The 56,751-nt window shown below is 70.7% G+C and carries 55 protein-coding genes, 1 pseudogene and 1 riboswitch; of the genes and pseudogenes, 41 read left to right on the top strand and 15 right to left on the bottom strand.

What is annotated here, in order from left to right; all coding sequences use genetic code 11:
• The first annotated feature begins 176 nt into the window (after nt 1-176).
• The gene (locus ACIBK3_RS30465) at nt 177-1,595 is read left to right on the top strand and encodes a sugar porter family MFS transporter (RefSeq protein WP_399370632.1); all 1,419 of its coding nucleotides are present in this window, start codon (nt 177-179) and stop codon (nt 1,593-1,595) included.
• 124 nt (nt 1,596-1,719) lie between these two features.
• Here the strand turns inward: ACIBK3_RS30465 and ACIBK3_RS30460 are convergent, their stop codons facing one another.
• A complete protein-coding gene (locus tag ACIBK3_RS30460; RefSeq protein WP_399370631.1) occupies nt 1,720-2,691 on the bottom strand; it encodes an LLM class flavin-dependent oxidoreductase in 972 nt (323 codons plus the stop codon).
• Between the two features lie 66 nt (nt 2,692-2,757).
• Nucleotides 2,758-2,916: a hypothetical protein gene (locus ACIBK3_RS30455; protein WP_399370630.1), complete on the bottom strand. Its 159-nt coding sequence runs from the start codon at nt 2,914-2,916 to the stop codon at nt 2,758-2,760.
• 40 nt (nt 2,917-2,956) lie between these two features.
• Between ACIBK3_RS30455 and ftsY the strand changes: the two genes are divergently transcribed.
• Nucleotides 2,957-4,168: a signal recognition particle-docking protein FtsY gene (gene ftsY, locus ACIBK3_RS30450; RefSeq protein WP_399370629.1), complete on the top strand. Its 1,212-nt coding sequence runs from the start codon at nt 2,957-2,959 to the stop codon at nt 4,166-4,168.
• A 302-nt stretch (nt 4,169-4,470) separates the two neighbouring features.
• Here the strand turns inward: ftsY and ACIBK3_RS30445 are convergent, their stop codons facing one another.
• The gene (locus ACIBK3_RS30445) at nt 4,471-5,127 is read right to left on the bottom strand and encodes a bifunctional DNA primase/polymerase (RefSeq protein ID WP_399370628.1); all 657 of its coding nucleotides are present in this window, start codon (nt 5,125-5,127) and stop codon (nt 4,471-4,473) included.
• A gap of 485 nt (nt 5,128-5,612) precedes the next feature.
• Here ACIBK3_RS30445 and ACIBK3_RS30440 point away from each other — a divergent pair, with 485 nt between their 5' ends.
• The 5 genes from ACIBK3_RS30440 (at nt 5,613) to ffh (ending at nt 13,271) form a co-directional block, all read left to right on the top strand.
• Complete coding sequence (locus ACIBK3_RS30440) at nt 5,613-7,118, top strand: hypothetical protein (RefSeq protein ID WP_399370627.1); 1,506 nt, start codon at nt 5,613-5,615, stop codon at nt 7,116-7,118.
• Between the two features lie 327 nt (nt 7,119-7,445).
• On the top strand, nt 7,446-8,783 hold the full coding sequence (locus tag ACIBK3_RS30435) for an ammonium transporter (RefSeq protein WP_399370626.1): 1,338 nt from the start codon (nt 7,446-7,448) through the stop codon (nt 8,781-8,783).
• Nucleotides 8,780-9,118, top strand: coding sequence for a P-II family nitrogen regulator (locus tag ACIBK3_RS30430; protein ID WP_003997576.1), 339 nt, complete (start codon nt 8,780-8,782; stop codon nt 9,116-9,118). The genes ACIBK3_RS30435 and ACIBK3_RS30430 overlap by 4 nt, the downstream gene beginning before the upstream one ends.
• A gap of 26 nt (nt 9,119-9,144) precedes the next feature.
• Nucleotides 9,145-11,592 carry a [protein-PII] uridylyltransferase gene (locus ACIBK3_RS30425; RefSeq protein WP_399370625.1) on the top strand — a complete coding sequence of 816 codons (2,448 nt, stop codon included), beginning with the start codon at nt 9,145-9,147 and terminating at the stop codon, nt 11,590-11,592.
• Between the two features lie 125 nt (nt 11,593-11,717).
• Entirely contained in the window at nt 11,718-13,271 is a 1,554-nt protein-coding gene (gene ffh, locus ACIBK3_RS30420) for a signal recognition particle protein (RefSeq protein WP_399370623.1), read from the top strand.
• Nucleotides 13,272-13,378: 107 nt separating this feature from the next.
• Here the strand turns inward: ffh and ACIBK3_RS30415 are convergent, their stop codons facing one another.
• Entirely contained in the window at nt 13,379-14,236 is an 858-nt protein-coding gene (locus ACIBK3_RS30415) for an SAM-dependent methyltransferase (protein ID WP_399370622.1), read from the bottom strand.
• A gap of 199 nt (nt 14,237-14,435) precedes the next feature.
• Between ACIBK3_RS30415 and proS the strand changes: the two genes are divergently transcribed.
• The 18 genes from proS to ACIBK3_RS30325 all read left to right on the top strand — a co-directional run bounded on the left by proS (nt 14,436) and on the right by ACIBK3_RS30325 (nt 29,248).
• Nucleotides 14,436-15,851 carry a proline--tRNA ligase gene (gene proS / locus ACIBK3_RS30410; protein WP_399370621.1) on the top strand — a complete coding sequence of 472 codons (1,416 nt, stop codon included), beginning with the start codon at nt 14,436-14,438 and terminating at the stop codon, nt 15,849-15,851.
• 315 nt (nt 15,852-16,166) lie between these two features.
• Nucleotides 16,167-16,769, top strand: coding sequence for a hypothetical protein (locus tag ACIBK3_RS30405; RefSeq protein ID WP_399370620.1), 603 nt, complete (start codon nt 16,167-16,169; stop codon nt 16,767-16,769).
• 338 nt (nt 16,770-17,107) lie between these two features.
• Nucleotides 17,108-17,536 (top strand): 30S ribosomal protein S16, encoded by a 429-nt coding sequence (rpsP, locus tag ACIBK3_RS30400; protein WP_399370619.1) that lies wholly within the window; start codon nt 17,108-17,110, stop codon nt 17,534-17,536.
• 5 nt (nt 17,537-17,541) lie between these two features.
• Nucleotides 17,542-17,781: an RNA-binding protein gene (locus ACIBK3_RS30395; protein ID WP_005479813.1), complete on the top strand. Its 240-nt coding sequence runs from the start codon at nt 17,542-17,544 to the stop codon at nt 17,779-17,781.
• Nucleotides 17,782-17,890: 109 nt separating this feature from the next.
• Complete coding sequence (gene rimM, locus ACIBK3_RS30390) at nt 17,891-18,436, top strand: ribosome maturation factor RimM (protein ID WP_399370618.1); 546 nt, start codon at nt 17,891-17,893, stop codon at nt 18,434-18,436.
• Nucleotides 18,433-19,266, top strand: coding sequence for a tRNA (guanosine(37)-N1)-methyltransferase TrmD (trmD, locus tag ACIBK3_RS30385; protein ID WP_399370617.1), 834 nt, complete (start codon nt 18,433-18,435; stop codon nt 19,264-19,266). The genes rimM and trmD overlap by 4 nt, the downstream gene beginning before the upstream one ends.
• Nucleotides 19,267-19,397: 131 nt before the next feature.
• A complete protein-coding gene (rplS, locus tag ACIBK3_RS30380; RefSeq protein ID WP_013000407.1) occupies nt 19,398-19,748 on the top strand; it encodes a 50S ribosomal protein L19 in 351 nt (116 codons plus the stop codon).
• Between the two features lie 45 nt (nt 19,749-19,793).
• Nucleotides 19,794-20,525, top strand: a complete 732-nt coding sequence (lepB, locus tag ACIBK3_RS30375; protein ID WP_399370616.1) for a signal peptidase I — start codon at nt 19,794-19,796, stop codon at nt 20,523-20,525.
• Entirely contained in the window at nt 20,518-21,621 is a 1,104-nt protein-coding gene (gene lepB / locus ACIBK3_RS30370) for a signal peptidase I (protein WP_399370615.1), read from the top strand. The genes lepB (ACIBK3_RS30375) and lepB (ACIBK3_RS30370) overlap by 8 nt, the downstream gene beginning before the upstream one ends.
• Nucleotides 21,509-22,486, top strand: coding sequence for a signal peptidase I (gene lepB, locus ACIBK3_RS30365; protein ID WP_399370614.1), 978 nt, complete (start codon nt 21,509-21,511; stop codon nt 22,484-22,486). Before lepB (ACIBK3_RS30370) ends, lepB (ACIBK3_RS30365) begins: the two co-directional genes overlap by 113 nt.
• A 77-nt stretch (nt 22,487-22,563) precedes the next feature.
• Entirely contained in the window at nt 22,564-23,337 is a 774-nt protein-coding gene (gene lepB, locus ACIBK3_RS30360; protein WP_399370613.1) for a signal peptidase I, read from the top strand.
• Nucleotides 23,327-23,854 (top strand): NUDIX hydrolase, encoded by a 528-nt coding sequence (locus ACIBK3_RS30355; protein ID WP_399370612.1) that lies wholly within the window; start codon nt 23,327-23,329, stop codon nt 23,852-23,854. Before lepB (ACIBK3_RS30360) ends, ACIBK3_RS30355 begins: the two co-directional genes overlap by 11 nt.
• 56 nt (nt 23,855-23,910) lie before the next feature.
• A complete protein-coding gene (locus ACIBK3_RS30350; protein ID WP_030667243.1) occupies nt 23,911-24,219 on the top strand; it encodes a DUF2469 domain-containing protein in 309 nt (102 codons plus the stop codon).
• Nucleotides 24,220-24,340: 121 nt separating this feature from the next.
• A complete protein-coding gene (locus ACIBK3_RS30345) occupies nt 24,341-24,703 on the top strand; it encodes a YraN family protein (RefSeq protein WP_399370611.1) in 363 nt (120 codons plus the stop codon).
• 1 nt (nt 24,704) lies between these two features.
• Nucleotides 24,705-26,330, top strand: a complete 1,626-nt coding sequence (locus tag ACIBK3_RS30340; protein ID WP_399370610.1) for a YifB family Mg chelatase-like AAA ATPase — start codon at nt 24,705-24,707, stop codon at nt 26,328-26,330.
• On the top strand, nt 26,327-27,484 hold the full coding sequence (dprA, locus tag ACIBK3_RS30335; protein WP_399370609.1) for a DNA-processing protein DprA: 1,158 nt from the start codon (nt 26,327-26,329) through the stop codon (nt 27,482-27,484). Before ACIBK3_RS30340 ends, dprA begins: the two co-directional genes overlap by 4 nt.
• Nucleotides 27,485-27,755: 271 nt before the next feature.
• Nucleotides 27,756-28,598: an RNA polymerase sigma factor WhiG gene (gene whiG, locus ACIBK3_RS30330; RefSeq protein WP_030667239.1), complete on the top strand. Its 843-nt coding sequence runs from the start codon at nt 27,756-27,758 to the stop codon at nt 28,596-28,598.
• A gap of 92 nt (nt 28,599-28,690) precedes the next feature.
• Nucleotides 28,691-29,248: a TetR/AcrR family transcriptional regulator gene (locus tag ACIBK3_RS30325; RefSeq protein WP_399370771.1), complete on the top strand. Its 558-nt coding sequence runs from the start codon at nt 28,691-28,693 to the stop codon at nt 29,246-29,248.
• Between the two features lie 421 nt (nt 29,249-29,669).
• Here ACIBK3_RS30325 and ACIBK3_RS30320 read toward each other — a convergent pair whose 3' ends face one another.
• On the bottom strand, nt 29,670-30,269 hold the full coding sequence (locus ACIBK3_RS30320; RefSeq protein ID WP_399370608.1) for a murein hydrolase activator EnvC family protein: 600 nt from the start codon (nt 30,267-30,269) through the stop codon (nt 29,670-29,672).
• Between the two features lie 273 nt (nt 30,270-30,542).
• Here ACIBK3_RS30320 and rpsB point away from each other — a divergent pair, with 273 nt between their 5' ends.
• The 12 genes from rpsB to ACIBK3_RS30260 all read left to right on the top strand — a co-directional run bounded on the left by rpsB (nt 30,543) and on the right by ACIBK3_RS30260 (nt 42,143).
• Nucleotides 30,543-31,487 carry a 30S ribosomal protein S2 gene (rpsB, locus tag ACIBK3_RS30315; protein WP_399370607.1) on the top strand — a complete coding sequence of 315 codons (945 nt, stop codon included), beginning with the start codon at nt 30,543-30,545 and terminating at the stop codon, nt 31,485-31,487.
• A gap of 95 nt (nt 31,488-31,582) precedes the next feature.
• Nucleotides 31,583-32,419 carry a translation elongation factor Ts gene (tsf, locus tag ACIBK3_RS30310; RefSeq protein WP_398655538.1) on the top strand — a complete coding sequence of 279 codons (837 nt, stop codon included), beginning with the start codon at nt 31,583-31,585 and terminating at the stop codon, nt 32,417-32,419.
• A gap of 190 nt (nt 32,420-32,609) precedes the next feature.
• The gene (gene pyrH / locus ACIBK3_RS30305; protein ID WP_399370606.1) at nt 32,610-33,368 is read left to right on the top strand and encodes a UMP kinase; all 759 of its coding nucleotides are present in this window, start codon (nt 32,610-32,612) and stop codon (nt 33,366-33,368) included.
• 169 nt (nt 33,369-33,537) lie between these two features.
• Complete coding sequence (gene frr / locus ACIBK3_RS30300; protein WP_398655537.1) at nt 33,538-34,095, top strand: ribosome recycling factor; 558 nt, start codon at nt 33,538-33,540, stop codon at nt 34,093-34,095.
• Nucleotides 34,095-35,312, top strand: a complete 1,218-nt coding sequence (locus ACIBK3_RS30295) for a phosphatidate cytidylyltransferase (protein ID WP_399370605.1) — start codon at nt 34,095-34,097, stop codon at nt 35,310-35,312. Before frr ends, ACIBK3_RS30295 begins: the two co-directional genes overlap by 1 nt.
• A 174-nt stretch (nt 35,313-35,486) precedes the next feature.
• Nucleotides 35,487-35,936: an SRPBCC family protein gene (locus ACIBK3_RS30290; protein WP_399370604.1), complete on the top strand. Its 450-nt coding sequence runs from the start codon at nt 35,487-35,489 to the stop codon at nt 35,934-35,936.
• Nucleotides 35,937-35,969: 33 nt separating this feature from the next.
• A complete protein-coding gene (locus tag ACIBK3_RS30285) occupies nt 35,970-36,146 on the top strand; it encodes a hypothetical protein (RefSeq protein WP_399370603.1) in 177 nt (58 codons plus the stop codon).
• A 77-nt stretch (nt 36,147-36,223) separates the two neighbouring features.
• A complete protein-coding gene (gene rlmN, locus ACIBK3_RS30280; protein ID WP_399370602.1) occupies nt 36,224-37,330 on the top strand; it encodes a 23S rRNA (adenine(2503)-C(2))-methyltransferase RlmN in 1,107 nt (368 codons plus the stop codon).
• 40 nt (nt 37,331-37,370) lie between these two features.
• Nucleotides 37,371-37,478: riboswitch (TPP riboswitch) on the top strand.
• An 87-nt stretch (nt 37,479-37,565) separates the two neighbouring features.
• Nucleotides 37,566-38,645 (top strand): thiamine ABC transporter substrate binding subunit, encoded by a 1,080-nt coding sequence (locus tag ACIBK3_RS30275; RefSeq protein ID WP_399370600.1) that lies wholly within the window; start codon nt 37,566-37,568, stop codon nt 38,643-38,645.
• Nucleotides 38,621-40,300 (top strand): ABC transporter permease, encoded by a 1,680-nt coding sequence (locus tag ACIBK3_RS30270; protein WP_399370599.1) that lies wholly within the window; start codon nt 38,621-38,623, stop codon nt 40,298-40,300. The genes ACIBK3_RS30275 and ACIBK3_RS30270 overlap by 25 nt, the downstream gene beginning before the upstream one ends.
• A complete protein-coding gene (locus tag ACIBK3_RS30265; RefSeq protein WP_399370598.1) occupies nt 40,301-41,323 on the top strand; it encodes an ABC transporter ATP-binding protein in 1,023 nt (340 codons plus the stop codon).
• A gap of 25 nt (nt 41,324-41,348) precedes the next feature.
• The gene (locus ACIBK3_RS30260; protein WP_399370597.1) at nt 41,349-42,143 is read left to right on the top strand and encodes a maleylpyruvate isomerase family mycothiol-dependent enzyme; all 795 of its coding nucleotides are present in this window, start codon (nt 41,349-41,351) and stop codon (nt 42,141-42,143) included.
• Nucleotides 42,144-42,203: 60 nt separating this feature from the next.
• Here the strand turns inward: ACIBK3_RS30260 and ACIBK3_RS30255 are convergent, their stop codons facing one another.
• From ACIBK3_RS30255 to ACIBK3_RS30225, 7 genes are all read right to left on the bottom strand, one after another.
• Entirely contained in the window at nt 42,204-42,920 is a 717-nt protein-coding gene (locus ACIBK3_RS30255; RefSeq protein WP_399370596.1) for an LAETG motif-containing sortase-dependent surface protein, read from the bottom strand.
• A 158-nt stretch (nt 42,921-43,078) separates the two neighbouring features.
• Complete coding sequence (locus ACIBK3_RS30250) at nt 43,079-44,200, bottom strand: LOG family protein (protein ID WP_399370595.1); 1,122 nt, start codon at nt 44,198-44,200, stop codon at nt 43,079-43,081.
• Nucleotides 44,201-44,236: 36 nt separating this feature from the next.
• The gene (locus ACIBK3_RS30245) at nt 44,237-44,653 is read right to left on the bottom strand and encodes a VOC family protein (RefSeq protein WP_399370594.1); all 417 of its coding nucleotides are present in this window, start codon (nt 44,651-44,653) and stop codon (nt 44,237-44,239) included.
• Between the two features lie 106 nt (nt 44,654-44,759).
• Complete coding sequence (locus ACIBK3_RS30240; protein ID WP_399370593.1) at nt 44,760-46,178, bottom strand: hypothetical protein; 1,419 nt, start codon at nt 46,176-46,178, stop codon at nt 44,760-44,762.
• Nucleotides 46,160-46,900, bottom strand: coding sequence for an ABC transporter ATP-binding protein (locus tag ACIBK3_RS30235; protein ID WP_399370591.1), 741 nt, complete (start codon nt 46,898-46,900; stop codon nt 46,160-46,162). Before ACIBK3_RS30235 ends, ACIBK3_RS30240 begins: the two co-directional genes overlap by 19 nt.
• A gap of 323 nt (nt 46,901-47,223) precedes the next feature.
• The gene (locus tag ACIBK3_RS30230; protein WP_399370590.1) at nt 47,224-48,615 is read right to left on the bottom strand and encodes an aspartate aminotransferase family protein; all 1,392 of its coding nucleotides are present in this window, start codon (nt 48,613-48,615) and stop codon (nt 47,224-47,226) included.
• Nucleotides 48,600-49,163 carry an Lrp/AsnC family transcriptional regulator gene (locus tag ACIBK3_RS30225; RefSeq protein ID WP_399370589.1) on the bottom strand — a complete coding sequence of 188 codons (564 nt, stop codon included), beginning with the start codon at nt 49,161-49,163 and terminating at the stop codon, nt 48,600-48,602. Before ACIBK3_RS30225 ends, ACIBK3_RS30230 begins: the two co-directional genes overlap by 16 nt.
• Nucleotides 49,164-49,342: 179 nt before the next feature.
• Here ACIBK3_RS30225 and ACIBK3_RS30220 point away from each other — a divergent pair, with 179 nt between their 5' ends.
• On the top strand, nt 49,343-50,791 hold the full coding sequence (locus ACIBK3_RS30220) for a gamma-aminobutyraldehyde dehydrogenase (RefSeq protein ID WP_399370588.1): 1,449 nt from the start codon (nt 49,343-49,345) through the stop codon (nt 50,789-50,791).
• A 114-nt stretch (nt 50,792-50,905) separates the two neighbouring features.
• Here the strand turns inward: ACIBK3_RS30220 and ACIBK3_RS30215 are convergent.
• A pseudogene (locus ACIBK3_RS30215) lies at nt 50,906-51,265 on the bottom strand (serine hydrolase); the annotation flags it as partial.
• Between the two features lie 250 nt (nt 51,266-51,515).
• On the opposite strand from ACIBK3_RS30215, the gene ACIBK3_RS30210 reads away from it, so the two are divergent.
• Nucleotides 51,516-53,183: an RNA polymerase sigma factor gene (locus ACIBK3_RS30210; RefSeq protein WP_399370586.1), complete on the top strand. Its 1,668-nt coding sequence runs from the start codon at nt 51,516-51,518 to the stop codon at nt 53,181-53,183.
• A 6-nt stretch (nt 53,184-53,189) separates the two neighbouring features.
• Here ACIBK3_RS30210 and ACIBK3_RS30205 read toward each other — a convergent pair whose 3' ends face one another.
• Together ACIBK3_RS30205 and ACIBK3_RS30200 are read right to left on the bottom strand one after the other, a co-directional pair.
• A complete protein-coding gene (locus ACIBK3_RS30205; protein ID WP_399370585.1) occupies nt 53,190-53,876 on the bottom strand; it encodes a glycerophosphodiester phosphodiesterase in 687 nt (228 codons plus the stop codon).
• A gap of 144 nt (nt 53,877-54,020) precedes the next feature.
• On the bottom strand, nt 54,021-55,082 hold the full coding sequence (locus tag ACIBK3_RS30200) for an adenosine deaminase (RefSeq protein WP_399370584.1): 1,062 nt from the start codon (nt 55,080-55,082) through the stop codon (nt 54,021-54,023).
• 192 nt (nt 55,083-55,274) lie between these two features.
• On the opposite strand from ACIBK3_RS30200, the gene ACIBK3_RS30195 reads away from it, so the two are divergent.
• The gene (locus ACIBK3_RS30195; RefSeq protein WP_399370582.1) at nt 55,275-55,994 is read left to right on the top strand and encodes a DUF4190 domain-containing protein; all 720 of its coding nucleotides are present in this window, start codon (nt 55,275-55,277) and stop codon (nt 55,992-55,994) included.
• Nucleotides 55,995-56,075: 81 nt separating this feature from the next.
• Complete coding sequence (locus tag ACIBK3_RS30190; protein ID WP_399370581.1) at nt 56,076-56,576, top strand: DUF4190 domain-containing protein; 501 nt, start codon at nt 56,076-56,078, stop codon at nt 56,574-56,576.
• The last annotated feature ends 175 nt before the right edge of the window (nt 56,577-56,751 follow it).

Genomic DNA, 56,751 nt, shown 5'->3' with positions numbered 1-56,751 from the left:
TTCTTCAAGTCTTGAACGCAACACTGCCACTTGGCTGGGCATAGCTCACAGACACCCCCTATTGACTTCGAAACTTGAAGGCATAGTCTCGGCAATGTTGCTTTTACCTTCAGGTACCACCTACCTCGAAGGGCCGACCCCCGCCGGCGGCGTTGCCGGTGGCCCGAGGAGTACACGTGACCAGCACAGCGCAGGCACCCAAGTCAGGAGCCGCAACGGCTCACCCCGATCATCTCGGGCACGTCATCTTCATCGCGGCGGCGGCCGCGATGGGTGGTTTCCTCTTCGGCTACGACAGCTCCGTGATCAACGGTGCCGTCGAAGCCATCCGGGACCGGTACGACGTCGGATCGGCGGCCCTGGCGCAGGTCATCGCCATCGCCCTGATCGGCTGCGCCATCGGCGCCGCGACCGCCGGCCGCATAGCCGACCGCATCGGCCGTATCCGGTGCATGCAGATCGCCGCCGCCCTCTTCACGGTCAGCGCCGTCGGCTCGGCACTGCCCTTCGCGCTGTACGACCTCGCCTTCTGGCGGGTCGTCGGCGGTTTCGCCATCGGTATGGCGTCCGTGATCGGCCCCGCCTACATCGCCGAGGTCGCCCCGCCGGCCTACCGCGGCCGCCTCGGCTCCTTCCAGCAGGCCGCGATCGTCGTCGGTATCGCAATCTCGCAGCTGGTCAACTGGGGTCTGCTGAACGCCGCCGACGGCGACCAACGCGGCAAGCTGATGGGCCTGGAGGCCTGGCAGGTCATGCTGGGCGTCATGGTGGTCCCGGCCGTCCTCTACGGTCTGCTCTCCTTCGCGATCCCCGAGTCCCCGCGCTTCCTGATCTCCGTCGGCAAGCACGAGCGTGCCCGCGAGATCCTCGAAGAGGTCGAGGGCGACAAGATCGACCTGGACGCCCGGGTCACCGAGATCGAGCTCGCCATGAAGAGCGAGCACAAGTCGGCCTTCAAGGACCTGCTCGGCGGCGGTTTCTTCTTCAAGCCGATCGTCTGGATCGGCATCGGCCTCTCGGTCTTCCAGCAGTTCGTCGGCATCAACGTCGCGTTCTACTACTCCTCGACGCTGTGGCAGTCGGTCGGTGTCGACCCGTCGGACTCGTTCTTCTACTCGTTCACCACGTCGATCATCAACATCGTCGGCACCGTGATCGCCATGATCTTCGTCGACCGTGTCGGCCGTAGGCCACTGGCCCTCATCGGCTCCGTCGGCATGGTGATCGGCCTCGCCCTGGAGGCCTGGGCGTTCAGCTACGACCTCGTCGGCGGCAAGCTGCCGGCCACGCAGGGCTGGGTCGCCCTGATCGCCGCCCATGTGTTCGTACTCTTCTTCGCCCTGTCCTGGGGTGTGGTCGTCTGGGTCTTCCTCGGCGAGATGTTCCCGAACAAGCTCCGAGCCGCCGCCCTGGGCGTGGCCGCCGCCGCGCAGTGGATCGCCAACTGGGCCATCACCGCGAGCTTCCCGTCGCTGGCCGACTGGAACCTCTCCGTGACCTACGTGATCTACACGGTCTTCGCCGCCCTCTCCATCCCGTTCGTCCTCAAGTACGTCAAGGAGACGAAGGGCAAGTCCCTGGAGGAGATGGGCTGAGCCTCCTGCCGAGGCCCCGTGAACCCGGGGGGAAGGGCCAAGTCCCCGCTGCCCTCTCCCCGTACCCCGCCGCCGTCCCGGCTCGGCCACTGTCCGAGCCGGGACGGCGGTCCTCGTACGGGGATCAGTCCGCCAGCTCCGGTACCACCCGCTCCGCGAACAAGCGCAGACTCCGCCACCCCTCCTCCACCGGCATCCCGCCCGCCAGGGGATGCAGGACCAGGTTGTCCAGGCCCTGGGACAGGCACTGGTCCGGGGTGAGGATCCGGTACACACCCTCCGCGCGCAGCTCGTCCACCGTGGTGGCCGCCGACCGCACGGCCGAGCGGATGTCGCCGGACTGCCAGGAGGCGTAGGTACGTGCCTCGTGGAGGAAGTGGGAACCGTAGCGGTCCCACGCCTCGTCCGGGTCCTCGGCGAGGTGCAGCAGGGGCGTCTCGGAGGCCGGCATCATGGTCCAGCCCTCGGTGCCGTACTCGACGAGCCGCTCCTTGTAGTAGGCGTCCAGCTCCGGCAGATGCGCGCTGGGGAAGAAGGGCAGCCCGAGGCGTGCGGCCCGGCGGGCGGCGGCCTTCGAGGACCCGCCGACCAGGAGCAGGGGGTGCGGGTCGGAGCAGGGGCGCGGGGTGACCCGTACCGTGCGGCCCCGGTACGTGAAGGGCTCGCCCGTCCAGGCTTTCAGCACCGTCTCCAGCACCTCGTCCTGGATCCGGCCGCGCCGCTTCCACTCCACGTCGAAGAGCGCGTACTCCTCCGGCCGGTACCCGATCCCGGCGACCGTGACCAGCCGTCCGCCGCTCAGCAGGTCCAGGACGGCGATGTCCTCGGCCAGCCTGAGCGGGTCGTGCAGCGGTCCGATGACCGCCGAGACCGTGACCGCGATCCGGCGCGTGGCCCCGAACACCGCGCCCGCGAAGGCGAACGGCGAGGGCAGCCAGTTGTTGTCGACGCCGTGGTGCTCCTCGGTCTGCACGGTGGTGATCCCGTGGCCGTCGGCGTACGCCGCCATCTCCAGCGCGGCCCGGTAACGGGCGCTGAGCGAGGCGGGAGTGGCGCCGGGCTCGACCAGGTTGAAACGGACGACCGTGACGGGCATGGGAGTCCCCCTTCACGCGGTGGGTGGGAAACGGCGGGTGGGAAGGGGACGGTAGCTGACGGTTCGTCAGACAGCCAGAGGCGCGGACTCCTCGGCCGGAGCCGCCGCGGTGACCGCCGGCTTCGGCACGGCCGCGGACGGCAGGCCCCGGGCCGCGACCGGCGCCACCCGGCCGAGGCCGTGGGCGCCGACCGGGTTGCCGACGACCTTTGGAGGAAGGTACAAGCTGGGTTCGGATCGCCCCATGGCCGATACTGGGTGGGTTATGGACATCGTCATCCTTGTTGTAGTCATCGCCGTGGTCGCGCTCGTCGCGCTCGGCGGGCTCGTGGTCGGCAGCCGGCGCAAGAAGTCCCTGCCCCCACCGCCCCCCTCGGCCCCTGACATCACCGCCCCTCCGGCCGAGCCGCACGTCGGCGACGAGGCCGAGACGCCGCGCGACGAACCGCGCCGGACCATAGAGGAGGTGGATCTCCCGGACGGCTCGGCCCCGGTCGTCGTCGAGGAGCCCCCTGTCCCAGAAGCTCCCGTCACCCCCGAGATCGAGGTCCCGGAACCCACGGCCGGCCGTCTGGTCCGGCTGCGCGCGCGGCTCTCCCGCTCGCAGAACGCGCTCGGCAAGGGGCTGCTCACGCTCCTGTCGCGCGAGCACCTCGACGAGGACACCTGGGAGGAGATCGAGGACATCCTCCTCACCGCCGACGTCGGCGTGACCCCCACCCAGGAGCTGGTCGAGGGGCTGCGGGAGCGGGTGAAGGTGCTCGGCACCCGGACACCGGACGAGCTGCGCGCTCTGCTGCGCGACGAACTGCTCAAGCTGGTCGGCACCGACCTCGACCGCACGGTCAGGACCGAGCCGGAGACCAGCAAGCCCGGCATCGTGATGGTCGTCGGCGTCAACGGCACCGGTAAGACCACCACCACCGGCAAGCTGGCGCGCGTGCTCGTGGCCGACGGGCGCAGTGTGGTCCTCGGTGCCGCCGACACGTTCCGGGCCGCCGCCGCCGACCAGTTGCAGACCTGGGGCGAGCGGGTCGGTGCGCACACCGTGCGCGGGCCCGAGGGCGGTGACCCGGCCTCCGTCGCGTTCGACGCCGTGAAGGAGGGCAAGGAGATGGGCGCGGACGTCGTGCTCATCGACACCGCCGGGCGCCTGCACACCAAGACCGGCCTCATGGACGAGCTCGGCAAGGTCAAGCGGGTCGTCGAGAAGCAGGCCCCGCTCGACGAGGTGCTGCTCGTCCTCGACGCCACCACCGGCCAGAACGGTCTGGTCCAGGCCCGCGTCTTCGCCGAGGTCGTCGCCATCACGGGCATCGTCCTGACCAAGCTGGACGGCACGGCCAAGGGCGGCATCGTGATCGCGGTGCAGCGGGAACTGGGGGTGCCGGTGAAGCTGGTCGGGCTGGGAGAGGGCGCCGACGACCTGGCACCCTTCGAGCCGGAAGCGTTCGTGGACGCGCTCATCGGCGACTGACCGATGGAATCCGCCAAGAAGCGCCCGCCCCCGAGGTGCAGTCGGGAGCGGGCGCTTCGCTGTGTGCGGCCGACTTGGCCGACTACGGCGTGACCCGTCCGGCTAGGGCCTGTTGCGAAAGTGGCCTCTGCCGCGCGACGCCCGGCACGCACTCTCGCCGCACCGCCCGAAAGCCCGAGTACGCCCAGTACGAGGGCTTCCGGGCGGCACTCCCCCAGCCTTCGGCCGGGGGGACCCCCAGAGCACGCACCGGACGCCGCGCGGCCGCCCTCCGGGCGACGAGGCCACTTTCGCAACAGGCCCTAGGCGCGCGACCGGTGTGCCGCGTAGGCCAGCGTGCCCAGCAGCAGCCTGGCCGCCGGGGGCTTCGTGGCCGTGTCCAGTTCCGGCGGGCGCAGCCAGCGCGCCGGGCCCCGTCCGCCACGGTCCGACGGCGGGGCCGTGATGTGGGTGCCGGGGCCGAGGCCGCGCAGGTCGAGGGAGGTGGGGTCGTCCCAGCCCATGCGGTAGAGGAGGTCGGGGAGTTCGGCGGCGCCGCCGGGGGTGACGAAGAAGTGGGCGCGGCCCTCGGGGGTGGAGATCACCGGGCCGAGCGGGAGCCCCATGCGCTCCAGACGGATCAGCGCGCGGCGCCCGGCGGACTCGGCCACCTCGATCACGTCGAAGGCCCGGCCGACCGGCAGCATCACCGCGGCGCCGGGGAACTCCGCCCAGGCGCGGGTCACTTCGTCGAGCGTGGCGCCGGCCGGGACCCGGGACGCGAATCCGAAGGGGTGGGCGCCGGGGGCGGCGCAGTCGGCGCGGCCGCACGAGCAGGCGCCCGCCGCGGCGCGCGCGCCCGGGACCACGTCCCATCCCCAGAGGCCGGTGAACTCGGCGACAGCGGTGCACTCCGACGAGCGGCCGCGCCGACGTGAACTGGAGCGGATCTCCCGAATGCCGCCGATCGTGAAGCCCATGCCCCCTCCAACGTGTCCGGCGCGCCGGTGGTTACGTGGCGAACGCGAACTGTGACCCTCCGTCACCGCTTTCGGGTGCACGCGGCGCTGAGGTGTACCCCGGGTGGTGCGCTCGGCGGCGCGCGCCCCTCAATGCACCGCTCCGCCCACTCCCGTTCGCTCTCTGTCAAGTGAATCGCGCGGCGGCCACCGTTAGTTCATTCGAAGGGGTGGCGAATGGTGGCGTTTCTGGGATCGCCATGGCTGGACGCGTGATCGTCGGATTACGCTGAGTGCACGAGTCCTGGAGGCTCATGCGCTTGTGGGTATGCCGGAGGCAAGTCGACTCCCCGTCCGGAGGATGACAACTGCCGGACGGGAGGCGGTATTTACCGGCATTCTGATAGGCCTTGGCGCACTCAGTGACAAGTGGTCTCAGGGATGGGGGCGTTCCAGTGAGCGGCAACGGCGGTAGCGGAGCGAACGCGGCAGACGCGACGGCCGCGATGAACGCAACGCACGCGGCGCACACGTCACACGCGACGAACGCGACGCACGCTGCGAACACTGACAAGCGCCCCAACGAACTGCTCACTTCCTGGTTCGTGCGCAGCGGCTGGTCGAAGGGCGAGCTGGCGCGCCAGGTCAACCGCCGGGCCCGCCAGCTGGGGGCCAACCACATCTCCACCGACACCTCGCGGGTCCGCCGCTGGCTGGACGGCGAGAACCCCCGCGAACCCATCCCCCGGATCCTGTCCGAGCTGTTCTCCGAGCGGTTCGGATGTGTCGTCTCCGTCGAGGACCTCGGACTGCGCACCGCCCGCCAGTCACCCTCCGCGACCGGAGTCGACCTGCCCTGGACGGGCCCGCAGACCGTGGCCCTGCTCAGCGAGTTCTCGCGCAGCGACCTGATGCTGGCGCGGCGCGGCTTCCTCGGAACCTCGCTGGTCCTGTCCGCGGGCCCGTCCCTCATCGAGCCCATGCAGCGCTGGCTGGTGCCCGCGACCTCCACCCCGCTCAAGGAGCCGGAGCCCGTGTCGCCCGCGGCCCGCCGCGGCAGGCTGTCGCGGCCCGAGCTGGAACTCCTCGAGTCGACCACGGTGATGTTCCGCCGGTGGGACGCCCAGTGCGGCGGCGGCCTGCGCCGCAAGGCGGTCGTCGGCCAACTGCACGAGGTGACGGACCTCCTCCAGGAACCCCAGCCCGAGGCGACCACCCGCACCCTGTTCAAGGTCGCCGCCGAGCTCGCCGAGCTGGCGGGCTGGATGTCGTACGACGTCGGGCTGCAGCCCACGGCGCAGAAGTACTTCGTCCTTGCCCTGCACGCCGCCAAAGAGGCGGGTGACAAGCCGCTCGGCTCGTACGTCCTGTCCAGCATGAGCCGCCAGATGATTCACCTCGGGCGGCCCGACGACGCACTGGAGCTGATCCATCTCGCGCAGTACGGCAGCCGGGACTGCGCGAGCCCGCGCACCCAGTCCATGCTGTATGCGATGGAGGCCCGCGCGTACGCCAACATGGGGCAGCCCGGCAAGTGCAAGCGGGCGGTCCGGATGGCCGAGGACGTCTTCGCCGACGCCGACGAGTGGGACGAGCCGGACCCCGACTGGATCCGTTTCTTCTCCGAGGCCGAGCTGTACGGCGAGAACTCCCACTCCTACCGCGACCTCGCCTACGTCGCCGGCCGCAGTCCCACCTACGCCTCCCTCGCCGAGCCCTTGATGCGGCGCGCCGTCGAGCTGTTCTCGAAGGACGACGAGCACCAGCGGTCGTACGCACTGAACCTGATCGGGATGGCCACCGTGCACCTGCTCCAGCGGGAGCCCGAGCAGGGCACCGTGCTGACCGCGCGGGCCATGCAGATCGCCAAGAAGGTCCGCTCCGAGCGGGTCAACACTCGTATCCGAAAGACGGTCGACACGGCCGTACGCGATTTCGGTGACCTCGCGGAGGTCGTGGACCTCACCGACCAGCTCGCCATCGAGCTGCCCGAGACCGCCGAGGCGGTCTGACAGGGCGGCCCGCCTCCCTGAACTCCGGCCGCGGCCGGCCCTCCCGAACTGCCCGACTCGGCTCCCCCATGCCAGGTCATCGGAGGGCCGACCGCGGCCGGACCGCTTCCCGGGCCGAAGGTTGCGCCACGATAACGATCGACTCGGGCCATATCTGCCAGTTCATCGAGGCGTAACACGCAAGGCGCCTTCGTCACGCCGGCGAAACAATGAGGGGCTTCCATCGAAACCGTGCTGCGCGAATCTCATGGCGCATAACCGGCCCACCCCTCATAACCGCTCAAGGCTTCGCCCGCACGGGGCCGTACCAATGACGAGGAGACGCCGATGGCACCAGCCATCATGATCGCGGCGGACGCACCCAAGCTGTCGTCCGCCAACACAGGCTTCATGCTTATCTGTTCTGCCCTGGTGCTGATCATGACCCCGGGCCTGGCCTTCTTCTACGGAGGCATGGTCCGCGTCAAGAGCACCCTGAACATGCTGATGATGAGCTTCATCAGCATAGGGATCGTCACCATCCTGTGGGTGCTGTACGGCTTCTCCATGGCCTTTGGTACTGACTCCGGCCACATCGTCGGCTGGAACTCGGACTGGCTCGGCATGAGCAATGTCGGCCTGACCCAGCTGTGGGACGGCTACACCATCCCGATCTTCGTCTTCATGGTCTTCCAGATGATGTTCGCCATCATCACCCCCGCCCTGATCAGCGGTGCCCTCGCGGACCGCGTGAAGTTCACGGCGTGGTCGCTGTTCGTCGCCCTGTGGGCCACGGTCGTCTACTTCCCGGTCGCGCACTGGGTCTGGGGCACCGGCGGCTGGGCCTTCGACCTGGGCGTGATCGACTTCGCCGGCGGTACGGCGGTCCACATCAACGCGGGTGCCGCGGCGCTCGGCGTGATCCTCGTGATCGGCAAGCGGGTCGGCTTCAAGAAGGACCCGATGCGCCCGCACAGCCTCCCGCTGGTCATGCTCGGCGCGGGCCTCCTGTGGTTCGGCTGGTTCGGATTCAACGCCGGCTCGTGGCTCGGCAACGACGACGGCGTCGGCGCGCTGATGTTCGTCAACACGCAGGTCGCCACCGCCGCCGCCATGCTGGCCTGGCTCGCCTACGAGAAGATCCGCCACGGCGCGTTCACCACCCTGGGTGCCGCCTCCGGCGCGGTCGCCGGTCTGGTCGCCATCACCCCGTCGGGTGGCGCGGTCTCCCCGCTCGGCGCCATCGCGGTCGGCGTCATCGCCGGTGTGCTGTGCGCCATGGCCGTCGGCCTGAAGTACCGGTTCGGCTACGACGACTCGCTCGACGTCGTCGGTGTCCACCTGGTCGGCGGTGTCGTCGGCTCCCTGCTGATCGGCCTCTTCGCCAGCGGCCACGGCCAGTCCGACGTCGAGGGCCTCTTCTACGGCGGCGGCATGACGCAGTTCTGGAAGCAGTGCGCCGGTGTCTTCGCGGTCCTCGCCTACTCCCTCGTCGCCTCCGCGATCCTCGCCTTCCTGATCGACAAGACGATCGGTATGCGGGTCACCGAGGACGAGGAGGTCGCCGGCATCGACCAGGCCGAGCACGCCGAGACCGCATACGACTTCAGCGGCGCCGGCGGCGGTGTCGTCGGATCCGCGGGTCCCGCCGTGGCCGCGACGGAGACCAAGAAGGTGGACGCATGAAGCTCATCACCGCTGTCGTGAAGCCCCACCGGCTCGACGAGATCAAGGAAGCCCTCCAGGCCTTCGGAGTGCACGGCCTGACGGTCACCGAAGCGAGCGGTTACGGTCGTCAGCGGGGCCACACCGAGGTCTACCGCGGTGCCGAGTACACGGTCGACCTGGTCCCGAAGATCCGCATCGAGGTACTGGCGGAGGACGACGACGCCGAGCAGCTGATCGACGTCATCGTCAAGGCCGCCCGCACCGGCAAGATCGGTGACGGCAAGGTCTGGTCCCTCCCGGTCGAGACCGCCGTAAGGGTCCGCACCGGCGAGCGCGGCCCGGACGCGCTCTGACAGAAGAAGAGAACAGGAGCCACTGGGTGACGAGTACGGACATGCGCAAGGATGCAGAGGACTCGGGACCCAGCGGCTATGCGGCGGCCCGGCTGCGCCTCCTCACCGAGGGGGTGCAGTCCGGGCCGCCGCGCCGTTCGGCGCTGTCCGAACTCACGGACGACTGGTTGTCGGGGCTGTTCAGCGCCGGCGCCGAGGGTCTGCGCGGGGTCTCCCTGGTCGCCGTCGGCGGTTACGGCCGCGGCGAACTGTCCCCACGCAGCGACCTGGACCTGCTCCTGCTGCACGACGGCAGCGACTCCGGCGCGGTCGCCGCCCTGGCCGACCGCCTCTGGTACCCCGTCTGGGACCTGGGCCTGGCCCTGGACCACTCGGTGCGTACGCCCGCCGAGGCCCGCAAGACGGCCGCCGAGGACCTCAAGGTGCAGCTGGGCCTGCTGGACGCCCGCCACCTCGCCGGTGACCTCGGTCTCACGGCCGGCCTGCGCACCGCCGTCCTCGCCGACTGGCGCAACCAGGCCCCCAAACGCCTGCCCGAGCTCCAGGAACTGTGCGCCGAGCGCGGCGAGCGGCAGGGCGAGCTGCAGTACCTGTTGGAGCCGGACCTCAAGGAGGCGCGCGGCGGTCTGCGCGACGCCACCGCCCTGCGCGCCGTCGCCGCCTCCTGGCTGGCCGACGCCCCGCGCGAGGGCCTCGACGACGCCCGGCGCCGGCTCCTCGACGTCCGGGACGCCCTGCACCTGACCACGGGCCGCGCGACCGACCGGCTCGCACTCCAGGAGCAGGACCAGGTCGCGGCCGAGCTCGGCCTGCTCGACGCCGACACCCTGCTGCGGCAGGTCTACGAGGCGGCGCGGGTCATCTCGTACGCCAGTGATGTCACCTGGCGTGAAGTGGGGCGCGTGCTCAAGTCGCGCGCTGTACGGCCGCGGTTGCGCGCCATGCTCGGGGGCGGCAAGCCCGTCGCCGAGCGCTCTCCGCTGGCCGAAGGCGTGGTGGAGCAGGACGGCGAGGTGGTGCTCGCCCGCGCCGCGCGCCCCGAACGCGATCCCGTGCTCCCGCTGCGTGCCGCGGCCGCCGCCGCGCAGGCCGGGCTTCCGCTCTCCCTGCACGCCGTACGGCGGATGGCGGCCGCCGTGCGCCCCCTGCCCACGCCCTGGCCCGCCGAGGCACGTGAACAGCTGGTGACCCTGCTCGGCTCCGGGCAGCCCACCATCGACGTCTGGGAGGCGCTGGAGGCCGAAGGCCTGATCACCCGGCTGCTGCCCGACTGGGAGCGGGTGCGCTGCCGGCCGCAGCGCAACGCCGTGCACGTGTGGACCGTCGACCGGCACCTCATCGAGACCGCCGTGCGCGCCTCCGAGTTCGCCCGCCGCGTCCACCGCCCCGACCTCCTCCTGGTCGCCGCGCTGCTGCACGACATCGGCAAGGGCTGGCCGGGCGACCACTCCGTGGCCGGCGAGATCATCGCCAAGGACGTGGCCGCCCGCATCGGCTTCGACCGCGCCGAGGTGGCCGTGCTCGCCACCCTCGTACGCCATCACCTGCTGCTCATCGACACGGCCACCCGGCGTGACCTCGAGGACCCGGCCACCGTGCGCTCGGTCGCCGAGGCGGTCGGCTCGCAGAGCACGCTGGAGCTGCTGCACGCGCTCACCGAGGCGGACGCGCTGGCCACCGGCCCGGCCGCCTGGTCGTCCTGGCGCGGCTCCCTCGTCGCCGACCTGGTCAAGCGGGTCTCCGCGGTCCTCTCCGGCGACGAACCGGAGGACCCCGAGGCGGCGGCGCCCACCGCCGAACAGGAACGGCTCGCGATCGAGGCAATGGCGACGGGCAGCCCCGTACTGTCACTGCGCGCACAGACCGAACCGCCGACCGAGGACCAGCCGTCCGGTGACCCCGAGCCGCTCGGCGTGGAACTCCTCATCGCCGTACCGGACCAGGCGGGCGTGCTGCCCGCGGTGGCCGGGGTTCTCGCCATGCACCGCCTCACCGTCCGCACGGCCGAACTGCGCACCCTCGACCTGCCGGACGGCGTCGAGGGCTCCGCGCTGCTGCTGAACTGGCGGGTCGCCGCCGAGTACGGCTCCCTGCCGCAGGCCGCCCGGCTCCGCGCCGACCTGGTGCGTGCCCTGGACGGCTCGCTGGACATCGCCGCCCGCCTCGCCGAGCGGGACGCCGCCTATCCGCGCCGCCGCGGGGTCGTCGCGCCCCCGGCCCGGGTGAAGGTCGCCCCGGCCGCCTCCCGGCACGCGACGGTGATCGAGGTCCGGGCCCATGACGCCCCCGGGCTGCTGCACCGCATCGGGCGGGCGCTGGAGGAGGCGAAGGTCCGGGTGCGCAGCATGCACGTCAGCACGCTGGGTTCCAACGCGGTCGACGCCTTCTACGTCACCACCGGCGAGGGCGTGCCGTTGCCGGCCGACGAGGCGGCCTCGGCCGCGCGCAGGCTGGAGGAGACGCTTCGGGCATGACCTGAACGGCCCGCGGCGTTCCTGTCCCCGCCTGCTGTGCACAGCGGGCGGGGACGATTGTCTTGCGCGGCCGGATACCCTGGAAGACGCTCACACTGCTCCCGACTCCGAGGACCGACGCCACCGTGTTCGATACCCTCTCCGACCGCCTCAGCGCGACTTTCAAAAACCTCCGCGGCAAGGGCCGGTTGTCCGAGGCGGACATCGACGCCACGGCGCGCGAAATCCGTATCGCGCTCCTCGAAGCCGACGTTGCCCTGCCTGTCGTCCGCACGTTCATCAAGAACGTCAAGGAGCGCGCCCTCGGCGCCGAGGTCTCGCGGGCGCTGAACCCGGCCCAGCAGGTCCTGAAGATCGTCAACGAGGAACTCGTCACGATCCTCGGCGGCGAGACCCGGCGCCTGCGCTTCGCCAAGCAGCCGCCGACCGTGATCATGCTCGCGGGTCTGCAGGGTGCCGGTAAGACCACCCTCGCGGGCAAGCTCGGCCGCTGGCTGAAGGAGCAGGGCCACTCGCCGCTCCTGGTCGCCGCCGACCTCCAGCGCCCGAACGCCGTGAACCAGCTCAGCGTCGTCGCCGAGCGCGCCGGTGTCGCGGTCTACGCGCCCGAGCCGGGAAACGGCGTCGGCGACCCGGTCAAGGTCGCCAAGGACTCCATCGACTTCGCGAAGTCCAAGGTCCACGACATCGTGATCGTGGACACGGCCGGCCGCCTCGGCATCGACCAGGAGCTGATGCGGCAGGCCGCGGACATCCGCGACGCGGTCTCGCCCGACGAGATCCTGTTCGTCGTCGACGCGATGATCGGCCAGGACGCCGTCAACACAGCCGAGTCCTTCCGCGACGGTGTCGGCTTCGACGGCGTCGTCCTCTCCAAGCTCGACGGTGACGCCCGCGGTGGTGCGGCCCTGTCGATCGCCTCGGTCACCGGCAAGCCGATCATGTTCGCGTCGAACGGCGAGAAGCTCGAGGACTTCGACGCCTTCCACCCTGACCGGATGGCCTCCCGCATCCTCGACATGGGTGACCTGCTCACCCTGATCGAGCAGGCGGAGAAGACGTTCAGCCAGGAAGAGGCCGAGAAAATGGCCTCCAAGCTGGCGTCCAAGAAGGGCCAGGACTTCACCCTGGACGACTTCCTGGCCCAGATGGAGCAGGTCAGGAAGATGGGCTCCATCTCCAAGCTGCTCGGCATGCTCCCGGGCATGGGCCAGATCAAGGACCAGATCAACAACCTCGACGAGCGTGAAGTCGACCGCATCGGCGCGATCATCAAGTCGATGACCCCGGCCGAGCGCCAGGAGCCGACGATCATCAACGGCTCCCGCCGTGCCCGTATCGCCAAGGGATCGGGTGTCGAGGTCAGCGCGGTGAAGGGCCTGGTCGAGCGGTTCTTCGAGGCCCGCAAGATGATGTCCAGGATGGCTCAGGGCGGCGGCATGCCGGGGATGCCGGGTGTCCCGGGCATGGGCGGCGGCCCCGGCCGCTCCAAGAAGCAGCCCAAGAAGGCCAAGGGCAAGCAGCGCTCCGGCAACCCGATGAAGCGCAGGCAGCAGGAGCAGGAGGAGGCCGCGCGCCGCGCCGCCGCGGCCCAGGGAGGCGGCGCCTTCGGCGTGCCGGGCCAGCAGGCACCGCAGGACTTCGAGCTGCCGGACGAGTTCAAGAAGTTCATGGGCTGACGGCCCCACCCGCACGACCCTGAGGGCGCCCTTCTACGGAGGGGCGCCCTGTGGCGTTCAGCACCGACGGTTTCCGGCCAATCCGTCGCTGACCGCCCTCACCATGCTCAGGGCGTACGTGCGATCAGGTACCTGAACACGTTCGGCATCCACACCGTGCCGTCGCGGCGCCGATGCGGGTGCAGGGCCTCCGTCAGCTCCTTGTCGACCTGGACCGGGTCGGTCGCGGAGATCGCCGCGTCGAACAGTCCCGTCGACAGCAGTCCTCGCACGGCGCTTTCGGTGTCGGCATACCCGAAGGGGATGGCGACCCGGCCGGAGCCGTCCGGCTTGAGCCCGGCGCGCTGGGCGACCTCCTCCAGGTCGTCCCGCAGGGCGGGGCGCCAGCTGCCGGCGCTGCGCAGCGGATCCGCCAGTTTGGTGGCCAGCCGCAGGACGGACGTCGTGGCGCACCGTTCCGGCGGGCCCCAGCCGGCCAGTACCACGGCGGCCCCCCGCTCGGCCAGCGGCGTCGCCGACGCGAGCAGTTCACCGAGCCCTTCGGAGTCGCCCGCGAGACACCCGATGGGCTCGAAGGCGGTCACCAGGGTGTACGCCGGCGTCGTGGCGTCGGCCGCGTCCCCGGGGGCTCCCGCGACCAGCCGGGTCGCGCCCCGCGCGCGCGTGCCCCCCGCCTCGGGAAGCAGCCGCTCCCGCGCGAGGGCGAGCCGTTCGGGGGAGGAGTCGTCGACACCCGTGACCGCGGCCCCTCTGGAGGCCGCCATCAGCAGGGCCAGCCCCGAACCGCAGCCGAGGCCGAGGAGCCGGGTGTTCGGGCCCACTTCGAGTCGCTCGTAGACGGCCTCGTAGAGCGGCACCAGCATCCGCTCCTGGATCTCCGACCAGTCACGCGCGCGTGCCCCGAGGTCCACGCGGGATGTTTCGCCCGCCTGGGACCGGTGCTGCCGCACGAGCGTAGGTGTCATAGGTAAGCGCCCCAATCCGCCGAGAGGTTCCCCTGTGCCCGTTTCCGTAGCCCCCGTGCAGTGCGCTCGCACTCCCCCCGTATGCCAGGTAACTCCGCACTCGACCGCGCGTCCAGGGGTTGTCGGGTCCGGCTTGCGGGCTGAGCGCCCTTGTGGCGAGATTTCACATGCCGGCAACCTGGGCCCGTACCATCGCGCCATGGCAAAGGCACCCGTTCTCACGCCGCGGTCGGACGACTTCCCGCGCTGGTACCAGGATCTGATCGCCAAGGCCGAACTGGCCGACAACGGTCCGGTGCGCGGCACCATGGTGATCCGACCGTACGGTTACGGACTGTGGGAGCGGATGCAGGCCGAGATGGACGCCCGCATCAAGGAGACCGGCGCCCAGAACGCGTACTTCCCGCTGTTGATCCCGCAGTCGTACCTCGCGCGGGAGGCTGACCACGTCGAGGGCTTCGCGCCGGAACTCGCGGTCGTCACGCACGGCGGCGGCAAGGAACTGGAGGAGTCGGCGGTCGTCCGGCCCACCTCCGAGATGATCGTCAACGACTACTTCGCGAAGTGGGTGCAGAGCTACCGCGACCTGCCCCTGCTGATCAACCAGTGGGCGAACGTGGTGCGTTGGGAGCTCAGGCCGCGTCTGTTCCTCCGTACGACGGAGTTCCTGTGGCAGGAGGGCCACACCGCGCACGCCACCTACGAGGACGCCCGCGACTTCGCCGCCCACATCCACCGCCGGGTCTACGAGGACTTCATGGTGAACGTCCTCGCGATGGACGTCGTGCCCGGCCGCAAGACGGCGGGCGAGCGCTTCGCCGGGGCGATCAACACCCTCACGCTCGAAGGCATGATGGGCGACGGCAAGGCCCTTCAGATGGCCACCAGCCACGAGCTGGGCCAGAACTTCGCCAAGGCCTTCAACACCTCGTATCTGTCGAAGGACGGCACCCAGGAACTGGTCTGGCAGACCTCCTGGGGATCGACCACCCGCATGATCGGTGCCCTGGTGATGATGCACGGCGACGACAACGGGCTGCGCGTCCCGCCGCGGCTGGCGCAGACCCAGGCCGTCGTCCTCGCGATCAAGGACGACGCGGCGGTTCTGGCCAAGGTCCACGAGATCGGCGACCGGCTGAGGGCGGCGGGGGTGCGCGTCCACGTCGACGACCGGGTGGACACCCCCTTCGGCCGCCGAGCCGTCGACTGGGAGCTCAAGGGCGTACCCGTGCGCGTCGAGGTCGGACCCCGTGACCTGGAGAACGGCACCGCGATGCTGGTGCGGCGGATCCCGGGCGGCAAGGAGCCGGTGTCCCTGGAGGCGTTGGCGGGCCTTGTCCCCGCGATCCTCGAAGAGGACCAGGCGCTGCTGCTGACCCAGTCCCGCGAGCGCCGCGAGTCCCGCACCTCGGAGGTGTCGACGATCGAGGAGGCCGTCGAGGCCGCCGCCGCCGGCCGCTGGGCTCGCATCCCCTGGGCGGTGCTCGGCGAGGACGGCGAGGCCGAGCTGGGCGAGCACGCGGTGACCGTACGGTGTCTGGTCGCCGAGGACGGGTCGGTGCCCGATGCCGACGACGCGCCCGGTAACGTCGCGGTCGTCGCGCGCGCTTACTGAGGAGACGCCCTCCGGCGGGAGAGCGACCGAAACGCCCCTTGCGCAACGGCGGACGACAGCTGCCCCGGCGCGTGGACGCGATCTACGCGCCAGTCAAGGGGGGTGGCCCGAATGGGCCTCGGTTGAGGGTGGTGGTGGGAGACGGGCGGGCGTAAGTAAGGCTACGCACCACCTTGGTACGAGCTGTGAGGCTTCTCCACAGATCAGCGCACCCGCCCTCGTCAGGACGCATCAGCGGCAACTGACGGGTACGTGCAAATTATTTGGGATGCCCCGGAATCGGAACACAGCGGCACCCTGGCTCGTTGTCATTACGTGAGCACGACACAGACACCACCTGTTCTCGCCGCAGAGCTGGCACAGGCGTGGGCCGACATTCAGCGGTACCACCCCGAGTTGCCCGATCTTGCCGCGCCAGAGTCCCTGATCGGGGAGTCGTCGTCCGCCTGCGGTCACGAGCTCTCCTTCGAGCGACTGCTTCACGAGGCAGTCCATGGCATCGCCGCCGCGCGCGGCATCCGCGACACCTCCCGCGCCGGCCGCTACCACAACCGCAGATTCCTCGCGATCGCCGAGGAGATGGGTCTCGACCACCCCGAGGAACCGCATCCCAGCAGCGGTTTCTCCCTGGTCCTGCTCACCCCCGAGGCGAAGCGCCGATACCGTCCGACCATCGAGCGCCTCCAGCGGGCCCTGAAGGCCCACTCGGCGGCGACCACGTCCGACACCTCCCGCACCTTCCGCGGCCCGGCCGCCCGCCACGGCTCCTCCGGCGGCGGCGTCCGCGTCAAGGCGGTCTGCGACTGCGGTCGGAACGTACGGGTCGTCCCGTCCGTCCTGGCCCAGGCTCCGATCGTGTGCGGGGGCTGCGGGAAGCCGTTCCGGATCCCTGAGGTCCTGGGCGCGGCGGCAGGCTGACCCGGCCGAGGCGGGCGAGCACCGGCATCTCGTGGCTGCCGGTCGAGCCCACGGCACGGGCACAGGGGGTGCCGTCGAGCACGCTGTCGACGGCACCCGGCGGCGCCGGGTTCGCACCCGAGCTGTTCACCGCAGCGCCGGGTGTCCCTCAGTCATGCCCCACCGCAGCCTCGGTCCAAGGCGACCCGCAGGGTATGGCACAATGGCTAGCTGTACTCGACAGCCGCACAGGAACCCTCTCGCCTCCGGCTGACGCGTCCATCGGGCACTCGGGTACCGCAACCCCACGCGGCCATCTGCCGTGCCCAACCACGTCAAATCCAGGAGAACCAACTCCCGTGGCAGTCAAGATCAAGCTGAAGCGTCTGGGCAAGATCCGCGCGCCTCACTACCGCATCGTCGTCGCCGACTCCCGTACCCGTCGTGACGGTCGTGCGATCGAGGAGATCGGCCTGTACCACCCGGTGCAGAACCCCTCGCGCATCGAGGTCGACCCCGACCGCGTCGCCTACTGGCTCTCCGTCGGCGCGCAGCCGACCGAGCCCGTGCTCGCCATCCTGAAGAAGACCGGCGACTGGCAGAAGTTCAAGGGCGAGCCCGCCCCGGCTCCGCTGCTCCAGCCGGCCGAGAAGGCCGCGCGTCCGACGTTCGAGGCTCTCGGCGGCGACGACGAGGGCAAGGGTGAGGCGATCACCCCGAAGAAGAAGGCCGAGAAGAAGGACGAGGCTCCCGCTGAGTCCTCTTCGGCTGAGTCGACCGAGGCCTGAGCAGCATGCTCGAAGAGGCGCTCGAGCACCTCGTGAAGGGCATCGTCGACAACCCTGACGACGTGCAGGTCGCCTCGCGCGACCTGCGTCGTGGTCGCGTGCTGGAAGTCCGGGTCCACCCGGACGACCTCGGCAAGGTGATCGGCCGCAACGGCCGCACCGCACGCGCCCTGCGAACCGTCGTGGGCGCCATCGGCGGCCGCGGTGTCCGCGTCGACCTCGTCGACGTGGACCACGTCCGCTGACGCAACGCAGCACCGGCTCGGGCCGGGGAGGGCCACTGGGCCGTCCCCGGCCCGTTGTCGTGCACGCAGCCCCGTAGAGGCGGCTGTCGGAGATCAGGAGAAGCAAGCAGTGCAGCTGGTAGTCGCTCGCATCGGCCGTGCCCACGGCATCAAGGGCGAGGTCACCGTCGAGGTCCGCACCGACGAGCCGGAGCTGAGGCTCGCGCCCGGCGCCGTCCTGCTCACGGATCCCGCCTCCACGGGCCCCCTCACCATCGAGACCGGCCGCGTCCACAGCGGCCGTCTCCTCCTGCGCTTCGAGGGCGTGAAGGACCGCACCGCCGCCGAGGCGCTGCGCAACACGCTCCTGATCGCCGAAGTGGACCCGGAGTTGCTCCCCGAGGAGGAGGACGAGTACTACGACCACCAGCTGATGGACCTGGACGTGGTGACGAAGGACGGCGTCGAGGTCGGCCGGATCACCGAGATCTCGCACCTGCCCTCGCAGGACCTGTTCATCGTGGAGCGCCCCGACGGCAGCGAGGTCCTGATCCCCTTCGTCGAGGAGATCGTCACGGAGATCGACCTCGAGGAGCAGAAGGCCGTCATCGACCCGCCACCCGGGCTGATCGACGACCAGGCGGAGATCGCCTCCAGCGGGGACGACAGCGCATGAGGCTCGACGTCGTCACGATCTTCCCCGAGTACCTCGACCCCCTGAACGTCTCCCTCGTCGGCAAGGCACGCGCGCGTGGACAGCTGAACGTGTACGTCCACGACCTGCGCTCGTGGACGTACGACCGGCACAACACCGTCGACGACACGCCGTACGGCGGCGGACCGGGCATGGTCATGAAGACCGAACCCTGGGGCGATGCGCTGGACTCCGCCATCGCGGACGGCTACGAGACGGGCTCCCACGCGCCCGCCCTGATCGTCCCCACGCCCAGCGGCCGCCCCTTCACCCAGGAACTCGCCGTCGAGCTCTCCGAGCGGCCCTGGCTGCTCTTCACGCCGGCCCGCTACGAGGGCATCGACCGCCGTGTCATCGACGAGTACGCCACCCGGATGCCCGTGTACGAGGTCTCCATCGGCGACTACGTCCTGGCCGGCGGCGAAGCGGCCGTCCTCGTCATCACGGAGGCCGTGGCCCGGCTGCTGCCCGGCGTCCTGGGCAACGCCGAGTCCCACCGGGACGACTCCTTCGCGCCCGGAGCCATGGCCAACCTCCTGGAGGGTCCCGTCTACACCAAGCCGCCCGAGTGGCGCGGGCGCCAGATCCCGGACGTGCTGCTCAGCGGCCATCACGGCAAGATCGCCCGCTGGCGCCGCGACGAGGCCCTCAGGCGCACGACGGCCCACCGGCCCGACCTGATCGAGCGCTGCGACCCGAAGGCCTTCGACAAGAAGGACCGCGAGATGCTCTCCATCCTGGGCTGGGCACCGGACCCCGAGGGGGAACGGTACGGCCGATTTTGGCGCAGGCCGGACGGCGTGGAAGAATAGGCCGCTGTTGTGCGTCCGGCGTGCGCCCCTGCCACAGGGGGACACGACGCCCGCCCCGACGCGGACAGCATCCTTCCGGACACCCTAGTTCCCGTTGATGACCTGTGGCATCAGCGAAGAAAGCAGACGAAATGTCTCACCTGCTCGACTCCGTCGACTCCGCGTCGCTGCGCAGCGACATCCCGGCCTTCCGCCCGGGTGACACCGTCAACGTCCACGTGCGCGTCATCGAGGGCAACCGCTCCCGTGTGCAGCAGTTCAAGGGCGTCGTCATCCGCCGTCAGGGCGCCGGTGTCCGCGAGACCTTCACGGTCCGCAAGGTCTCGTTCTCCGTCGGCGTCGAGCGCACCTTCCCGGTGCACACCCCGATCGTCGAGAAGATCGAGCTCGTCACGCGCGGTGACGTGCGTCGCGCGAAGCTGTACTACCTGCGCGAGCTGCGCGGCAAGGCCGCGAAGATCAAGGAGAAGCGCGACAACTGAGCGCTTTTCTGGCGTCACAGCGGGGCCGGATAGCATCTGGCCCCGATGGACACCGAAGCACAGCCGACGGAGCGCGACCGCTCCTCCCGCCCTTCCGATGCCGAGGAGATCTCGGGCACGGGAGGACCGGAGGGCCGGTCGCGTTCCGCGTTGGTGTCACGGGCCGCCGAGTCGGTACCCGGCGGGCGGATCACCCTCACGCTGCTGGTCTGCCTGGTGTTCCTGCTGCTGCTCAGCACCTTCGTGCTGCAGCCCTTCCAGATTCCCAGCGGATCCATGGAAAAGGGATTGAGGATCGGGGACCGCGTTCTCGTAAATAAGTTGGCGTACCGTTTCGGTGCCGATCCGCGGCGCGGCGATGTCGTCGTGTTCGACGGAACCGGGTACTTCGGGGATGCCGACTACATCAAGCGCGTTGTGGGTGTGGGGGGAGACCACGTGGTCTGCTGTGACAAGGAGGGGAGGATCGAGGTGAACGGCCGGTCCGTCGACGAGTCGACCTTCCTGTACCCCGGCGACCGCCCGTCCACGGTGCCCTTCGACGTCGACGTGCCCCCGGGCACCCTCTTCGTCCTCGGTGACCATCGTGGCAACTCCAGCGACTCCCGCGACCATCTGGGCTCCCCGGGCGGCGGCATGATCCCCGTCGACGACGTCATCGGCCGGGCCGACTGGATCCTGTGGCCCGGCGACCACTTCACCCGGCTGCGCCGGCCCGCCGCCTACGCGCGCGTGCCGGCCGCCGAAGAGCAGACGACGGCGGGAGCCCATGGGTAACCGCGGCCGACCGCGCGGTACGTCGTCCAGCGCGGCCGACAACCTGCTGCCGACCGGCTCCCGACGCGCCCTGGCCGGCACGGGCGCGGGCCCCGGACGCAGCCGTGCCGAGCGGCGCAAACTCCAGCGCAAGGTCAAGCGTCGCCGCAGGCGCTCCGCGATCAAGGAGATACCTCTCCTCGTCGGCGTCGCCGTACTCATCGCCCTCGTCCTGAAGACCTTCCTCCTCCAGGCGTTCGTGATCCCGTCCGGCTCCATGGAGCAGACCATCCAGATCGGCGACCGGGTCCTGGTCGACAAGTTCACCCCGTGGTTCGGCTCCAAGCCCGAGCGCGGGGACGTCGTCGTCTTCAAGGACCCCGGCGGCTGGCTCCAGGACGAGCAGCCGGCCACGAAGAAGAACGACCCCGTCGTCGTCAAGCAGGTCAAGGAGGGGCTCACCTTCATCGGCCTGCTGCCCTCGGACAACGAGAAGGACCTCATCAAGCGGGTCGTCGGTGTCGGCGGCGACCATGTCAAGTGCTGTGACGCGCAGGGGCGGGTCACCGTCAACGACGTTCCCCTGAACGAGAACTATCTGTATCCCGGCAATGCCCCCTCCCTGACGCCGTTCAACATCACCGTCCCGCAGGGACGGCTGTGGGTGATGGGCGACCACCGGGCCAACTCCGCGGACTCCCGCGCGCACCAGAACACCGACTACGGCGGCACGGTCTCCGAGGACTCCGTGGTGGGCCGGGCCATGGTCATCGCCTGGCCGTTCGGGCACTGGAGCGAGCTGGAGGAGCCGAAAACCTACGCTTCCGTGTCCGACTCGGTATCCGGGTCGACCGCGGCTGCTCCGCCGTCGCTTAGGGTTGCTCCCGACGGTCCGAACGGATCGGTCCAACTCCCGAGCCCTGCGGAACTCCCGCTCGTTATGGGAGTGGTGGGTCTGCGCCGTGTACGGGGCAGGCGGCAGCGGCACAGAGTAAGGAGTTGGCGTGGGGGATGTGGCGGTTGGCGCACGGTCCGGACACGATGGCGAGGAACCCCGCGGACGCCCCGCGGAGAGTGCCGTCCCGGCCGCGGACAGCGCCGTGACCCCCGGGAATGACTCCGGGGCGGCACAGGAGGGCACCACGGCCGAGCGGACCGGGACCGACGGCCGGGGGCCCGGTGACGCGACGCCCCAGGCCAAGAAGCCGCGCTCCTTCTGGAAGGAGCTGCCCATCCTGATCGGTATCGCGCTCGTGCTGGCGCTGCTGATCAAGACCTTCCTGGTGCAGGCGTTCTCGATCCCGTCCGACTCGATGCAGAACACCCTCCAGGAGGGTGACCGTGTTCTGGTCGACAAGCTGACCCCGTGGTTCGGCTCCGAGCCCGAGCGCGGTGAGGTCGTGGTCTTCCACGACCCTGACAACTGGCTGGCGGGCGAGCCGACGACCAACCCGAACGCGGTGCAGACCTTCCTCAGCTGGATCGGCCTGATGCCGTCCGCCGAGGAGAAGGACCTGATCAAGCGCGTCATCGGCGTCGGCGGCGACACCGTCTCCTGCAAGGACAACGGCCCGCTCATGGTCAACGGCAAGGCGCTGAACGAGCCGTACGTGTACCCCGGCAACACCCCGTGCAGCGTCGACGACCAGGGCGGCCGGTTCACGGTGAAGGTGCCCAAGGGCTACATCTGGGTGATGGGCGACCACCGGCAGAACTCGCGTGACTCGCGCTACAACCAGAGCGACAAGCACCACGGCATGGTGCCGGTGGACGACGTCGTCGGGCGGGCGGTCGTGAAGGCCTGGCCGATCAACCGCTGGGGCACCCTGCCCGTCCCGGACACCTTCGGCCAGAAGGGCCTCGACACCCAGGCGTCGGCCTCGGCCGCCCTCACGGTCGCCCCGAACGGGATCGCCCTCGCCGGGGTCGTACCGGTGGCCCTGTGGCGCCGCAGGAAGACCGCTGCCGCCGAGACGCGCTGAGGTTCCCGGCGCGATGGTGACCTTGGTCGGCCGGAGGGGCTGACCGGGTCAGGTACCGCCCGGTAGGGTGCGGACCCATGGGTGAGAGCACGACACGTACGGCCCCGCACAGCGGCGGCACAGGCACGGGCCCGGTGGGCGGCCGGACCGGACAGCGACTGTCCGGACTGGCCGTCGCACTGGGCATTGTGCTGTTCCTGGGAGCGTTCGCCTGGGGAGCGGTGCTCTACCGGCCGTACACCGTGCCCACCAGCTCGATGTCGCCGACCATCGCCGCCGGTGACCGGGTCATGGCCGAGCGGGTGGACGGTGACGAGGTGCGCCGGGGCGATGTGGTCGTCTTCAAGGACACGGCCTGGGTGAGCAACGCCCTCGTGGTCAAGCGCGTCGTCGCCGTCGGCGGGGACACGGTGTCCTGCTGCACCAAGGGCAAGCTGACCGTCAACGGCAAGCAGATCGACGAACCGTATCTGCCGGCCGGCAGCATCGCCGAGGACAAGGTCATCCCGACCGTGACGGTGCCCAAGGGCCGGCTCTTCCTGCTCGGTGACGAGCGCCAGGGCTCCCTGGACTCCACGGCCCACCTGACCGACGCGGCCAATGGCACGGTGTCGCAGAACGCCGTGAGAGCCCGGGTGGACGCCGTCGTATGGCCCATGAACGGCATGCTGAAGAAGCCCACCGGCTTCGAGACGCTCGGCCCGCTCTCCACGCCCGGTCCGCTGCGGACGATCATCGTCCTGATCGTCGCCGGCGGGGTGCTCGTCCTCGGCGGTGCCGCGTACGGGTCGATCGCCCAGCGGATGGGCGGTCGCTCCCGGACCCGGACGGAACCCGCCCGTGCCCACTGAGACGGGCGACACGTTCCCTGAGGGCTCCGGGGCTGGCGGGCTGCGCAAGGTGTCCCGGGTGGTGCTGCTCGATCCGCAGGACCGCATCCTGCTGCTGCACGGCCATGAGCCGGACGATCCGGCCGACGACTGGTGGTTCACACCCGGCGGCGGCCTGGAGGGCGACGAGACTCGTGAACAGGCCGCGCTCAGGGAACTCGTGGAGGAGACCGGCATCACCGACGTCGACCTCGGCCCGGTGCTCTGGCGGCGGACGTGCTCGTTCCCGTTCGCGGGCCGCCGCTGGGACCAGGACGAGTGGTACTACCTGGCCCGTACCACCACGACGGCGACCCGGGCGACGGCCCTGACCGAACTGGAGCGGCGCAGCGTCGCCGGAGCACGCTGGTGGACGTGTCAGGAACTGACCCGGGCACATGAGACGGTGTATCCGACCAGACTCGCCGAGCTGCTCCAGCGGCTGCTCGACGAAGGTCCTCCGGCCGGGCCCGTGACCCTGGACACCGAAATCGTCTAGGGGCTCGCGGGACTGGCGCACAATGGGGGGATCGCACGGCTGAAGGGGAACATGCCATGAGCGCCGAGGACCTCGAGAAGTACGAGACCGAGATGGAGCTCAAGCTCTACCGGGAGTACCGCGATGTCGTCGGTCTGTTCAAATACGTGATCGAGACCGAGCGCCGCTTCTACCTCACCAACGACTACGAGATGCAGGTGCACTCGGTCCAGGGCGAGGTGTTCTTCGAGGTGTCCATGGCGGACGCCTGGGTGTGGGACATGTACCGGCCGGCTCGCTTCGTGAAGCAGGTCCGGGTGCTCACGTTCAAGGACGTGAACATCGAGGAGCTGAACAAGAACGACCTGGAGATGCCCGGCGGCTGAAGCCTTCGGCGCGGTGGTCCCTCGCCGGAGTGACGGAGTTTTCCACAACCGGTGAGTAGTCCACCAAGATCAACTCGGTCGGCTCGGCTGCGTGACCGTTGGTGCCGGAGGTGGTGCCGACATGAACGCACGCAGTGCACTCGGCAAGTACGGCGAGACGCTCGCCGCCCGGCGGCTGGTGGAGGCCGGGATGACGGTCCTGGAGCGCAACTGGCGCTGCGGCAGGACCGGTGAGATCGACATCGTGGCACGGGACGGCGACGTGCTGGTCGTCTGCGAGGTCAAGACCCGGCGGGCGGGGCTCTTCGAGCATCCGATGTCCGCGGTGACCCCCGACAAGGCGGAGCGGCTGCGGGGCCTCGCCGAACACTGGATCCACGCCCACGGGGGAGCACCGCCGGGAGGCGTCCGCATCGACCTGGTCGGCGTCGTCCTGCCCAGCCGCGGAGCACCCGTCGTCGAGCACGTGCGGGGGGTGGCCTGACATGGGGTTCGCACGGACGTGCTCGGTGGCGCTGGTGGGCGTCGAGGGGGTGGTGGTCGAGGTCCAGGCCGACCTGGAACCCGGGGTCGCGGCGTTCACGCTGGTGGGACTCCCGGACAAGAGCCTGACCGAGAGCCGGGACCGGGTCCGGGCCGCGGTGGTGAACTCGGGGGCCGAGTGGCCGCAGAAGAAACTGACGGTAGGGCTCAGCCCCGCCTCGGTGCCGAAGGCCGGCTCCGGGTTCGACCTCGCCGTCGCCTGCGCCGTCCTCGGCGCCGCCGAGCGGATCGACCCGCGGGTGCTCGCCGACATCGTGATGATCGGCGAGCTGGGCCTCGACGGGCGTGTACGGCCGGTCCGGGGCATCCTCCCGGCGGTGCTGGCCGCGGCGGACGCCGGCTACGAGCAGGTGGTGGTGCCCGAATGCGCCGCCGCCGAGGCCTCCCTGGTGCCCGACGTGTCCGTCCTGGGGGTGCGCAGCCTGCGGCAGCTGATCGCGGTCCTCGCGGACGAACCCGTACCCGAGGAGGAACCCGACGAGGCGGGCCGCCCCGACCCGCTGCTCGCCGGCCTGCGCGTGCCGGGCACGGGCGCGGCCACGGGCGTCCACAGCATGGGTGCCGCGCAGCTCGACCAGGGTCACGACCTCGCCGACGTCGTGGGCCAGAGGTCGGCGCGTACGGCAGTGGAGGTCGCCGCGGCGGGCGGGCATCACCTCTTCCTGGAGGGACCGCCCGGGGCCGGCAAGACGATGCTCGCGGAGCGGCTGCCCGCCATCCTGCCCCGGCTCAGCCGCCAGGAGTCGCTGGAGGTCACCGCGGTCCACTCGGTGGCCGGACTGCTGCCCCCGGGCAAGCCCCTGGTCGACGTCGCCCCCTACTGCGCCCCGCACCACTCGGCGACCATGCAGGCGCTGGTCGGCGGGGGCGGCGGTGTCGCCCGGCCCGGGGCGGTCTCGCTGTCTCACCGTGGGGTGCTGTTCCTGGACGAGACCCCGGAGTTCAGCAGCCATGCCCTGGATGCCCTCCGGCAGCCCCTGGAGGCGGGGCACGTGGTGATCGCGCGCAGTGCGGGGGTCGTGCGCTTCCCGGCGAAGTTCCTGATGGTGCTGGCGGCCAACCCCTGCCCCTGCGGCCGCTTCTCCCTGACGGACAGCCTGTGCGAGTGCCCGCCCTCGGCGATCCGGCGCTACCAGGCCAGGCTGTCCGGCCCGCTGCTCGACCGGGTCGACCTGCGCGTCGAGGTGGACCGCGTCACCCGCTCCGAGCTGAGCGGCCGAGGTGCCCCGGGCGACTCGACGGCGACCGTGGCCGACCGGGTCCGGGAGGCCAGGGACCGCGCGCTCGCGCGACTGGCCGGTACTCCGTGGCGCACCAACAGCGAGGTGCCCGGACGGGAGCTGCGCAGCCGCTGGCATGCCGCACCCGGTGCCATGGACGAGGCGGAGCGAAACCTGGAGCGGGGCGTGCTGACCGCTCGCGGGCTCGACCGGGTCCTACGGGTGGCCTGGACCGTCGCCGACCTCGTCGGCCACGACCGCCCCGACGCGACCGACGTCGCGCTGGCCCTGCAACTGCGCACCGGAGTGCCGCGCGGCGTGCCCATGGCCATCGGGGCCCTGGCGTGAGCGGCGACGACCCGCGCGGTGAGCTGCTCGACCGGGTGTTCCTCACCCGCGTCGTCGAGCCCGGCGACGAGGTCGCCGGGCGGTGGGTGCGGGAGCTCGGGGTGGGCGTGGTGGCGAGGAGGTTGCGGGAGGGCGGGGCGGCGCTTGCCGGCGTGAGTGACAAACGGTGGGCCGGGCTGGTGGCTCGGGCCGGGCGGGCCGAGCCACGGGAGGACCTCGCCGTCGCGCGGGGCGCCGGGGTGCGGTTCCTCGTCCCCGGTGACGCCGAGTGGCCGGGCCAGCTCGACGATCTCGGGGACGCGCGGCCCCTGGGGCTGTGGGTGCGGGGCCGGCCCAGTCTGCGGATGTGGGCGCTGAGGTCGGTGGCCGTCGTCGGCGCCCGGGCCTGCACCGAGTACGGCGCCCACATGGCGGCCACCCTCGCCGTCGGCCTCGCCGAGCGCGGCTGGGTGGTGGTGTCCGGCGGTGCGTACGGCGTCGACGGGGCCGCCCACCGCGGTGCCCTCGCCGCGGGCGGCGCCACCGTCGCCGTCCTGGCCTGCGGGGTCGACCGGCCCTACCCGCGCGGGCACACCCAGTTGATCACCAGGATCGCGGAACAGGGGCTGGTGATCGGGGAGTTGCCGCCCGGGGACCATCCGACGCCGAGCAGGTTCGTGCTGCGGAACCGGGTGATCGCCGCGCTGACACGGGGCACCGTGGTGGTCGAGGCCGCCCATCGCAGCGGTTCCCTGGTCACCGCCCGGGCGGCACAGCGGCTGGGCCGGCACACCATGGGTGTTCCGGGGCCCGCCACCAGCTCTCTCTCCGCCGGTGTGCACGAGCTGCTGCGGCAGGAGGCGGTGCTGGTCACCGACGCCGCGGAAGTCGTCGAACTGGTCGGCGACATGGGGGAACTGGCCCCGGACCGGCGCGGGCCCGTACTGCCGCGGGACCTTCTCGACGCCGCCGCCCGACGGGTCCTGGCCGCCCTGCCGGGGCGTGACACGGCGACCGCGGACGAGATCGCCCGCGGTGCGCAGACCACCCAGGACGACGCCGTCGCGAGACTGTACGAACTGCGAGCACTTGGTTACGTCGAACGACATGGCGACGGCTGGAAGTTGACACGCCAGTCGATGATCTCCGTACGGGGTGGTCGACATGGGTGTTGACCGAGCGTGTTCGGCCGTCCGGGGGAACCCTGACGCCCTTGCGGATCCCCGCAGTTGGCGTGCCGGCACCCTCACGCAGAGCGAGGACGGCGGCTGCCTGGAGTGCCCGGCGGAACGCGTCCGCGCACAGCGCGAGCTCCGCCCTTCGCGCACCGCGACACTTCAGTCACGCTACGCTCACGAGGATTGCCGCGCAGTCAGGCAACTCGACATCAGACCGGCAGCTCCCCCAGGCAGCACCACTTCACAGCAGAACGGCACAAGGCGACGAATGCCCCAGCACACCTCCGGGTCCGACCGGGCGGCGATCCCCCCAGCCGCCCGCGAGGGTGGCAGCGTGCGGCCGCCCGCTCCCTCGACGCTCGAGGAACTGTGGCGGTCGTACAAGGCGACGGGGGACGAGCGGCTGCGCGAGCAGCTGATCCTGCACTACTCGCCCCTCGTGAAATACGTGGCGGGGCGGGTGAGCGTGGGCCTGCCGCCCAACGTGGAACAGGCGGACTTCGTGTCCTCCGGCGTCTTCGGGCTGATCGACGCGATCGAGAAGTTCGACATCGACCGGGAGATCAAGTTCGAGACATACGCGATCACCCGGATCCGGGGCGCGATGATCGACGAGTTGCGGGCGCTGGACTGGATCCCGCGGTCGGTGCGGCAGAAGGCACGCAACGTGGAGCGGGCGTACGCGACGCTGGAGGCGCGGCTCAGACGGACGCCGAGCGAGGCCGAGGTGGCCGCCGAGATGGGGATCGCGGTGGACGATCTCCACGCCGTCTTCAGCCAGTTGTCGCTGGCCAACGTGGTGGCTCTGGAGGAACTGCTGCACGTCGGCGGCGAGGGCGGCGACCGGCTGAGCCTCATGGACACGCTGGAGGACACCGCCGCCGACAACCCCGTGGAGGTGGCCGAGGACCGGGAGCTCCGGCGGTTCCTGGCCCGGGCGATCAACACGCTGCCCGAACGGGAGAAGACCGTGGTGACCCTCTACTACTACGAGGGGCTCACGCTCGCGGAGATCGGGAACGTGCTGGGGGTCACCGAGAGCCGGGTGAGCCAGATCCACACCAAGTCCGTGCTGCAACTGCGGGCGAAGCTGGCGAGCTTCGGGCGCTGACCTGGGACGGTGCGGTCCGCCAGGGCGGTGACTCCCCTCGGGGGTGGTTCGTCCGTAAAGTGGTTGACGTGCCAAGGATTCGAGCGGCCTCCGTGGCCGAGCACCGGTCGATGCAGCGAGCCGCCCTGCTGGACGCGGCTCGTTCCCTGCTGTCCGAAGGCGGGACGGAGGCGCTGACCTTCCCCGCCCTCGCCGAGCGGACGGGGCTTGCCCGGTCGTCCGTGTACGAGTACTTCCGGTCGCGGGCCGCCGTGGTCGAGGAGCTGTGCGAGGTCGACTTTCCCGTCTGGGCGGCGGAGGTGGCGACGGCGATGGCCGCGGCGGACGGGCCTCACGCCAAGGTCGAGGCGTATGTGCGGCAGCAGCTGGCACTGGTCGGGGACCGGCGGCATCGAGCCGTGGTCGCCATCTCCGCGAGTGAGCTGGACGCGGGAGCCCGGGAGAAGATCCGGGCCGCGCACGGAGGGCTGGTCGCGATGATCGTGGAGGCCCTGGGGGAGATGGGGCACGCGCAGCCCCGGCTGGCGGCGATGTTGCTCCAGGGGGTCGTGGACGCGGCGGTGCGGCGGATCGAGCTGGGGGCGGCGGAGGAGCCGGCCGTGATCACTGAGGCGGCGGTTTCCATGGCACTGCGGGGTGTCCAGGGCTGACGCCGGGTGGGGCTGGACCGGGCTGGAAGGCGGGTCACGCATCCCGACGCTTTCGATGCCGCCCTTCTTGGGGCCGGAGCCCGTTCCAGGCGGCACGACGGCCCGCAGCTGGGCGGAAGCCGGCCCTGGCCGGGCGGAAGCGGTGTCGTGGCCGGGCGGAAACTGGTGCCCACGACTGGGTGGAAGCGGGTGTCCACGACTGGGTGGAACAAGCTGGTGCCCACGACCGGCGCAAGCGGTGTCCTGGCTGGGAGGAAGCGTATGCCCCGGCTGGGGCGGGGCGGCCGACGGCTGTCGGCTGCCGTGGGGTGGCCCGGTTGGGGTGGCTGACGGGTGCGGCTGCCGTGGGGTGGCCCGGCTGGCGTGGCTGACGGGTGCGGCTGCCGCGGACTGCCCCGGCTGGGGGGCCGACGGTTGCCGGCTACCCCGGAAGCGGTACGCCGATCACCGGCAGCAGTCTCGAGGGGCCCCGGTGCAACAGCCACCCCGGCATCAGCGACAGCGGGTCCAGATAGCTCTCGCCTCGCCGCAGGCCCCAGTGCACGCACGTAGCCGTGCAATGCGAACCCGTCGGTTCCACCGTGCCGATCACCTCGCCCGCCGCCACCTCCTCGCCCTTCTCCACCGAGGTCCGGACCGGCTCGTACGTCGTGCGCAGAGGTGGGTCGCCCGTCCCCGTCAGCTCCACCGAGACGACCCCCCTGCCCGCGACCTTGCCCGCGAAGGAGATCCGGCCCGCCGCCACCGCTCGTACCGGGGTGCCGGGAGGCGCTGACAGGTCCACGCCCCGGTGACCGCGGCCGTACGCCGTCGCCGGGGGCTCCCAGCCGCGGAGGACGGGTGGGCGCAGGCCCACCGGCCAGGTACGGCCGATGGCCGGCACCGTCGTGTCCGTGGCCGCCGGGCCCAGGGTGACGGGTTCTCCCGGCCGGACCGTGCAGGTCAGCAGCGCCGCCGTCAGCAATGACAGCACCACCGCCCACGTACGCCCATACACATCCGCATATCGCATCGCTCGCATGCGAGAACCGTCCCGCACCCGTGGCGACCACGGCCGGGACCTGTGGACTACTCCCCGGTTGTGGACAACGGCGTCACCCGGTCCCTCGCCGGTCCCGTACACTTCTTCTGGCGATCCGGGTCACCGGGTCGACTTCGCACGCCCCGACACCAGGCCGTCACACGGTCGGTGTCAGCGCCACTCGGTCCCTAGCGGCACGGCGCATCGCGGGCGTCAGGCGCGAGTGCCATCCCGGCGCGCGCGGCACAACCGAGAACACCAAGGAGAACGGCCATGGCCGTCGTCACGATGCGGGAGCTGCTGGAAAGCGGCGTCCACTTCGGTCACCAGACCCGTCGTTGGAACCCGAAGATGAAGCGGTTCATCTTCACGGAGCGCAACGGCATCTACATCATCGACCTGCTCCAGTCGCTGTCGTACATCGACCGCGCCTACGAGTTCGTCAAGGAGACCGTTGCCCACGGCGGCACGGTCATGTTCGTCGGCACGAAGAAGCAGGCGCAGGAGGCCATCGCCGAGCAGGCCACCCGCGTCGGCATGCCCTACGTCAACCAGCGCTGGCTGGGCGGCATGCTCACCAACTTCTCGACCGTCTACAAGCGTCTGCAGCGCCTCAAGGAGCTCGAGCAGATCGACTTCGAGGACGTCGCCGCGTCCGGTCTGACCAAGAAGGAGCTTCTCGTGCTCTCGCGCGAGAAGGCCAAGCTGGAGAAGACCCTCGGTGGTATCCGCGAGATGTCCAAGGTGCCCAGCGCCGTCTGGATCGTGGACACCAAGAAGGAGCACATCGCGGTCGGCGAGGCCCGGAAGCTCAACATCCCGGTCGTCGCCATCCTCGACACCAACTGCGACCCCGACGAGGTCGACTACAAGATCCCCGGCAACGACGACGCGATCCGCTCCGTCACGCTGCTCACCCGTGTGATCGCGGACGCGGTCGCCGAGGGCCTCATCTCCCGCTCCGGTGTCGCCACCGAGGGCAAGGGCGAGAAGGCCGCGGGCGAGCCGCTGGCCGAGTGGGAGCGCGACCTGCTCGAGGGCGAGAAGAAGGCGGACGAGGCCGAGGCCCCTGCCGCCGAGGCGCCCGCCGCTGAAGCCGCCCCCGCGGCCGAGGCTCCGGCCGCCGAGGCTGAGGCCCCCGCCGCTGAGGCTCCGGCCGAGGCCGCCGCTGAGGCCCCCGCCGCCGAGGCCCCTGCCGCGGACGCCGAGCAGGCCTGACCCCTCACCACCTACGGGTTCCGGACGGCGGGGGCCCACGAAGCCCCCGCCGTCCGCCCGTAGATCTTCGGACTTCGAGAGAGATTCCAGAAATCATGGCGAACTACACCGCCGCCGACGTCAAGAAGCTCCGCGAGCTCACCGGCGCCGGCATGATGGACTGCAAGAAGGCGCTGGACGAGGCCGAGGGCAACGTCGAGAAGGCCGTCGAGGCGCTCCGTATCAAGGGCCAGAAGGGCGTCGCCAAGCGCGAGGGCCGCTCCGCCGAGAACGGCGCCGTGGTCTCGGTCATCGCCGACGACAACTCCTCCGGTGTTCTGGTCGAGCTGAAGTGCGAGACGGACTTCGTCGCCAAGGGTGACAAGTTCCAGGCTGTCGCCACCGCGATCGCCGAGCACGTCGCCAAGACCGCCCCGGCCGACCTGGAGGCCCTGCTCGCCTCCGAGATCGAGTCCGGCAAGACCGTTCAGGCGTACGTCGACGAGGCCAACGCCAACCTGGGCGAGAAGATCGTCCTGGACCGCTTCGCGGTGTTCGCGGACGGCTTCGTGACGGCGTACATGCACCGTACGATGCCCGACCTGCCGCCGCAGATCGGTGTCCTGGTCGAGCTCGACAAGCCCAACGCCGAGATCGCCAAGGGTGTCGCCCAGCACATCGCCGCCTTCGCGCCGAAGTACCTCTCCAAGGAGGACGTGCCGGCCGAGGTCGTCGAGTCCGAGCGCCGCGTCGCCGAGGAGACCACCCGCGCCGAGGGCAAGCCCGAGGCCGCCCTGCCGAAGATCGTCGAGGGTCGCCTCAACGGCTTCTTCAAGGACGCCACGCTGCTCGGCCAGCCGTACGCGCTCGACAACAAGAAGTCGGTCCAGAAGGTCCTGGACGAGGCCGGTGTCACCCTGAAGCGCTTCACGCGCATCAAGGTCGGCATCTGAGTCCGTACGGCGCTCGGCGCTCGACCCCGATAGGGTCGTAAGTGTCGTCCGCGTACGCCCTCACGCACGCGTGCGTGAGGGACGACAGCAGATCTGACGAGGAGGCCATTGCCGCGCATGGGATGCGAACGACACCCCACCGGCAATGGCCTTCTTCGCATGTGCACCACGTGAAAGAGGCGGGATCTCCATGACCACCAAGGCACAGAAGAGCGACGACGGCAAAGTGAGCGGCCGGTTTCTGCTGAAGCTGTCCGGAGAGGCCTTCGCCGGCGGCGGCGGCCTGGGGGTCGACCCCGACGTGGTGCACAAGATCGCCCGTGAGATCGCGGCGGTCGTGCGGGACGGCGCGGAGATCGCCGTCGTCATCGGCGGCGGCAACTTCTTCCGCGGGGCCGAGCTCCAGCAGCGTGGCATGGACCGGGCCCGCTCCGACTACATGGGCATGCTCGGCACGGTCATGAACTGCCTCGCCCTCCAGGACTTCCTGGAGAAGGAGGGTATCGACAGCCGCGTGCAGACGGCCATCACCATGGGGCAGGTGGCCGAGCCGTACATTCCACTGCGTGCGGTGCGCCACCTCGAGAAGGGCCGTGTGGTCATCTTCGGCGCCGGTATGGGCATGCCGTACTTCTCCACCGACACCACTGCCGCCCAGCGCGCCCTGGAGATCGACGCCGAGGCGCTGCTGATGGGCAAGAACGGCGTGGACGGGGTCTACGACTCCGATCCGAAGACCCACCCCGAGGCCGTCAAGTTCGACTCGCTCAGCTACGGCGAGGTCATCACCCGCGACCTCAAGGTCGCCGACATGACCGCGATCACGCTGTGCCGCGACAACAAGCTCCCGATCCTGGTGTTCGAGCTCCTGGTGGAGGGCAATATCGCCCGCGCCGTCAAGGGTGAGAAGATCGGCACGCTGGTGGGTGACCAGGGCAGCCGGGACTGACGAATCGACGAACCACCCCGTCCGGGGGACGGACGGGACGGACCCTGGCCGGGGGATGGACAATGTCCTGCCGGTCGGGAACCGTGCAGGAAGAAGACGCGACGCAGCCGGCCGCCGCCCTCACCAAGGAACCGCAGCCGGGCCTACTCAAGACACGCAGGAGCAAGTGGTGATCGAAGAGACCCTCCTCGAGGCCGAGGAGAAGATGGAGAAGGCCGTCGTGGTCGCCAAGGAGGACTTCGCCGCGATCCGCACCGGCCGTGCGCACCCGGCGATGTTCAACAAGATCGTGGCCGACTACTACGGTGCGCCGACGCCGATCAACCAGCTGGCTTCGTTCTCCGTGCCGGAGCCGCGCATGGCGGTCGTGACCCCGTTCGACAAGAGCGCGCTGCGCAACATCGAGCAGGCGATCCGCGACTCCGACCTGGGCGTCAACCCGAGCAACGACGGAAACATCATCCGGGTGGTGTTCCCCGAGCTCACCGAGGAGCGCCGTCGCGACTACATCAAGGTCGCCCGGGGCAAGGCCGAGGACAGCAAGGTCTCCATCCGCTCGGTGCGCCGCAAGGCCAAGGACGCCATCGACAAGCTCGTCAAGGACGGCGACGTCGGTGAGGACGAGGGCCGCCGTGCGGAGAAGGAGCTCGACGACACCACCCACAAGTACGTCGCCCAGGTGGACGAGCTCCTCAAGCACAAGGAAGCCGAGCTGCTCGAGGTCTGATGAACGACTCTTCCTGGGGCGCTCCGCCACAAGCCGGGTCACAGGCCGGGCCGCAGGCCGGTTCCCACGCCGGCTCGCAGGCCGGTTCACACGCCGGGTACTGGGGACCGTCCGACCAGGGACCTGTCCAGGGGGCTGCCCCGACGGGTCCCGCGTACGATGCGCATGACGCGCAGCACACTCGCCCCCTGCCCATCGTGCCCGACGAACCCGCGTACGGCGGAGACCAGGATGACGACCGGGGGGCCGCTCGGGTGAGCGGCCCCTTGTTCCGCGACGACACTCCGCAGGTCCGCTCCCGCGGGCCTTACGACACGCCGCAGGCGCGGCCCTACGGGACGGCGCCGCAGAATCCGGAGCCCATGCCCGACGCCTCGCAGCCGGCGTCCGCGCCGCAGAAGAAGAGCGCGGGCCGTGACCTGGGTTCGGCCATAGGGGTCGGGGTCGGACTGGGTGTGGTGATCGTCGCCTCCCTGTTCGTCGTCAAGGCCGTCTTCGTCGGCGTGATAACCGTCGCCGTGGTCGTCGGCCTGTGGGAGCTGACCAAGCGGCTGGAGGAGCGCAAGGGCATCAAGGCGCCCCTCGTCCCGCTCGCGCTCGGGGGTGCGGCCATGGTCGTCTCCGGGTACGTCCGGGGCGCCGAGGGCGCCTGGGTCGCGATGGCGCTCACCGCGCTGGCCGTTCTGGTCTGGCGGATGACGGAACCGCCGGAGGGCTACCTCAGGGACGTCACGGCGGGCGTCTTCGCGGCCTTCTACGTCCCGTTCCTGGCCACCTTCGTCGCCATGATGCTCACCGCCGACGACGGACCGTGGCGTGTGCTGACGTTCCTGCTCCTGACCGTCGTGAGCGACACCGGCGCGTACGCCGTCGGCTGGCGCTTCGGCAAACACAAGCTCGCCCCGCGGATCAGTCCCGGAAAGACCCGCGAAGGCCTGCTGGGCGCGGTGTCGTTCGCGATGGTGGCGGGCGCGCTGTGCACGCAGTTCCTCATCGACGACGGCACGTGGTGGCAGGGCCTGCTGCTGGGGCTCGCGGTCGCGGCAAGCGCCACGCTCGGCGATCTCGGCGAGTCGATGATCAAGCGGGACCTGGGCATCAAGGACATGGGCACGCTGCTGCCGGGCCATGGCGGCATCATGGACCGGCTGGACTCGCTGCTGCCCACGGCTCCTGTGGTCTGGCTGCTGCTGGTGATCTTCGTAGGGTCGGGCTGACCGTTCGTACCGTTCGTCATCGCGCGCCCATCCTTCGTACGCCGCTTTCGTGGGGCCCTCGCTTCGGCGGGGGCTTCTCGCGTTCCCGGGGACGGGCGATGGCATCCCCGTCCGTCGAATGGGACGATTTAGTTGTAAGTACCTCAAACGGGTGCACGCTGGAAGGAGGGCGCGATGTCCGCCATCCGAGAAGTGATCGACATCGACTGCAGCCCCGACGACGTCTTCGCGTATGTCACAGACTCCTCCCACCTGGCGGAATGGCAGTTGAGTGCCGTCGCTGCGGAGCGGCTCGACGAAGGCCCGCCCCATGAGGGCTCCCTGGTCCGGGTCACCCGGCGCGTCGGCACCCGTGAGATGCCGATGACCCTGGAGTTCACCGAGGTCGTCCCGCCGTACAGCTGGGGTCTGCACGGTGTCGACGGCCCTGTCAGGCCACACGTCCACGGCGAGGTCGAACCCCTCGACCAGGGGCGGCGTTCGCGCGTGACGATGGAGGCCGACTTCGAGGGCCACGGCCTCGGCAAGGTCCTGGTCCCTCTCTTCGTCCGCCGCCAGCTCCGCAAGGAGCTGCCGCGTGACGAACAGCTCCTGAAGGAGCGGCTGGAGCGTGACGTGGCGTAGACCACTCGGACGGCGGTCCCTTACAGTCCGGCCATGGGGAGAGCACGTCTGGGGGAGGACGGCAGGTATCACGGTGACCTGCCCTGCCGTTGGTGCGAGACACTCATCGACCAGGGCGGTCGCCGCAGGCCGCGCCTGTACTGCCGTAAGTCCCACCGCTGGAAGACCTACGGCACGTGGGTCGTCGGGCTGGTGGCCGGGCTCTTCTGAGGCGCCGACGGGGCAGGGCCGGGCTCCGATCCCTGCGGCCAGGGTCACATGATTCGATCTGCGACACTGGTACAGCCATGCCTAAGCCCGGAGAACTCACTTTCGTCGCCCCGCGCGGAGCCAAGAAGCCGCCGCGGCACCTTGCCGATCTCACGCCTGCCGAGCGTAAGGAAGCGGTGGCCGCGGTCGGGGAGAAGCCGTTTCGTGCCAAGCAGCTCTCGCAGCACTACTTCGCGCGGTACGCGCACGACCCGGGGGAGTGGACCGACATCCCGGCCGGCTCCCGCGGCCGGCTTCAGGAGGCGCTGCTTCCCGAGCTGATGACGGTCGTCCGGCATCTGTCGACCGACCAGGACACCACCCGCAAGACGCTGTGGCGGCTGTTCGACGGGACGCTCGTCGAGTCGGTGCTGATGCGCTACCCGGACCGGGTGACCATGTGCATCAGCTCGCAGGCGGGGTGCGGGATGAACTGCCCGTTCTGTGCGACCGGGCAGGCGGGACTGGACCGGAACCTGTCCACCGCCGAGATCGTGCACCAGATCGTGGACGGGATGCGCGCGCTGAGGGACGGGGAGATCCCCGGTGGCCCGGCGCGGCTCAGCAACATCGTCTTCATGGGCATGGGCGAGCCCCTCGCCAACTACAACCGGGTCGTCGGTGCCATCCGTCGGCTCACCGACCCCGAGCCGGACGGGCTCGGGCTCTCGCAGCGCGGGATCACCGTCTCGACCGTCGGACTCGTCCCGGCGATCAACCGCTTCGCCGACGAGGGCTTCAAGTGCCGCCTCGCCATCTCGCTGCACGCCCCCGACGACGAACTGCGCGACACCCTCGTCCCCGTGAACACCCGGTGGAAGGTGCGCGAGGTCCTCGACGCCGGCTTCGAGTACGTCGAGAAGTCCGGCCGGCGGCTGTCCATCGAGTACGCGCTGATCCGGGACATCAACGACCAGGCCTGGCGCGGTGACCGGCTCGGACGGCTGCTCAGGGGCAAGCCCGTGCACGTCAACCTGATCCCGCTCAATCCGACGCCCGGGTCGAAATGGACCGCCTCCCGACCCGAGGACGAGAAGGCGTTCGTCGACGCCATCGCCGCTCATGGTGTGCCGGTGACTGTCCGGGACACCCGTGGACAGGAGATCGACGGGGCGTGTGGTCAGCTCGCCGCGACCGAGCGGTAGTGTGACGTCCGTCCGTACATCTTCATATCCCGACGTCTTCATATTCCGACAGGGGAGCGCCACAGCGCTGAGAGTGCGGCAACCAGGCCGCAGACCCTCTGAACCTTGCCCAGGTCATTCTGGGTAGGAAGTTCGGTCATCACTCAAGCTGTTGCGCCCTGCCCGGGAGCCGGTGGAATCCTCCGGCGGTCCCGGGCGGGGCCGCGTCTCTTCCTGGTCACCCAGGAGGAATTCAGTGAGCATCACCAGCAGGCGGTTCGCGGCCGTGGTCGTCGGGCTGGGTCTGGTCGGCCTGTCCGCGTGCGGATCGTCCGACGGCGGGACCGGCGGCGACTCCAAGACCGTCACCCTCGTCAGTCACGACTCGTGGGCCGTGTCGAAGAACGTCCTCGCGGACTTCGAGAAGCAGTCCGGGTACAAGGTCAGGGTCCTCAAGGACGGCGACGCAGGGCAGGCCGTCAACAAGGCCATCCTCACGAAGGACAACCCGCAGGGCGACGCCTTCTTCGGCGTCGACAACACCCTGCTGTCCCGGGCCCTCGACAACGGGCTCTTCCAGTCGTATGAGGCCAAGGGCTCCGGACAGGTCGAGTCCCGGTACCGGGTCGACCAGGACAAGCACCGGGTCACGCCCATCGACACCGGCGACATCTGCGTCAACTACGACAAGGCGTACTTCAGCAAGCACAAGCTGACCCCGCCCACCTCGTTCGACGACCTGGTCAAGCCGGCGTACCAGAACCTCCTCGTCACCGAGAACGCCTCCACCTCCTCGCCGGGCCTCGGGTTCCTGCTCGGGACTGCCGCCAAGTACGGCGACGACGGCTGGCAGGGCTACTGGAAGAAGCTCAAGGCCAACGGCGTCAAGGTCGTCGACGGCTGGGAGCAGGCCTACAACGAGGAGTTCTCCGGGTCCGCCGGCGGGAAGAAGGCCAAGGCCGACCGGCCGCTGGTCGTGTCCTACGCCTCCTCGCCGCCCGCCGAGGTGATCTACGCCGACCCGAAGCCGAAGACGGCGCCCACCGGCGTCGCCACCGGCACCTGCTTCCGCCAGACCGAGTACGCGGGCCTGCTGAGCAACGCGAAGAACACCAAGGGCGGCAAGGCGTTCCTCGACTTCCTGCTCACCAAGGAGTTCCAGGAGGACATGCCGCTGAACATGTTCGTCTACCCGGTGCGGGAGGGCGCCCAGGTGCCGGAGGAGTTCGTGAAGTTCGGGCCGCAGGCCAAGAACCCCGAGACCATGGCCCCGGACCGGATCGCCGACCACCGTGACCAGTGGGTCAAGTCGTGGACCTCGCTGGTACTGAAGTAGCCCCGCGCCAGGGCCGCAAGAGCAGGAAGAGCGCGGCGGCGCGGCTCGGCCTCGTCGCCGTGCCCGTCGCGTTCTTCGCGGTCTTCTTCGCCTATCCGGTCGCCGCGATCGTCGCGCGCGGCCTCAAGGTCGACGGGCGCTGGCAGTTGGGCCGCATCGCGGATGTCGTGGCGCAGTCCGACATCCGGCACGTCCTGTGGTTCACCACCTGGCAGGCGTGCGCCTCCACCGCGCTCACCCTGCTGGTCGCGCTGCCGGGCGCGTACGTCTTCGCCCGTTTCGACTTCCCCGGCAAGCAGGTCCTGCGGGCCGTGGTGACGGTCCCGTTCGTGCTGCCGACGGTCGTCGTCGGGACGGCGTTCCTGGCGCTGGTGGGGCGCGGCGGGCTGCTGGACGAGCTGTGGGGCGTACGGCTGGACACCACGGTGTGGGCGATCCTGCTCGCGCACGTCTTCTTCAACTACGCGGTGGTCGTACGGACCGTGGGCGGGCTGTGGTCGCAGCTCGATCCGCGGCAGGAGGAGGCCGCGCGGATGCTCGGCGCGTCCAGGCTCGCGGCCTGGCGGCAGGTCACGCTGCCCGCTCTGGCGCCCGCCGTCGCCGCCGCCGCGCTGATGGTCTTCCTGTTCACCTTCACCTCCTTCGGTGTGGTGCAGATCCTCGGCGGGCCGACCTTCTCGACCCTCGAAGTGGAGATCTACCGGCAGACCTCCGAGATCTTCGACCTGTCCACGGCCGCCGTGCTGACGATCGTCCAGTTCGTCGCGGTCGGCGCGGTCCTCGCCCTGCACGCGTGGACCGTACGGCGCCGGGAGACCGCCCTGCGGCTGGTGGACGCCTCCGTGACCGCGCGCCGGCCGCGCGGGACCGGGCAGTGGGCGCTGCTGGCGGGGGTCCTCGCCTCGATCGCCGTCCTGCTCCTGCTGCCGCTCGCCGTGCTGGTGCAGCGGTCCCTAGACGTGCCCGACTTCGGCTACTACCGGGCGCTGACCAGCGAGGACGGCGGGATCTTCCTGGTCCCGCCGATCGAGGCGATCGGCAATTCGCTGCGGTACGCCGTCGCCGCGACCGCCATCGCCGTGGTGATCGGCGGACTGGCCGCCGCCGCGTTGACGCGGCGTGACGCGGGCCGGTTCGTACGGGGATTCGACGCGCTGCTGATGCTGCCGCTCGGGGTGTCCGCGGTGACCGTCGGGTTCGGGTTCCTGATCGCGCTGGACGAGCCGCCGCTGGATCTGCGGGCCTCGTGGATCCTGGTGCCGCTCGCGCAGGCACTGGTCGGCGTGCCCTTCGTCGTACGGACCATGCTGCCCGTGCTGCGGGCGGTGGACGTACGGCTGCGGGAGGCGGCGGCCGTGCTCGGGGCGTCGCCGTGGCGGGTGTGGCGCGAGGTGGATCTGCCGATGGTGCGGCGGGCGCTGCTGGTCGCGGCGGGGTTCGCGTTCGCCGTGTCGCTGGGGGAGTTCGGCGCCACGGTGTTCATCGCGCGGCCGGACAACCCGACGCTGCCGGTCGCCGTGGCGCGACTGCTCGGGCGGGCCGGTGAACTCAACTACGGGCAGGCGATGGCCCTTTCGACGATTCTGATGATCGTGTGCGCGGCGGCCCTGCTGGTCCTGGAGCGGCTGCGCACCGACCGGACCGGGGAGTTCTAGATGCTGCTGAGCCTTGAGGACGCGACCGTACGGTTCGGTGAGCGGGCCGTGCTGGACGGGGTCGGCCTCGATGTCGCCGAGCACGGGATCGTGTGCGTGCTGGGGCCCAGCGGCAGCGGCAAGTCGACGCTGCTCCGGGCGGTGGCCGGGCTGCAGCCCCTGGACGGCGGGCGGGTGGTGCTCGACGGGCGCGACCAGGCGGGGGTGCCCGCGCACAAGCGGGGGGTGGGGCTGATGTTCCAGGACCATCAGCTGTTCCCGCAGCGGGACGTGGGCCAGAACGTGGCGTTCGGGCTGCGGATGCACGGCGCGTCGAAGGGGCGACAGGACGAGCGGGTACGGGAGTTGCTGGAGCTGGTCGGGCTGCCCGGGGCCGGACGGCGGGCCGTCGCCTCGCTGTCCGGAGGGGAGCAGCAGCGGGTGGCGCTGGCCCGGGCTCTGGCACCCCGGCCGCGGCTGCTGATGCTGGACGAGCCGCTCGGGCAGCTGGACCGGTCGCTGCGGGAGCGGCTGGTCGTCGAACTGCGGGAGCTGTTCGGGCGGTTGGGGACGACCGTGCTCGCGGTGACGCACGACCAAGGGGAGGCGTTCGCGCTCGCCGACCGGGTCGTCGTGATGCGGGACGGGCGGATCGCCCAGTCCGGTACGCCACTTGAGGTGTGGCAGCGTCCCGCGGACGAGTTCGTGGCGCGGTTCCTCGGCTTCGAGAACGTCGTGCGGGGCACGGTCGCCGGGGAGGCCGCCGACACCCCGTGGGGCAAGCTGCCGGTCCCCGCGGGGTCCGCGCAGGGCGTGCGCTGCCTGCTGGTGCGGCCGGCGGGTGTACGGCTGGTGGGCGCGGACGCGGGGCTGCGGTGCGCGGTGGCCGCGCGGACGTTCAAGGGCACGCATGTCGCCGTCCGTCTGCAGCCCGAGGAGGACGCGCCCCGGCTGGAGGCGGCGTGCGCGCTGCGGGAGGCGCCGGAGGTCGGGGACACGGTCGGGGTGGAGTTCGACGCGGCGGAAATCGTGGTGCTCGGCTGAGGGCGGTCCGCCTAGGGTTCGCGGCATGACGCTGCTCACCCATGAACGCTACTGCGACGAGATCGCCCACCAGGTCGGCCTGCTGAGGGCCGTGGTGACCTCCGGGGCCGATCTGTCGGTGACCGTGCCGACCTGCCCGGACTGGTCGCTGGAACAGCTCGTACGGCACACGGGGGGTGCCCTGCGCTGGGTGGAGCTGCTGGTGCGGACGCGCGCCGACGCGGACATCCCCGAGGACCAGCTGCCGCTGGGCGACGGACCGGAGGTCACCGGCGACGCCGTCGCGCTGGACGCCTGGCTCGCGGAGACCGGCGAGATGATCGTCCGCACGCTGCGCGAGGCCGGGCCGGACACGAAGGTGTGGGCGTGGGCCGGGATCCACACCTCGGGGTTCTGGGCCCGCCGGATGGCCCACGAGGTCACGATCCACCGCGCCGACGCCACCCTCGCCGCCGGGCTGCCCTATGAGGTCGCCCCGGACGTGGCCGCCGACGCGATCGACGAATGGCTGCAGATCGTGGAGTTCGTCCAGCGGACCCAGCCGCAGGACGGGGTCAGGGAACTGCGCGGCCCGGGCCGCAGCATCCATCTGCACGCCACCGACACTCCGCCGGAGCTGAACGCCGAGTGGATGGTCGAGCTCACCGACGACGCCGTCGCCTGGCGCCGCGGACACGAGAAGGCGACCGTCGCCCTGCGCGGACCGCTCACCGCCGTGCTGCTCGCCTTCTACCGCCGACTGCCGCTGGACAGTCCGGAGGTGGAGGTACTCGGCGAGCGGGCCCTGCTGGAGTTCTGGCTGGAACGGGCGAGCTTCTGACGACACGGCGACGGCCCGCCCCCGGAACGGGGACGGGCCACAGCTGTTCGTGACGGAGTGTCAGCGGCTGCTGTTCGTTCCACGGCGGCGCAGGCCGAGGAAGACCGCGCCGCCGCCGACGGCGACCAGGGCGATGGCCACGCCGGCGATGACGCCGGTGTTGGAGTTCGCGCCGGTCTCGGCCAGGTTGGACTCACCGGCCGCGGGGGACGGGGCATTGCTCGCCGCGCCCGCCGGGGCGGTGCTCTCGGCCTGCGAAGGCGTCGGCGTCGGGGCCGGGCTGTCGGACTCCTCGGCCGGGGTCGAGGCGGACTGCGACGGCGACGGGCTGGCCGGCGGGGTCGACTCGTCCTTGGAGCAGCCCTCGGACGGGGTGGTCAGGTTCGGCGTGATGTCCTTGTCGACGATCAGGTGATCCTTGTCCTTCCCGGCCTGGACGCGGATACGGTACTCGGCGTTGGGCGACCAGTCCTCGCTGAAGGTGATGGTCTCGCCCGCCCGGGAACCGATGATGTCCTGCGAGCCGACCTGCTTCGCGTCGGAGCCGTTGTTCTCGAGGTAGACGGTCACGGTCGCCGGGGTACCGCTGGCGTCCTTGTCGGTGACGATGATGACGCCCTTGGTGCCGTCGCACTTGGCTTCGGCGGAGAACTCATTGATGTTGCAGGCGAGCGCGTTGCCCGCGGCACCGAGCGCGAGGGCGGCCGAGGCGGAGGCGACACCGAGGATGCGTGCCGTACGCACGGCGGTACGACGGGATAGGGACAGGACTGCCACGTTTGTCCTTCACGGGAAGCGTAAATGCGGGGGGTGGAAGGGGTGGTGACGTGACGTCAGAGTCACATCAGCCTCCCCAGCAGGCTCACAGGTCTATAAGCGCTGCATAAGTAGTGTCAATGCATATGCCGCCTGCCGTGGTTCGCTTTGCCTGCTTATTAACCACCGAGACGTTTCAAGGCTTCGGGGACCTCCTCGATCCGGTCAACGAGGGCGATACGGGACTCCATCGACCGTTCCCGGGCGAGCGCCCGCAAGAGGGGCCACGTGGGCAGCCGCTCCGTCCAGTGCGCCCGGTTCACCAGGACCATGGGTGTCGGCTCGCCACGCGACTCGTAGTAGTTCGGCGTCGCGTTGTCGAAGATCTCCTGCACGGTCCCGGCGGCGCCCGGAAGGAACACCACTCCCGCGGTGGAGCGGGCCAGCAGGCCGTCCTCACGGGTGGCGTTGGCGAAGTACTTGGCGATGTGCCCGGCGAAGGCGTTCGGCGGCTCATGGCCGTAGAACCAGGTCGGGATGCCGACGGAGGGCCCGCCCTTCGGCCAGCGGTCACGCACCTCGAAGGCGGCCCGCGCCCACTCGGAGACCGAGGGCGTGAACCGGGGCGCCTTGCCCAGGACACGGAGCGACTCGGTCAGCATCTCGTCGTCGTACGGCGCCGCGTACGCGCCGAGGTTGGCGGCCTCCATCGCGCCCGGGCCGCCGCCGGTGGCGACCGTGAAACCGGCACGGGTCAGCTCCCGGCCGAGCCGCGCGGCGCCGGCGTACTCCTCCGTCCCGCGAGCCATCGCGTGACCGCCCATCACGCCCACCACCCGCGCACCGCGCACGAGTTCGTCGAGCGCGTCGGAGACGGCGTCGTCGTGGACGGCGCGCAGCATGGAGGCGAATATGTCGCCGTCGGCCTTGGTCTGCTGGAACCAGGCGTACGCGCGGGCGTCGGGTGTGGCCTCGTAGCCGTCCGCGAGGTTCTCGAAGAGTTCGTCCGGGGAGTAGACCAGGCCCCGGTACGGGTCGAAGGGCAGATCGGGAACGGGCGGGAACACCAGCGCGCCGTCCACGCGGACCTTGGCGGCGGCGTCCTCGCGCATCCGGCAGCCGAGGAAGACCGCTGTGGCCGTGTCCGTGGAGAGCAGTTCGCGGGTACGGTCCGTCAGGTCGACGCCCTGGACACGGAATCCGGCGAGGGTCCCGCGCGCCGAGACCGTCGCGTCGAACTCCTCCAGCGTCTCTATCTCACGGTCGTTGTGGTGGGCCGCATGGGCGGGCATCGTCTGCACCCGCCCATGCTAGGAGGCTTCCGGACACGGCGGGGCTCAGCTCTCCACAGCCGTGGGGTCCATCCAGATGACCTCCCAGGTGTGGCCGTCCGGGTCGTCGAAGGAACGGCCGTACATGAAGCCGTGGTCCTGCGTCTCGCCCGCCGGGGAACCGCCCGCCGCGAGCGCCTTCTCCACCAGTTCGTCGACCTTCTCGCGGCTCTCGGCGCTCAGCGCGACGAGGACCTCGCTGGTCTTCGTGGCGTCGGCGATCTCCTTCTTGGTGAAGGTCGCGTAGAACGGCTTGGTCAGCAGCATGGCGACGATGGTGTCGCTGATCACCACGGAGGCCGCGTTCTCGTCGCTGAACTGCGGGTTGATCGAGTAGCCCAGCTCGGTGAAGAACTTCTTCGAGGCGTCGAGGTCGTTCACGGGCAGGTTGATGAAGATCATCTGCTGGTACGTCGAGGTCATCGGTCTCTCCCATCGGGTCCGTGCTGTTCGCTGGGGTAGACGGTGCCACCCCGCGGAACTCATCGCCCGACGGAGACTTTTTTCGTACGGATGTCGTACGACTGTGTCAGCGGGCCGCCAGCGGGAGGGCCGCCAGCTCTGCCACGAGCAGGGTGAGCGGGCCGAACAGGGCCAGCAGCGCGCCGGCGCGCAGGGCGGCGGCGCCGCGCAGCATGGCGGCCGGTGCGCCGAGCCGCAGCAGGGCGGCCGTGATCTCGGCGCGAGCCTGCTTGGCCTCCACGGCGGCGGTGCACAGGGTCGCCACGGTGCAGCCGGTGACCAGCAGCAGGCCGAGGGTGGTCAGCGGGCCGAAGGAGGGCTCTGTCGTGTCGTACAGCGCGGCCATGGCGTACGCCCCGGACGCGACCGCGCAGACGACGCCCAGCGGTCGGCCGACGCGGACGGACTCCGTCATGAGGACGCGGCCGGCCAGCAGACGGAGGGCACCGGGGCGGGCGGACTGCAGGAGTCGTCCGCACAGGTGGGCGAGGCCGGGGCCGACCAGGGCGAGGCCGAGGGCGGTGAGGATCCAGCCGACCAGAACGGAGGAGGCTCCGGCGAATCCGCCAGGGAGGGGGGCCTCGGGGCTGCTTCCGGAGCGGCCGGCGTATGCCTCCACCGCCAGGCCCGCGGCGAGTACGGCGATGCCCCAGGGGAGGCCCCGGGGGGCTTCGGCGGGGAGCGGTGGGAGCGTGTCGGGAAGGGTGCCGGGAAGGACGCCGGGATCCAGGTCGGCGGTCGGCTGGTCGGGCGCGGGGGCGCCACTGTCCGCGTCGGGAGCCGCCCCGGCGGCACCGGCGCCCACCACGGCGCCCACCGCTTCCACCGCGTCCGCGGCCTGCGGACGCCGTGCGGTTGCCCGCAGGCGCGCGCCGAAGCGGCCGTACGCTCCGAAGGTCTCCCTGGCCGTGGAGGTGCCGTACGCGCCGAAGCGGCCGAACGACCGGATCACCGGCCGTGCCGATGCCGGGCGGTCCTGCCGTGGCCGGGACACGAGCCCCACCGCAACCGACGCGATCACCGGGACCAGGGCCAGCAGCGTCAGGGCCGCCGGGAGCGGCAACGAGTAGTCGGCCGCCAGGAACTCCGCCGCCGCCCCGTCGAAGGGCATGCCGGTCAGGTCGCCGCGCAGGTGCAGGAAGAGCAGCAACGCGAGCAGGGAACCGAGGGTGCAGGACAGTGCCGTCATGGTCGCCGAGACGGCCATCAGGCGGGTCGGACCCAGGCCGACGGCGGAAAGGCCGGGGCGGGGCTTGCCGGCCGGGTCGGTGCGGGCGACGGCGACCGCGAAGTACACCGTGGCGGCCAGTGGTGTGGCGCACCACGCCAGGCGGAGGAGGGAGCCGTCCGGATCGTCCGGGTGGGTCATCGCGTAGCCGAGGGTGCACAGCAGGAGGAAGCCCGTGCCGGCCGAGGCCGCGGTGACCAGGAGGCGGCGGAACTGGACGGCCGGCTGGGCACCGCGGGTCAGACGGAGAGCGAGCACGTGGCCCGGCCTTCCGTCTCGGGGACCGGTGGCAGGTGCAGGGTGTGCACATGCCGCCCGTCCAGCAGCGAGACCGTGCGGTCGGCGAGGGCGGCCGTCTCCGCGTCGTGGGTGGCCAGCACCACCGTGATGCCGTGCGAGCGGGCCGCCGTGGTGAGCGTCCGCAGGACGTGGGCGCGGTCCGTGCGGTGCAGGGGGGCCGTCGGCTCGTCCGCGAACAGGACCGCGGGGGCCGGGGCGAGGGCCCGCGCGATGCACACGCGCTGGCGTTCGGACTGCCGCAGTTCGTTCGGACGCTTGTGGGCGCGGTCACCGATGTCCAGGCGCTCCAGCCACTCCAGCGCGGCGGTCTTGGCGCGACGGCGGCTGGTGCCGCGCAGCATCAGGGGAAGGGCCGTGTTCTCCCAGACGTTCAGCTCGGGTACGAGGGCCGGGACCGGGTCGATCCAGCCGAAGCGGTCGCGGCGCAGGCGTTCGCGGGCCATCGGGCCCATGGTGTGGACCGGCACACTGTTGAACCAGACTTCGCCGCGCTGGGCCGCGACCATGCCGGACAGGCACCCGAGGAGGGTCGTCTTGCCGCTGCCGCGCGGGCCGCTGACGGCGAGGATCTCGCCCTCCCGGACACCGAGCGAGACACCGCCGAGTCCGGGCGAGCCGTCGCGGTGGGTGAAGTGCAGGGAGTGTGCCCAGAGCACGTCGTTGTCGGGCGGGGCCACCATGGGGGTACACCTCGGTTCTGATCGGAAATGCTGTGCCGTGTCCCCCGGACGGGGGAACGAGCGCAGAGACCCGTGGTCACGGTCTCGGCCCCTCCTGGGAAGTGCGGACAGCACATCGCGAGAACCAAGCACGTGCTGCCTCCCGGGCGGCCAGGAATCCCCGTCGCCCGACGAGGGGGAGGAGTCAATGGCACGCTAGGCAGCCCATGTGGGATGGCCGGACAGCACACGGCCCCGGGGCGCCCTTTCTCACTCGAACGGGCGGCACCGGGGCCGGTGTTGATCATGCAGAACGAGGATCGGAGCGTCCTCCAGGACGAAGATCAGAGCTTCGTCCACGCCTCCGTCAGTGTCGCGCGCAGGATCTGCTCGATCTCGTCGAACGTGCCCTGGTCGGAGATCAGCGGCGGGGCGAGCTGGACGACCGGGTCGCCGCGGTCGTCGGCACGGCAGTACAGGCCGTTGTCGTACAGGGCCTTGGAGAGGAAGCCGTACAGAACGCGCTCGGTCTCCTCGTCGTCGAAGGACTCCTTGGTCGCCTTGTCCTTCACCAGTTCGATGCCGTAGAAGAAGCCGTTGCCGCGCACGTCGCCGACGATCGGCAGGTCGTGCAGCTTCTCCAGGGTCGAGCGGAAGGCGCTCTCGTTGTCGAGCACGTGCTGGTTGAGGTTCTCGCGCTCGAACAGGTCGAGGTTGGCGAGGCCGACCGCGGCGGAGACCGGGTGGCCGCCGAAGGTGTAGCCGTGCAGGAACATGTTGTCGCCCGTGTAGAACGGCTCGGCCAGGCGGTCGGAGATGATGCAGGCGCCGATCGGGGAGTAGCCCGAGGTCATGCCCTTGGCGCAGGTGATCATGTCCGGGACGTAGTCGAACTTGTCGCAGGCGAACATCGTGCCCAGGCGGCCGAAGGCGCAGATGACCTCGTCCGACACCAGCAGCACGTCGTACTTGTCGCAGATCTCGCGGACCCGCTGGAAGTAACCGGGCGGGGGCGGGAAGCAGCCGCCGGCGTTCTGCACCGGCTCCAGGAAGACCGCGGCGACGGTGTCCGGGCCCTCCATGAGGATCTGCTGCTCGATCTGGTCTGCGGCCCAGCGGCCGAAGGCCACCGGGTCGTCGGCGAACAGCGGCGCCCGGTAGATGTTGGTGTTGGGGACCTTGTGCGCGCCCGGGACCAGCGGCTCGAAGGGGGCCTTCAGGGCCGGCAGGCCGGTGATGGACAGGGCGCCCTGCGGGGTGCCGTGGTAGGCGACCGCGCGCGAGATGACCTTGTGCTTGGTGGGCTTGCCGGTCAGCTTGAAGTACTGCTTGGCGAGCTTCCAGGCCGTCTCCACGGCCTCGCCGCCGCCGGTGGTGAAGAAGACCTTGTTCAGGTCGCCCGGCGCGTGGCCCGCCAGCCGCTCCGCCAGCTCCACGGCCTTCGGGTGGGCGTAGGACCACACCGGGAAGAACGCCAGTTCCTGCGCCTGCTTGAAGGCGGCCTCGGCCAGCTCCACGCGGCCGTGGCCGGCCTGGACCACGAACAGCCCCGCGAGACCGTCGAGGTAGCGCTTGCCCTTGTCGTCGTAGATGTAGGTGCCCTCACCCCGGACGATCGTGGGGACAGGGGCGTTCTCGTACGAGGACATGCGGGTGAAGTGCATCCACAGGTGGTCGTACGCGGTCCTGCTGAGGTCCTGGGGGCTGTCGGTGCTCACGATTATCGGGTTCCCCACATGTAGGTCTGCTTCTTGAGCTTGAGGTAGACGAAGCTCTCCGTGGAGCGCACTCCGGGGATGGCTCGGATGTTCTTGTTGATGACGTCCAGGAGGTGGTCGTCGTCCTCGCAGACGATCTCCACCATCAGGTCGAAGGAGCCCGCGGTCATCACCACGTACTCGCACTCCGACATGGCGCTCAGCGCGTCGGCCACGGACTCCACATCACCCTCGACGTTGACGCCGACCATCGCCTGCCGGCGGAAACCCACGGTGAGCGGGTCCGTGACGGCGACGATCTGCATCACGCCCTGGTCGAGCAGCTTCTGCACGCGCTGGCGCACGGCCGCCTCGGAGAGGCCGACGGCCTTGCCGATGGCGGCGTAGGGCCGGCGGCCGTCCTCCTGGAGCTGCTCGATGATGGCGAGGGAGACGGCATCCAGGTGCGGGGTGCTGCCGTTCCTGGATTCGCGAGGGATTTCGCGAGGGGACTCGCGACGGGACTCGCGACTCTCCCGCGAGTCCTTGGGGTCTGCGCTTCGACTGGCCACGACATCACTGTGCACGAGGTCTCGATACTTTCGCAAGGCTCCATCGATGAAATTCGTTGTTTACGAGAGCGAGATCTGCGGATTCCGCAGTCTTGACGCGATTGGGGGTGTTGAAAACGTGAGCCTGCGGATTAGGGTGGTGTCTCAGCAATCGGACACCCCGCAACAGTTCCATCACTGACAGGAGGCCGGCAGTGAGCACCGAGCCGCGTGGGCTGCGCACACTACGGAATTACATCGCCGGTGAGTTCCGTGACGCCGCCGACGGACGGACCACCGAGGTCGTCAACCCCGCGACGGGCGAGGCGTACGCCACCGCGCCGCTGTCCGGACAGGCGGACGTGGACGCCGCGATGGCGGCCGCGGCCGAGGCCTTCCCCGGCTGGCGCGACAAGACCCCCGCCGAGCGCCAGAAGGCCCTGCTCAAGATCGCCGACGCCTTCGAGGAGCGCGCCGAGGACCTCATCGCGGCCGAGGTCGAGAACACGGGCAAGCCGGTCGGGCTGACCCGTGACGAAGAGATTCCGCCGATGATCGACCAGATCCGCTTCTTCGCGGGTGCGGCGCGCATGCTGGAGGGGCGCAGCGCCGGCGAGTACATGGAGGGGCTGACCTCGATCGTCCGCCGGGAGCCGGTGGGTGTCTGCGCGCAGGTCGCGCCGTGGAACTACCCGATGATGATGGCGGTGTGGAAGTTCGCCCCGGCGATCGCCGCGGGCAACACGGTCGTCCTGAAGCCCTCGGACACCACCCCGGCCTCGACGGTCCTGATCGCCGAGATCCTCGGCTCGATCCTGCCCAAGGGTGTCTTCAACGTCATCACCGGCGACCGTGAGACCGGCCGCATGATGGTCGAGCACCCGATCCCGGCGATGGCGTCCATCACCGGGTCGGTGCGCGCCGGCATCCAGGTAGCGGAGTCCGCGTCGAAGGACGTCAAGCGGGTCCACCTGGAGCTGGGCGGCAAGGCGCCGGTCGTCGTGTTCGAGGACACCGACATCGCCAAGGCCGTCGAGGACATCTCGGTGGCGGGCTTCTTCAACGCCGGGCAGGACTGTACGGCCGCCTGCCGGGTCCTCGTCCACGAGGCCATCCACGACGAGTTCGTGTCGGCGCTGGCCAAGGCCGCCGCGGACACCAAGACCGGGCAGCCGGACGACGAGGACGTCCTGTACGGCCCGCTGAACAACCCCAACCAGCTCGCGCAGGTCGAGGGCTTCATCAACCGCCTGCCCGCCCACGCGCGCGTGGAGACCGGCGGCAAGCGCGTCGGCGACAAGGGGTACTTCTTCGCGCCGACCATCGTCTCCGGGGTCAGGCAGGACGACGAGATCATCCAGAAGGAGGTCTTCGGGCCGGTCATCACCGTCCAGTCCTTCCGCGACGAGGACCAGGCGGTGGAGTGGGCCAACGGCGTCGAGTACGCCCTCGCCTCCTCGGTGTGGACCAAGGACCACGGCCGCGCGATGCGGATGTCCAAGAAGCTCGACTTCGGCTGCGTGTGGATCAACACCCACATCCCGCTGGTCGCCGAGATGCCGCACGGCGGCTTCAAGAAGTCCGGCTACGGCAAGGACCTGTCGGGGTACGGCTTCGACGACTACACGCGGATCAAGCACGTGATGACATCGCTGGACGCGTAGGCGCAGGCGTAGTTGCAGTCGTAGTCGTAGTCGTAGTCCGTACGACGTGACGCGGCCCCGGACGGAGAGGTGTGCCGTCCGGGGCCGCGCTGTCCTGCTGAGCGGCCGGCCCCGCTACTTCAGTGCCGCCCGTGCGATCCGCTCGGTCACCGGGTTCATGTTCTCGCCCTTCGCGTCCGTCGCACCGACGGAGACGACCAGCGTGCGCGACAGGTCACGGGTCGCGGCGATCACCGTGCCGTAGCCGTACCGCGCGCCCGACTTGAGCCAGTGGACCCGTCCCCCGAACGGGAAGCGCTGCAGTCCGGCGCTCATGTCGGCGCCCTCGATGCCCCTCGGGACGGTGAACATCTCCTTCAGTTGCGGCCGGGGCACCAGGTCACCGCGGAAGAGGCGGTTCACCAGACGTTCCAGGTCGACGGTGGTGGAGATCATGTTGCCGGCCGCCCACCGGTCCGCCTGGTTCCAGTCGGTCGGTGATCGGCTTGAATGCGCGGGACAGCAGGCCCGGCAGGTAGTGCTGCACGGGTGTGGCTGAACCCTGACCAACTGCCCTGAGACACAAGGGGGTTGTGAGGGATCGCCCCCTAGGGGCGCCCCCGGGAGCGAAAAACTGTTATCGCGGACGCCTTCACGCCGTCTCCACGTGTGATCCCCGGCATAGCCAACCTCCCGGGCCCGCCTGAGAGGGTGCGTGCAGCACTGATGTGCAGGAAAGGACGACGTGGACACGCGGCACTGGAGCTCCACCATCGCGGCAGCGCAGGCCGGCGACCGGCAGGCGCTGGACGAGCTGGTCGCGGGCTGGCTGCCGCTGGTCTACAACATCGTGGGCCGCGCTCTGAACGGCCATGCCGACGTCGACGACGTCGTGCAGGAGACCATGCTGCGGGCCGTCGGTAACCTGGGCTCCCTGCGGGACCCGGACAGCTTCCGGTCCTGGCTGGTCGCGATCGCCATGCGGCAGATCCGGGACCGGGCCCGCCGCAGGTCCACCCAGACGCTCGACGAGTCGGCGGCCCAGGCCACCGACTTCGCGGAACTGACTGTGCTGCGGCTCCAGTTGGAGGGCCAGCGGCGCGAAGTCGCGGAGGCGGTCCGCTGGCTCGACGACGAGGACCGGCATCTGCTGTCCCTGTGGTGGCTGGAGGTCGCCGGCGAACTCACCCGGCGCGAGCTCGCCGCGGCCGTCGGCGTCAGCCGGCAGCACGCCGCCGTGCGCGTCCAGCGGATGAAGGAACGGCTGGAGTCCTCGCGCGGGATCGTCCGCGCCCTCGACGGGGCCTGCCCGGAGCTGCGCGAACTGACCGGCCGCTGGAACGGCCGCCCCGACTCCGTCTGGCGCAAACGGCTGGCCCGGCACATCCGGGGCTGCGGCTACTGCGGCGACCCCCGCGAGTCGGTCGTACCGGCGGAGCGGCTGCTCGTCGGGATCGCGCTCGTCCCGGTCCCGGTCGGTTTCACGCTGTCGCTGGCGCTCGGCGGCAAGACGGCCGTGGCCGCCACGGCCGCCTCCACCTCCGTCGGCTGGTCCGCCAAGGTGCTCGGCGCGCTCACCAAGCCGGCGGTCGCCCTGACCGCCGGGGCGACCGTCGCCGCGGGCGGTGCCTACGTCGTGACGCACACCCCGGACGCCCCGCCTCCGCACGCGGCCGTCACCACCCCCGGCCCGCCCGCCGGCACCGCCCCACCACCCCCGCCGGCCTCCCGGCCCGCCTCGCCCTCACCGTCCTCCCCGTCGCCCACCCCGACGACGAAGACCGACCTGTACGGCACGGTCGTCGACGCCGCCGACCGGGCACCCGATCCCAACGCCGAGCCCGCCCCCCTCCCGCACCGGCCGGAGTCCGGCATCACCAGCACCGGCGGTGCGCACGCCACCATGAACCACCGCGGGGACAGCGTGACGCTCAGCGGCCGGGGGTACGTCCTGGTCCGCTGGCAGATCTCACCCCAGTACCGGGCGGGCGGCCTGGTCATGCCGGCCTGGACCGGACTGAAGGGCAAGCTCTTCCACGTCGCCTCCGGCGGCGGCCGCCGCATGGACGACCCCGTCAGCACCACCGACCCCTCCGCCACCGGCATGGGCGACGCGGCCACCGGCTACACCGTCCTGCCGGCCGGCGCCCAGCAGATGTGGCAGAACGAGTACTTCTACGTCGACGGCAGCGTCACCCTCACCGTGAACGAGCGGGGCGCCGACTACGGCGTGAGCGTCTTCCCGACCACCTGGGACGCGGTGCGACGGGATGTCACCACCGGCCCGGCCCAGGGCGCCCGGCGCTACGGCCTCGTCCGCGACACCGGCCGGGACGACACCCCCGTCCCGCAGTACGCCACCCGCGCCAACCCGGCAGATCCGGCGACGGTGCCTCAACTGTCCCGCGTGTAGCGGGCGTCAGCTGCCGTCGCGGAGGGCGCGCAGCGCGTCGATGCGGTTGGTCGTGATCGAGTCGACGCCCATGTCGATGAGGCGGCGCATCGAGCGGCGGGTGTCGGGGGTCCAGACGGAGAGGAGGTAGCCGTCGGTGTGGACGCGTTCGGCGAGGTCGTGGTCGACCAGGCCGAAGCGGTAGTTGAGCCAGCGAGGACGGACCGCGGCCAGCAGCGCGGGACGTGGCGGGGCCAGGGTGGTCCAGGTCAGCGCGATCTCGGCGGCCGGGGCGGCGGCGCGTACGGCGAGCATGGCCCGGGCGCCCGCGCAGTAGTACACGCGCTCCTCGGCCCCGCACTCGCGCACCACGTCCACGACCCGGCGGGCCGCCCGTACGTCCGGTGTGCCCGGCAGGTCGAGCATCACGCGGCTGCCGTCGGTCGCGGTCAGCGCCTGTGCCAGCGTCGGCACCTGGCCGTCCGTGAGAGCGCGCACCTCGTCCGCCGACAGCGACAGCAGCGGGCGGTCGCGCTCCCACAGCCGCTTCAGCGTGTCGTCGTGCAGCAGGACGGGCACACCGTCCCGGGTGAGCCGTACGTCGACCTCGACCGCGTCCGCGCCCCGCCGGAGCGCGGAACGCAGGGAGTCGACGGTGTTCTCACGGACGCGGTAGGGGTCGCCGCGGTGGGCCACGGCGGTCAGCTTCTGCATGCGCCCATTGTGGTCGGCCCCGGCGGGCCCGGCGGCCCCGGGCTCAGGGTCGAGCCACTGAGCGGTGCGCGTGTCGTCAGGGCGGGGAGCCGCGACGCGGTGTACGTGGCGTCATGGGCGAGCCGGCGCGCGGTGTACGTGGCCTCAGGGGGCGAGCCACCGCGCGGTGTACGTGTCGATCTCGTCCTTGATCCGGGCCTTGCCGGCCTCGTCGAGGAACGAGGAGTCGACCGCGGTCTTCGCCAGTTCGGCCACGCCGTGCTCGTCGAGGTCCAGCAGCCGGGCGGCGACCGCGTACTCGTTGTTGAGATCGGTGCCGAACATCGGCGGGTCGTCGGAGTTGATCGTGACCGGCACCCCGGCCTTCACGAACTCCCTGAGCGGGTGCTCGTCGAGGGTGCGCACCGCACGCGTGGCGATGTTGGAGGTCGGGCACACCTCCAGCGGGATCCGGTGCTCGGCGAGGTGGGCCAGGAGCTTCTCGTCCCGCGCCGAACTGGTGCCGTGACCGATGCGCTCGGCCCGCAGGTGGGTGAGCGCGTCCCACACCGTCTCGGGTCCGGTGGTTTCGCCGGCGTGCGGGACGGAGCGCAGACCCGCGGCGATCGCCCGGTCGAAGTGGGGCTTGAACTGCGGCCGGGGGACGCCGATCTCGGGCCCGCCGAGTCCGAACGACACCAGCCCCTCCGGACGCAGCCGCTCGTCGGTGGCCAGCCGTACCGTTTCCTCGGCGGCCTCCAGCCCGGCCTCGCCCGGAATGTCGAAGCACCAGCGCAGGATCGTGCCGAGCTCGGCCTCCGCCGCCTTGCGGGCGTCCTCGATCGCCTCCATGAAGGCGAGCTCGTCGATGCCCCGGCGGGTGGAGGAGAACGGCGTGATGGTCAGCTCGGCGTACCGCACCTGCTGCCGGGCCAGATCCCGGGCCACCTCGTACGTCAGCAGCCGTACGTCCTCCGGCGTGCGGATCAGGTCGACGACGGACAGGTACACGTCGATGAAGTGGGCGAAGTCCGTGAAGGTGAAGTAGTCGGCCAGGGCCTCGGGGTCCGTGGGCACCTTGGAGTCGGGGTGCCGGGCGGCCAGGGTCGAGACGATGCGCGGGGAGGCGGAGCCCACGTGGTGCACATGCAGTTCGGCCTTGGGCAGCGCCGCGATGAAAGCGTGCAGTTCGCGTGGGGCACGGGCGTCGACGAGGTGGTCGGTCATGGGGGCCTCCCCGGGCAGGGCGCCGGGCACCGGGTGGAGTGCGGTGCGGCGCGGGTGATCGGCTGATCGAGTGCGCTGACATCGTAGGCCGTGGATGCGCGGGCCCCCTCGGCGGCCGACCTGGGACCGGCTCTGGCGTGCGGTTCCTCAGGCCGTAGCATGGCGGGACGATCGACCTTGGGGGGACATGACATGACGGACGCAACGCCGCCGAGCGGGGAGGCCGGGGGCGGCCGCGACCCCTGGGCGCCACCGGAGAGCAGGCCGTCCCTGGACAAGGACCGGGCCCCCGGCCCGGGTCAGGCTCCCGGCACCGGGCAGCCTCCCGCCTCGCAGCCGCCGTCCGTGCACGACCAGGCCACGGTCACCTCGATGCCCGCCGACGGGTTCGCCGCCCCCGGCCACGGTTCGCCCGGCTACCCGCCCCCCGGCGCCACCCCCTTCCCGGGCGCGGACGCTCCCGGCCCCGGCGCCGTGCCGCCTCCGCCCTTCGCACCCCCCGACCCCACGGCCCCCGGCGGATACGGCTACCCGTCCTATCCCGCCGGCTACGGCTGGCCCGGTATGCAGGCGCCTCCGCAGAACGGCATGGGCACCGCCGCGATGGTCCTGGGCATCCTGGCCTGCTGTCTGTTCTGCCTCTACGGTGTCGTCTCGATCGTGCTGGGCATCCTCGCCGTGATCTTCGGCATCAAGGGCAAGAAGCGCGTCGAGCGTGGCGAGGCCGACAACCACGGCCAGGCGCAGGCAGGCCTGATCACGGGCATCGTCGGCATCGTCCTCGGCGTCGCGGTCATCGTCCTGATCGCCATCGGGATCACGGCCGCGATCAACTCGGACGACGACTGGGACTCCGGCTCCTCCTACGGCGCCCTCCACACGGTCTCGGTGTCCGCGGCGTCGCAGCACTGAATCCAGCCCGGCCGAACGGCATCCCCGGGGGTGACCTGGGCCACTACGATGCCCTGGCAGGCAACGAGGGGAGAGCAGTTCATGTCTGACGCCAATCCCGGATCCGGTGGGTTCGGGCCGCCGCCGCAGCAGCCACCACAGCCGTCACAGCCGCCGTCACAGCCACCGGCCGGCTACGCCTATCCGCCGGCCGAGTCCGCTCCGGGGTACGGCTATCCGAACCCGGCCCAGCCCTACGGGAGCCCTGCGCCGTCCTACCCGGTCGCCCCCGCGGTGGGCGCCTACCCGCAGACGCCCGGCTACGGAATGGCGGCGCAGCCGAGCAACGGCATGGGCACGACCGGACTGGTGCTGGGCATCATCGGCGTCGTGTTCAGCCTGACGTTCGTCCTGTGGTTCTTCGGGGTCATCCTCGGGATCCTGGCGATCATCTTCGGTGCGATCGGCCGGGGCCGGGCGGGCCGCGGCGAGGCCACGAACAAGGGCGCGGCGACCGCCGGGCTCGTCTGCGGGATCGTCGCCACGGTGATCCTGCCGCTGCTGGGGCTCCTGGCCTTCGCGAGCTTCATGAGCGTCGCCTGAGTCAGCCGGAGTCCGCGAGCCGGCCGGAGTTCGCTGAGTCAGGCTGAGTCCGCGAGATTCCGCGGTGGAGTCGGGGGGGGGGGGGGGGGGGGCGGCCCCCCCCCCCCCCCCCCCCCCCCCCCCCCCCCCCCCCCCCCCCCCCCCCCCCCGGCGAGCAAAACCCCCCCCCCCCGGG

Source organism: Streptomyces sp. NPDC050287 (genome assembly GCF_044459385.1).
Taxonomy (GTDB): Bacteria; Actinomycetota; Actinomycetes; order Streptomycetales; family Streptomycetaceae; genus Streptomyces.
This window is presented reverse-complemented; position numbering and strand designations above follow the sequence as displayed.

Bases quoted from the DNA above. Each gene is read 5' to 3' on its own strand.
- ACIBK3_RS30460 (WP_399370631.1), bottom strand. From the start codon at position 2,691: ATGCCCGTCACGGTCGTCCGTTTCAACCTGGTCGAGCCCGGCGCCACT.
- ftsY (WP_399370629.1), top strand. From the start codon at position 2,957: ATGGACATCGTCATCCTTGTTGTAGTCATCGCCGTGGTCGCGCTCGTC.
- ACIBK3_RS30445 (WP_399370628.1), bottom strand. From the start codon at position 5,127: ATGGGCTTCACGATCGGCGGCATTCGGGAGATCCGCTCCAGTTCACGT.
- ACIBK3_RS30440 (WP_399370627.1), top strand. From the start codon at position 5,613: ATGAACGCAACGCACGCGGCGCACACGTCACACGCGACGAACGCGACG.
- ACIBK3_RS30435 (WP_399370626.1), top strand. From the start codon at position 7,446: ATGGCACCAGCCATCATGATCGCGGCGGACGCACCCAAGCTGTCGTCC.
- ACIBK3_RS30430 (WP_003997576.1), top strand. From the start codon at position 8,780: ATGAAGCTCATCACCGCTGTCGTGAAGCCCCACCGGCTCGACGAGATC.
- ACIBK3_RS30415 (WP_399370622.1), bottom strand. From the start codon at position 14,236: ATGACACCTACGCTCGTGCGGCAGCACCGGTCCCAGGCGGGCGAAACA.
- proS (WP_399370621.1), top strand. From the start codon at position 14,436: ATGGCAAAGGCACCCGTTCTCACGCCGCGGTCGGACGACTTCCCGCGC.
- ACIBK3_RS30395 (WP_005479813.1), top strand. From the start codon at position 17,542: ATGCTCGAAGAGGCGCTCGAGCACCTCGTGAAGGGCATCGTCGACAAC.
- trmD (WP_399370617.1), top strand. From the start codon at position 18,433: ATGAGGCTCGACGTCGTCACGATCTTCCCCGAGTACCTCGACCCCCTG.
- rplS (WP_013000407.1), top strand. From the start codon at position 19,398: ATGTCTCACCTGCTCGACTCCGTCGACTCCGCGTCGCTGCGCAGCGAC.
- lepB (WP_399370616.1), top strand. From the start codon at position 19,794: ATGGACACCGAAGCACAGCCGACGGAGCGCGACCGCTCCTCCCGCCCT.
- lepB (WP_399370615.1), top strand. From the start codon at position 20,518: ATGGGTAACCGCGGCCGACCGCGCGGTACGTCGTCCAGCGCGGCCGAC.
- lepB (WP_399370613.1), top strand. From the start codon at position 22,564: ATGGGTGAGAGCACGACACGTACGGCCCCGCACAGCGGCGGCACAGGC.
- ACIBK3_RS30350 (WP_030667243.1), top strand. From the start codon at position 23,911: ATGAGCGCCGAGGACCTCGAGAAGTACGAGACCGAGATGGAGCTCAAG.
- ACIBK3_RS30345 (WP_399370611.1), top strand. From the start codon at position 24,341: ATGAACGCACGCAGTGCACTCGGCAAGTACGGCGAGACGCTCGCCGCC.
- ACIBK3_RS30340 (WP_399370610.1), top strand. From the start codon at position 24,705: ATGGGGTTCGCACGGACGTGCTCGGTGGCGCTGGTGGGCGTCGAGGGG.
- whiG (WP_030667239.1), top strand. From the start codon at position 27,756: ATGCCCCAGCACACCTCCGGGTCCGACCGGGCGGCGATCCCCCCAGCC.
- ACIBK3_RS30320 (WP_399370608.1), bottom strand. From the start codon at position 30,269: ATGCGAGCGATGCGATATGCGGATGTGTATGGGCGTACGTGGGCGGTG.
- rpsB (WP_399370607.1), top strand. From the start codon at position 30,543: ATGGCCGTCGTCACGATGCGGGAGCTGCTGGAAAGCGGCGTCCACTTC.
- tsf (WP_398655538.1), top strand. From the start codon at position 31,583: ATGGCGAACTACACCGCCGCCGACGTCAAGAAGCTCCGCGAGCTCACC.
- pyrH (WP_399370606.1), top strand. From the start codon at position 32,610: ATGACCACCAAGGCACAGAAGAGCGACGACGGCAAAGTGAGCGGCCGG.
- ACIBK3_RS30295 (WP_399370605.1), top strand. From the start codon at position 34,095: ATGAACGACTCTTCCTGGGGCGCTCCGCCACAAGCCGGGTCACAGGCC.
- ACIBK3_RS30290 (WP_399370604.1), top strand. From the start codon at position 35,487: ATGTCCGCCATCCGAGAAGTGATCGACATCGACTGCAGCCCCGACGAC.
- ACIBK3_RS30285 (WP_399370603.1), top strand. From the start codon at position 35,970: ATGGGGAGAGCACGTCTGGGGGAGGACGGCAGGTATCACGGTGACCTG.
- rlmN (WP_399370602.1), top strand. From the start codon at position 36,224: ATGCCTAAGCCCGGAGAACTCACTTTCGTCGCCCCGCGCGGAGCCAAG.
- ACIBK3_RS30265 (WP_399370598.1), top strand. From the start codon at position 40,301: ATGCTGCTGAGCCTTGAGGACGCGACCGTACGGTTCGGTGAGCGGGCC.
- ACIBK3_RS30260 (WP_399370597.1), top strand. From the start codon at position 41,349: ATGACGCTGCTCACCCATGAACGCTACTGCGACGAGATCGCCCACCAG.
- ACIBK3_RS30245 (WP_399370594.1), bottom strand. From the start codon at position 44,653: ATGACCTCGACGTACCAGCAGATGATCTTCATCAACCTGCCCGTGAAC.
- ACIBK3_RS30235 (WP_399370591.1), bottom strand. From the start codon at position 46,900: ATGGTGGCCCCGCCCGACAACGACGTGCTCTGGGCACACTCCCTGCAC.
- ACIBK3_RS30205 (WP_399370585.1), bottom strand. From the start codon at position 53,876: ATGCAGAAGCTGACCGCCGTGGCCCACCGCGGCGACCCCTACCGCGTC.
- ACIBK3_RS30200 (WP_399370584.1), bottom strand. From the start codon at position 55,082: ATGACCGACCACCTCGTCGACGCCCGTGCCCCACGCGAACTGCACGCT.
- ACIBK3_RS30195 (WP_399370582.1), top strand. From the start codon at position 55,275: ATGACGGACGCAACGCCGCCGAGCGGGGAGGCCGGGGGCGGCCGCGAC.
- ACIBK3_RS30190 (WP_399370581.1), top strand. From the start codon at position 56,076: ATGTCTGACGCCAATCCCGGATCCGGTGGGTTCGGGCCGCCGCCGCAG.